At 67.7% G+C, this 55,617-nt stretch carries 54 protein-coding genes and 1 pseudogene (1 of these 55 only partly in view); 26 read left to right on the top strand and 29 right to left on the bottom strand.

Going from position 1 to position 55,617, the window contains the following annotated elements:
• The 4 genes from ASE28_RS24705 to ASE28_RS24690 form a co-directional block, all read right to left on the bottom strand.
• Positions 1-294, bottom strand: partial view of an ATP-binding protein gene (locus tag ASE28_RS24705; RefSeq protein ID WP_235516211.1) — the 5' end (the start) only. 1,920 nt of this gene lie to the left of the window's left edge; 294 of the gene's 2,214 nt are visible here — the first part of the coding sequence; its start codon is at positions 292-294; its stop codon lies beyond the left edge, outside the window.
• A gap of 8 nt (positions 295-302) precedes the next feature.
• A complete protein-coding gene (locus ASE28_RS24700) occupies positions 303-1,565 on the bottom strand; it encodes a hypothetical protein (RefSeq protein WP_057268872.1) in 1,263 nt (420 codons plus the stop codon).
• Positions 1,566-1,738: 173 nt separating this feature from the next.
• Positions 1,739-2,200, bottom strand: coding sequence for a hypothetical protein (locus ASE28_RS24695; protein ID WP_057268871.1), 462 nt, complete (start codon positions 2,198-2,200; stop codon positions 1,739-1,741).
• A gap of 15 nt (positions 2,201-2,215) precedes the next feature.
• Complete coding sequence (locus tag ASE28_RS24690) at positions 2,216-3,055, bottom strand: hypothetical protein (protein ID WP_057268870.1); 840 nt, start codon at positions 3,053-3,055, stop codon at positions 2,216-2,218.
• Positions 3,056-3,433: 378 nt separating this feature from the next.
• Here ASE28_RS24690 and ASE28_RS24685 point away from each other — a divergent pair, with 378 nt between their 5' ends.
• Together ASE28_RS24685 and ASE28_RS24680 are read left to right on the top strand one after the other, a co-directional pair.
• A complete protein-coding gene (locus ASE28_RS24685; RefSeq protein ID WP_057268869.1) occupies positions 3,434-4,447 on the top strand; it encodes a PhnD/SsuA/transferrin family substrate-binding protein in 1,014 nt (337 codons plus the stop codon).
• Between the two features lie 172 nt (positions 4,448-4,619).
• Positions 4,620-6,299: a hypothetical protein gene (locus tag ASE28_RS24680; RefSeq protein ID WP_057268868.1), complete on the top strand. Its 1,680-nt coding sequence runs from the start codon at positions 4,620-4,622 to the stop codon at positions 6,297-6,299.
• A gap of 44 nt (positions 6,300-6,343) precedes the next feature.
• On the opposite strand, the gene ASE28_RS24675 is transcribed toward ASE28_RS24680, so the two are convergent.
• From ASE28_RS24675 to ASE28_RS24655, 5 genes are all read right to left on the bottom strand, one after another.
• Positions 6,344-6,907: a YcxB family protein gene (locus ASE28_RS24675; protein ID WP_057268867.1), complete on the bottom strand. Its 564-nt coding sequence runs from the start codon at positions 6,905-6,907 to the stop codon at positions 6,344-6,346.
• A gap of 117 nt (positions 6,908-7,024) precedes the next feature.
• The gene (gene leuD, locus ASE28_RS24670) at positions 7,025-7,678 is read right to left on the bottom strand and encodes a 3-isopropylmalate dehydratase small subunit (RefSeq protein ID WP_057268866.1); all 654 of its coding nucleotides are present in this window, start codon (positions 7,676-7,678) and stop codon (positions 7,025-7,027) included.
• On the bottom strand, positions 7,675-9,093 hold the full coding sequence (gene leuC, locus ASE28_RS24665) for a 3-isopropylmalate dehydratase large subunit (RefSeq protein WP_057268929.1): 1,419 nt from the start codon (positions 9,091-9,093) through the stop codon (positions 7,675-7,677). Before leuC ends, leuD begins: the two co-directional genes overlap by 4 nt.
• A gap of 24 nt (positions 9,094-9,117) precedes the next feature.
• Positions 9,118-10,023, bottom strand: coding sequence for an alpha/beta fold hydrolase (locus ASE28_RS24660; protein WP_057268865.1), 906 nt, complete (start codon positions 10,021-10,023; stop codon positions 9,118-9,120).
• Positions 10,024-10,049: 26 nt separating this feature from the next.
• Positions 10,050-11,054, bottom strand: a complete 1,005-nt coding sequence (locus ASE28_RS24655; RefSeq protein ID WP_082608245.1) for a tripartite tricarboxylate transporter substrate binding protein — start codon at positions 11,052-11,054, stop codon at positions 10,050-10,052.
• 118 nt (positions 11,055-11,172) lie between these two features.
• Here ASE28_RS24655 and ASE28_RS24650 point away from each other — a divergent pair, with 118 nt between their 5' ends.
• Together ASE28_RS24650 and ASE28_RS24645 are read left to right on the top strand one after the other, a co-directional pair.
• On the top strand, positions 11,173-12,072 hold the full coding sequence (locus tag ASE28_RS24650; RefSeq protein ID WP_057268863.1) for a LysR family transcriptional regulator: 900 nt from the start codon (positions 11,173-11,175) through the stop codon (positions 12,070-12,072).
• Positions 12,073-12,125: 53 nt separating this feature from the next.
• Entirely contained in the window at positions 12,126-12,581 is a 456-nt protein-coding gene (locus tag ASE28_RS24645; RefSeq protein ID WP_057268862.1) for a GNAT family N-acetyltransferase, read from the top strand.
• A gap of 10 nt (positions 12,582-12,591) precedes the next feature.
• Here the strand turns inward: ASE28_RS24645 and ASE28_RS24640 are convergent, their stop codons facing one another.
• Positions 12,592-13,035 carry a hypothetical protein gene (locus ASE28_RS24640; RefSeq protein ID WP_157422117.1) on the bottom strand — a complete coding sequence of 148 codons (444 nt, stop codon included), beginning with the start codon at positions 13,033-13,035 and terminating at the stop codon, positions 12,592-12,594.
• Positions 13,036-13,335: 300 nt separating this feature from the next.
• Between ASE28_RS24640 and ASE28_RS24635 the strand changes: the two genes are divergently transcribed.
• Complete coding sequence (locus ASE28_RS24635; RefSeq protein ID WP_157422116.1) at positions 13,336-15,069, top strand: hypothetical protein; 1,734 nt, start codon at positions 13,336-13,338, stop codon at positions 15,067-15,069.
• 25 nt (positions 15,070-15,094) lie between these two features.
• On the opposite strand, the gene ASE28_RS24630 is transcribed toward ASE28_RS24635, so the two are convergent.
• The 9 genes from ASE28_RS24630 to ASE28_RS24590 all read right to left on the bottom strand — a co-directional run bounded on the left by ASE28_RS24630 (position 15,095) and on the right by ASE28_RS24590 (position 23,011).
• The gene (locus ASE28_RS24630) at positions 15,095-15,601 is read right to left on the bottom strand and encodes a GNAT family N-acetyltransferase (RefSeq protein WP_057268859.1); all 507 of its coding nucleotides are present in this window, start codon (positions 15,599-15,601) and stop codon (positions 15,095-15,097) included.
• 104 nt (positions 15,602-15,705) lie between these two features.
• Positions 15,706-16,821 carry an aromatic ring-hydroxylating dioxygenase subunit alpha gene (locus ASE28_RS24625; RefSeq protein ID WP_057268858.1) on the bottom strand — a complete coding sequence of 372 codons (1,116 nt, stop codon included), beginning with the start codon at positions 16,819-16,821 and terminating at the stop codon, positions 15,706-15,708.
• Between the two features lie 42 nt (positions 16,822-16,863).
• The gene (locus ASE28_RS24620; RefSeq protein ID WP_200963994.1) at positions 16,864-17,823 is read right to left on the bottom strand and encodes a PDR/VanB family oxidoreductase; all 960 of its coding nucleotides are present in this window, start codon (positions 17,821-17,823) and stop codon (positions 16,864-16,866) included.
• A 29-nt stretch (positions 17,824-17,852) separates the two neighbouring features.
• Positions 17,853-18,410: a MarR family winged helix-turn-helix transcriptional regulator gene (locus tag ASE28_RS24615; RefSeq protein WP_057268856.1), complete on the bottom strand. Its 558-nt coding sequence runs from the start codon at positions 18,408-18,410 to the stop codon at positions 17,853-17,855.
• A gap of 29 nt (positions 18,411-18,439) precedes the next feature.
• A complete protein-coding gene (locus tag ASE28_RS24610; RefSeq protein WP_057268855.1) occupies positions 18,440-19,156 on the bottom strand; it encodes an ABC transporter ATP-binding protein in 717 nt (238 codons plus the stop codon).
• Between the two features lie 5 nt (positions 19,157-19,161).
• Positions 19,162-19,920 carry an ABC transporter ATP-binding protein gene (locus ASE28_RS24605; RefSeq protein ID WP_057268854.1) on the bottom strand — a complete coding sequence of 253 codons (759 nt, stop codon included), beginning with the start codon at positions 19,918-19,920 and terminating at the stop codon, positions 19,162-19,164.
• A complete protein-coding gene (locus tag ASE28_RS24600) occupies positions 19,917-20,918 on the bottom strand; it encodes a branched-chain amino acid ABC transporter permease (protein WP_162262277.1) in 1,002 nt (333 codons plus the stop codon). The genes ASE28_RS24605 and ASE28_RS24600 overlap by 4 nt, the downstream gene beginning before the upstream one ends.
• 8 nt (positions 20,919-20,926) lie before the next feature.
• On the bottom strand, positions 20,927-21,784 hold the full coding sequence (locus ASE28_RS24595; protein WP_057268853.1) for a branched-chain amino acid ABC transporter permease: 858 nt from the start codon (positions 21,782-21,784) through the stop codon (positions 20,927-20,929).
• A 39-nt stretch (positions 21,785-21,823) separates the two neighbouring features.
• Positions 21,824-23,011 carry an ABC transporter substrate-binding protein gene (locus tag ASE28_RS24590; protein ID WP_057268852.1) on the bottom strand — a complete coding sequence of 396 codons (1,188 nt, stop codon included), beginning with the start codon at positions 23,009-23,011 and terminating at the stop codon, positions 21,824-21,826.
• A gap of 281 nt (positions 23,012-23,292) precedes the next feature.
• On the opposite strand from ASE28_RS24590, the gene ASE28_RS24585 reads away from it, so the two are divergent.
• Positions 23,293-24,183: a chromate resistance protein ChrB domain-containing protein gene (locus ASE28_RS24585; RefSeq protein ID WP_235516210.1), complete on the top strand. Its 891-nt coding sequence runs from the start codon at positions 23,293-23,295 to the stop codon at positions 24,181-24,183.
• 14 nt (positions 24,184-24,197) lie between these two features.
• Positions 24,198-25,580, top strand: coding sequence for a chromate efflux transporter (gene chrA / locus ASE28_RS24580; protein WP_082608252.1), 1,383 nt, complete (start codon positions 24,198-24,200; stop codon positions 25,578-25,580).
• On the opposite strand, the gene ASE28_RS24575 is transcribed toward chrA, so the two are convergent.
• Positions 25,577-26,461, bottom strand: coding sequence for a LysR family transcriptional regulator (locus ASE28_RS24575; protein WP_057268850.1), 885 nt, complete (start codon positions 26,459-26,461; stop codon positions 25,577-25,579). The genes chrA and ASE28_RS24575 overlap by 4 nt on opposite strands.
• Before the next feature lie 219 nt (positions 26,462-26,680).
• Between ASE28_RS24575 and ASE28_RS24570 the strand changes: the two genes are divergently transcribed.
• The 4 genes and pseudogenes from ASE28_RS24570 to ASE28_RS24560 all read left to right on the top strand — a co-directional run bounded on the left by ASE28_RS24570 (position 26,681) and on the right by ASE28_RS24560 (position 29,783).
• Positions 26,681-27,694, top strand: a complete 1,014-nt coding sequence (locus tag ASE28_RS24570) for a tripartite tricarboxylate transporter substrate binding protein (protein WP_157422114.1) — start codon at positions 26,681-26,683, stop codon at positions 27,692-27,694.
• Positions 27,691-28,525, top strand: a pseudogene (locus tag ASE28_RS24565) (amidohydrolase); the annotation flags it as partial. The gene ASE28_RS24570 and the pseudogene ASE28_RS24565, both read left to right, overlap by 4 nt.
• A gap of 1 nt (position 28,526) precedes the next feature.
• Positions 28,527-28,864, top strand: a 338-nt coding sequence (locus tag ASE28_RS33240) for a M20/M25/M40 family metallo-hydrolase (RefSeq protein ID WP_235516209.1), incomplete at its 5' end; no start/stop codon positions are given.
• 55 nt (positions 28,865-28,919) lie between these two features.
• On the top strand, positions 28,920-29,783 hold the full coding sequence (locus ASE28_RS24560) for an alpha/beta fold hydrolase (protein ID WP_082608244.1): 864 nt from the start codon (positions 28,920-28,922) through the stop codon (positions 29,781-29,783).
• Between the two features lie 20 nt (positions 29,784-29,803).
• Here ASE28_RS24560 and ASE28_RS24555 read toward each other — a convergent pair whose 3' ends face one another.
• Both ASE28_RS24555 and ASE28_RS24550 read right to left on the bottom strand, forming a co-directional pair.
• Positions 29,804-30,841, bottom strand: a complete 1,038-nt coding sequence (locus ASE28_RS24555; RefSeq protein WP_057268848.1) for a phenylacetaldoxime dehydratase family protein — start codon at positions 30,839-30,841, stop codon at positions 29,804-29,806.
• 23 nt (positions 30,842-30,864) lie between these two features.
• Positions 30,865-31,896 carry a carbon-nitrogen hydrolase family protein gene (locus ASE28_RS24550; RefSeq protein ID WP_057268847.1) on the bottom strand — a complete coding sequence of 344 codons (1,032 nt, stop codon included), beginning with the start codon at positions 31,894-31,896 and terminating at the stop codon, positions 30,865-30,867.
• A gap of 288 nt (positions 31,897-32,184) precedes the next feature.
• Between ASE28_RS24550 and ASE28_RS24545 the strand changes: the two genes are divergently transcribed.
• Together ASE28_RS24545 and ASE28_RS24540 are read left to right on the top strand one after the other, a co-directional pair.
• Positions 32,185-33,144, top strand: a complete 960-nt coding sequence (locus tag ASE28_RS24545) for a helix-turn-helix domain-containing protein (RefSeq protein WP_057206925.1) — start codon at positions 32,185-32,187, stop codon at positions 33,142-33,144.
• Positions 33,145-33,204: 60 nt separating this feature from the next.
• Entirely contained in the window at positions 33,205-33,642 is a 438-nt protein-coding gene (locus tag ASE28_RS24540) for a hypothetical protein (RefSeq protein WP_157422113.1), read from the top strand.
• Between the two features lie 13 nt (positions 33,643-33,655).
• Here ASE28_RS24540 and ASE28_RS24535 read toward each other — a convergent pair whose 3' ends face one another.
• Complete coding sequence (locus ASE28_RS24535) at positions 33,656-34,243, bottom strand: hypothetical protein (RefSeq protein WP_157422112.1); 588 nt, start codon at positions 34,241-34,243, stop codon at positions 33,656-33,658.
• A gap of 11 nt (positions 34,244-34,254) precedes the next feature.
• Positions 34,255-34,917, bottom strand: coding sequence for a DUF1003 domain-containing protein (locus ASE28_RS24530; protein WP_082608243.1), 663 nt, complete (start codon positions 34,915-34,917; stop codon positions 34,255-34,257).
• Positions 34,918-35,355: 438 nt separating this feature from the next.
• Between ASE28_RS24530 and ASE28_RS24525 the strand changes: the two genes are divergently transcribed.
• Positions 35,356-36,021, top strand: coding sequence for a lipocalin family protein (locus tag ASE28_RS24525; RefSeq protein WP_082608242.1), 666 nt, complete (start codon positions 35,356-35,358; stop codon positions 36,019-36,021).
• Between the two features lie 52 nt (positions 36,022-36,073).
• Positions 36,074-36,427, top strand: coding sequence for a FlxA-like family protein (locus ASE28_RS24520; protein ID WP_082604452.1), 354 nt, complete (start codon positions 36,074-36,076; stop codon positions 36,425-36,427).
• A 4-nt stretch (positions 36,428-36,431) separates the two neighbouring features.
• Here ASE28_RS24520 and ASE28_RS24515 read toward each other — a convergent pair whose 3' ends face one another.
• A complete protein-coding gene (locus ASE28_RS24515; protein WP_057268845.1) occupies positions 36,432-38,285 on the bottom strand; it encodes a sigma-54-dependent Fis family transcriptional regulator in 1,854 nt (617 codons plus the stop codon).
• 267 nt (positions 38,286-38,552) lie between these two features.
• Here ASE28_RS24515 and ASE28_RS24510 point away from each other — a divergent pair, with 267 nt between their 5' ends.
• The 10 genes from ASE28_RS24510 to ASE28_RS24465 are packed head-to-tail and all read left to right on the top strand — an operon-like array spanning position 38,553 to position 48,813.
• Positions 38,553-40,028, top strand: a complete 1,476-nt coding sequence (locus tag ASE28_RS24510) for a benzaldehyde dehydrogenase (protein ID WP_057268844.1) — start codon at positions 38,553-38,555, stop codon at positions 40,026-40,028.
• 52 nt (positions 40,029-40,080) lie between these two features.
• Positions 40,081-40,848 (top strand): coniferyl-alcohol dehydrogenase, encoded by a 768-nt coding sequence (locus tag ASE28_RS24505; RefSeq protein ID WP_057268843.1) that lies wholly within the window; start codon positions 40,081-40,083, stop codon positions 40,846-40,848.
• A 15-nt stretch (positions 40,849-40,863) separates the two neighbouring features.
• Entirely contained in the window at positions 40,864-41,778 is a 915-nt protein-coding gene (locus tag ASE28_RS24500) for an alpha/beta hydrolase (RefSeq protein WP_057268842.1), read from the top strand.
• Positions 41,779-41,812: 34 nt separating this feature from the next.
• Positions 41,813-43,012, top strand: coding sequence for an ABC transporter substrate-binding protein (locus tag ASE28_RS24495; protein ID WP_057268841.1), 1,200 nt, complete (start codon positions 41,813-41,815; stop codon positions 43,010-43,012).
• 36 nt (positions 43,013-43,048) lie between these two features.
• Positions 43,049-43,948, top strand: coding sequence for a transporter (locus ASE28_RS24490; RefSeq protein ID WP_057268840.1), 900 nt, complete (start codon positions 43,049-43,051; stop codon positions 43,946-43,948).
• A gap of 29 nt (positions 43,949-43,977) precedes the next feature.
• The gene (locus tag ASE28_RS24485) at positions 43,978-45,312 is read left to right on the top strand and encodes an ABC transporter substrate-binding protein (protein WP_057206944.1); all 1,335 of its coding nucleotides are present in this window, start codon (positions 43,978-43,980) and stop codon (positions 45,310-45,312) included.
• Between the two features lie 6 nt (positions 45,313-45,318).
• Positions 45,319-46,080, top strand: coding sequence for an ABC transporter ATP-binding protein (locus ASE28_RS24480; RefSeq protein WP_057206946.1), 762 nt, complete (start codon positions 45,319-45,321; stop codon positions 46,078-46,080).
• Positions 46,077-46,862, top strand: coding sequence for an ABC transporter ATP-binding protein (locus tag ASE28_RS24475; protein ID WP_057268839.1), 786 nt, complete (start codon positions 46,077-46,079; stop codon positions 46,860-46,862). Before ASE28_RS24480 ends, ASE28_RS24475 begins: the two co-directional genes overlap by 4 nt.
• Complete coding sequence (locus ASE28_RS24470) at positions 46,859-47,758, top strand: branched-chain amino acid ABC transporter permease (RefSeq protein ID WP_200961185.1); 900 nt, start codon at positions 46,859-46,861, stop codon at positions 47,756-47,758. Before ASE28_RS24475 ends, ASE28_RS24470 begins: the two co-directional genes overlap by 4 nt.
• 8 nt (positions 47,759-47,766) lie before the next feature.
• On the top strand, positions 47,767-48,813 hold the full coding sequence (locus ASE28_RS24465; protein WP_057268838.1) for a branched-chain amino acid ABC transporter permease: 1,047 nt from the start codon (positions 47,767-47,769) through the stop codon (positions 48,811-48,813).
• 78 nt (positions 48,814-48,891) lie between these two features.
• Here ASE28_RS24465 and ASE28_RS24460 read toward each other — a convergent pair whose 3' ends face one another.
• From ASE28_RS24460 to ASE28_RS24445, 4 genes are read right to left on the bottom strand one after another with little or no spacing between them, the layout of a single operon-like run.
• Positions 48,892-50,508: an ABC transporter ATP-binding protein gene (locus tag ASE28_RS24460; protein ID WP_057206952.1), complete on the bottom strand. Its 1,617-nt coding sequence runs from the start codon at positions 50,506-50,508 to the stop codon at positions 48,892-48,894.
• 20 nt (positions 50,509-50,528) lie between these two features.
• Entirely contained in the window at positions 50,529-51,635 is a 1,107-nt protein-coding gene (locus ASE28_RS24455; protein WP_057206954.1) for an ABC transporter permease, read from the bottom strand.
• A 4-nt stretch (positions 51,636-51,639) separates the two neighbouring features.
• Positions 51,640-52,674, bottom strand: coding sequence for a microcin C ABC transporter permease YejB (locus tag ASE28_RS24450; RefSeq protein WP_057206956.1), 1,035 nt, complete (start codon positions 52,672-52,674; stop codon positions 51,640-51,642).
• Positions 52,675-52,723: 49 nt separating this feature from the next.
• Entirely contained in the window at positions 52,724-54,538 is a 1,815-nt protein-coding gene (locus tag ASE28_RS24445) for an extracellular solute-binding protein (RefSeq protein ID WP_057268837.1), read from the bottom strand.
• Positions 54,539-54,656: 118 nt separating this feature from the next.
• On the opposite strand from ASE28_RS24445, the gene fabI reads away from it, so the two are divergent.
• Entirely contained in the window at positions 54,657-55,448 is a 792-nt protein-coding gene (gene fabI / locus ASE28_RS24440; protein ID WP_057268836.1) for an enoyl-ACP reductase FabI, read from the top strand.
• Positions 55,449-55,617: the final 169 nt, after the last annotated feature.

The following is a 55,617-nucleotide window of genomic DNA, read 5'->3' as shown; positions in this document are numbered from 1 at the left end:
GTCGCTGATCACGTCGGCCTGCAGGCGCAGCGGCCCGGGCGAGGTGACGCGCAGCTTGGGAAAGGGTATCTGCGGCGCGTACTTCTGGATGTCTTCGGGCCAATGGCCCAGCTCCTGGCTGGCCTGCACCAGGGCCACGCGCCACTGCACCAGCTCGCCCCACACGGGGCCAATGCTCTCGGCCGTGCGCACCGATCCGCGGGTGGCGGGGTTCAGGTGCGGCGTGAGCAGCGCGCTGCCGATGAACAGCGTAGCGCCTGCGACGATCAAGGCCCTGATCACGGGCCACGTCATCCAGGACCTCAACTGCTCGAGCATGCGGCCTCCAGCACCATCAAGCCCGCATGGCGCACCGTGTCGCAGCGCCAGTGCAGGCGCGCCGCGTCGCCGGTGCCGCGCACGTGGATGAGGTTGCCCCAGAACAGGCGGCGCAGGTCGTCGTCCTGCAGGTAGGGGCGGGCACGGCCCAGGTCATCGGCCTGCAGCAGGCTGCGCAGGCGCTCGCGCGGAGCGCCCTCCTGCGCCAGCGGCAGAAAGGTCTGCCACAGGCGCGGGCTGCCTGCCAGCTGTGTGCGCAGCGCGGCAGATGAAGCCTGGGTCTCGTTGATGCCCTGCTCCACCATCCACTGCAGCCCTTCCTCGAACAGCGCGGGGTGGCCGCCGCTGGCGTCCAGCAGGTGGGCCAGCACCGTCGCGGGCCAGTCGTGGCCGGGCCAGCGCTGTTGCGCCAGGATGGACAGATCGGCTAGCGTGGGCTCGGGCCAGTGGTTGACCTGGGCGATGTTGAGCAGCGACATGTCGCCGCTGCGGTACTTGAGGTCGGCCAGCGCCTCGCCGCCGCACAGCAGCAGGTGCAGGCGGCCGCTGTGCATCTCGCTCAGGCTGCGCAGGATGCCAGCCAGCGTTTCGCGCAGCGCGGGCGTGCCCTGCTCGAAGCGGCTGACCAGGCAGAACAGCCGCTCACCGGCCACAAGGCGCCGCTCCAGCGCGGATTCGAATTCATAGTCCGACTGCACCTCGCCCAGCCCGCACTGGCGGCCGATGGCGGCGAAGTATTCGGTCGGCGCGGTGCTCACGCTGTAGGGCGGCTGGATGTGCAGCACCGAGGTGGCGCCGTACTGCTGGCGCGCGCGCTGCAGCAGCTCGGGCCGAAACGGCGGCTGCCCCCAGTGCGCGGGCGACAGCAGCATGGAGATCGGGTACGGCATGGCCTGCGCAAGCTGGCCGAACAGCCGGGCCTGGAAGGCGCCGAAGGGCTGTTCGCTCTCCGCACCCGTGGCGGTGCCCGCAGCCGTGGCCGGTGCCTCCACCTCGGCCTGCAGCGGATACTCCGGCGCAAACCCGGCAGCGCTGAGCAGGCGGTTGGCCTCGGCCTCGGTCAGGCGCAGGTATCGGGTGCAGGCCACCACCTTCTCCCGCGAGCGGGCGTTGGGCGCCGACATGCCGTTGCGCCAGTTGTTCACCGCCTCTCGGCTCAGGCCGATCTCGGTGGCCACCCCCGAGGCACTCGCACGGATGCGGCGCATGTAGAGGGACAGAAGCTCCGGGAACGCGTCGTGGGCCATGGATGGTGGGCGGCAAGCCGTTTGGAAAAGGAGGTGGCAGCAAAAAGAGGCCGGCGCCCCTGGCACGGATTGTCTCCTGAGCCAGGGCTGCCGGCCGCCAAAAAGCCGGTGCATCGAACAGCGACGGAACCCTGCAGTGGGCTGGCAGGCCATGACCGCCGCTCGATGCGGGCTCACACCAGCCTTTGCACCATGGGCCAGCCCTTGTGGCAAGCCAGCCCGCATGCAGCCAGCACCGGGCTGTACAGCACGACTACGCCCAAGATGGTCAGCAGCCAGCCAGGTTCCTCGTCTTCGCTGTCCTCCCCCGCCTGGCCTTTTTCTCCCTCCCTCGCGGCCTTTGCGGCCTTGTCCTTGTCCGAATCGGCGTCGCCCGTGACCTCCTGCACCATCACCCCGGCCACCGCCAGCAGCGCAACGCCCAGCACTCCCAGGTAGGCGTACTGCAGCGCCAGACGCTCCAGCGGATAGAAATAGCCGGCCAGCAGCACGCCCGGCAGCACAAAGAACAGGCGCATCAGCCACCGGTACCAGTCATAGCCTTCGCCCTTTTCCAGCGCGCCCAGCACCAGCCGGTAGGCCAAGGCCCCCAGCACAAAGATCACCCCACCCCACCATTCGATCTGCGTCAGCATGTGTGTTCTCCCTGGTCAAGAGCCAACGGCGGCGGCTTCGCCATCGGTATCGCCATCACCATCGCCGCCATCGCCTTTCAGCTCGCTGTGCGTGCGCGTCGCGTAGTACAGCGGCAGCGCAATGGCCAGCACCAGGCCCAGCCCGAGCCACAGCCACAGGCCCTTGAACAGCAGCACGGTGACCACGGTGAACACCGCTGCGTGCAGCAAGCCCTTGAGGGCCGAGCCCAGCACCACCACGCCGATCACGCCGTCCATGGTGTTCTTGACGCCGTTCTTGCCCATGGCCTTGGCGATCTCGACAAAGGCCTCGGCGGCTTCCTGCGCCTCCTTGCGCTTTTTCGCCTCGTCCTTGGCCAGGCGGGCGACGGAGAGGGGCTTGGCCGGGTCGTGCGCATCGGCTGCAGCGCGTTCGCCTGGCTCGTCGCCATCGTCCGGGTCGTGTGCGGGCTCGACGATGGTCTGAAGGTGCGGGTACAGCGCCAGAAAATACGAGCGCGGCACCCACTGGCCCTTGTCGAAGTACATGCGCTGGGTTTCACCCACCTGGTCGTAGAACACGTCAAGCACGGCAGCCTGCAGGCCGTGGCCGAACAGTGCGACCAAGGGTGACAGGGGCAGCGGGTCGCTGGTGCCGGTGTCGAAGTTCAGCTGCAGGTAACCGGGCGCGGCCGTCACCTGCTGGTTGAACCACTCGGCATCCCAAAGGTCTGCCAGCGCCACGCCCAGCTTTGCGGCCCAACGCGTGGCCTCTGCAGTGTTGCCCTCGGCGATGTACTGGTACACCAGTTGGGCGTACTTGAGCCGTATCGAATCTTCGAAGAACAGGTGCAGGGTATGGGCGTTTTGGGACATGGTGGAGTCGGTGTGGCGACCGGGATTGGCTGCGAAGTGGTTGGATTGTTGCCGCCGAGCGTGTGCTGCGCCCTCTCCACCTTGTCCATTTGCACACCTGCAGCGCTTGACAGGGTGTCAACCGAACAATGGCGGATGGGTGTTTTGGCACGAGCACCACACCGGGGCCCCGCAAGTCGCCAAGGTTACAAACAGGTGGGTCGCGTCGTGCATACTGGCCCGGCCTACCGGGCCCCTCGCAGCACGCCTGTGCCGCCACGGCCTGCCCCGCAAGGCAGCCATTCCCAACGCATTGCCACCAGCCATCCAGCGCCCGCCGGGCGCGGGGCTGGCGCCGCGTTGGCCGACACAAGAATGAACCGAGGAAGAGAAAACACCATGCTTGCCAAACCCCTGGATGCGCGCCTGTGCGCGACGCTGCTGTCAGGCGCCACCTTGCTGCTGGGCCCCGTGGCCGCGCAGACCACGGCCACCCCACCGGCCAAGGCCAGCGCTGCGCGGCAGACCGCCGGACCCGCCGCCCCGCTGTTTGGCGGCACGCGCGAAAAGCTGGTCGTGGCCATGCCCAAGACCTACGCCAAGAGCGAGACCATGCTCATCTGGGGTGACTACTTCAATCACCTGGCACGCTGCGGCAACCTGGACCTGCAGAATCTGCAGGGCGAATCGCTGGAACGCAGCGTGAACATCGACACGCTGGGCGAGAAGGAGCTGATCGACGGCATCGTCGCCGGCAGGGTGCAGCTCGCCCAGGTCAACCCCGGCCTGGTTCCGCAGCTGGTGGCGGCGGGCCAACCCGCCCCCTTTGGCGTTCCGGGCAACAAGGCCAGCGGGCAGCGCAATTCGTACAAGCTGATCCTGATCTCGCGGGTGGACAGCCCCTTCACCAAGCCGCAGGACCTGGTGGGCAAGAAGATCGCGCACACCACGCCCACCTCCAACTCGGGCAACCTGGCGCCGCGCGCCCTGTTCCCTGCGCTGGGCCTGGTACCCGACCAGAACTACGAGGTGGTCTTCTCCAACGGCCACGAGCGCTCGGTGACCGGCGTGATGCACGGCTTCTACCCAGCGGCCGCCGTGGCCAGCGACCTGTACCAACGCATGGTGGTCAAGGGCGACGTGAAGGGGTCGAGCATTCGCACCCTGTGGGAAAGCCCGCCCTTCATGACCGAGACCTGGACCCTGGGCAAGGACGTCTCGCCCGAAGTGCAGGCGCGCGTGACCAAGTGCTCGTACAGCTACAGCTTCTCGCCCAAGCTGCGCCAACTGCTGCCGGGCAACGATACCTTCCTGCCCATCAACTTCGAGCGCGATTTTGCGACGGTGATGGAGGTCTACAACAAGACCCAGAAGGCCCAGGCAGGCAAGGCGGCCACGGCGGCCAAGCCCTGAAGAGCCACCGATCCGCCGGCCAACTGGTGGGTCATGCTCGGAGGCTGCGCGGCCGTGGCACAGTCTGGGCTCGCTTGCCGGCGGGTACTCTGGCAACCCACGCCTGTAAAGGCGTTGCGATACCTCGCTTTCACCACGACGAAAGGTCCCGCTCTTGACCACTCTTGCTGCAATGATCGCCCGGTTCCTGCTGCGCCACCTGCTGTCGTTCGTGCTGATCTGCGCGGTGCTGCTGCTGGGCCGATGGGGTTGGGCCGAGTGGCAGGCATACCAGTCATCACGGGCCGAGATAGGGCAACTGGCGGGGGCAGACCAGCGCATCGCGCGCGATGCAAGCGCCCTTGCCGCCGCCAGCCAGGAGCGCGTGGCCAGCCTATCGTCCGCATCGCTGAGCGCCCTGAGCGAGCGCATCGACGCAGTGGACCAGGAGACACGGCACAAGCAGCTCGAACGGCAGAAGGCCAGCGAGCTCGGCCCCCTGCTCAAAGGCCAGCCGATCCTGGAACACCAGCTGGCTGGCATGCGGCTAGATGCCGAGATCTACCTTCTCGACGCGGAGCGCAAGTACCTGCAGGAACTGCGGCTGCGGCTGCAGGCGACCCAGTCGGCGCAGTCGCGCCGGGCTGAGCTGGAGCGGCTGCGCCTGGCCCACCAGGGTGTGTACACGCAGTGGCAGGCCGCAAAAAGGGAGCGGGAAGCGCTGGAGCAGAGCCATCCCGTGGCATGCCGGCTGGGCATCGGATCGGCTGAGTACCGCCAGTGCGGGCAACTGAGGGCGCTGCAGGACCAGTTGCTGGCAGACAACCGCCGCGCCGATGGCGACTACCAGCGCCAGTTGGCATTGGTGCAGGAGATACAGCCGCTGCCGGCCCTGCAGGCGTTCGCACCGGACCGCAGCGAGATAGACGCCTTGCTTGCACCACTGCGCGAACGGCAGGCGGCGCTGCAGGAGCTGCGTGCCGGCAACTGGTTTGGCAGGCTGTCGGCCCCGCTGCTGGAGATCATGCCAACGGCGCTCTTGATACTGCTGGGTGCCATGCTCACGCCGCTGGCCATCAAGGTGCTGTTCTACTTCGTGCTCGCGCCGCTGGCCGCGCGGCGCCCACCCGTGCGCCTGCTGCCGGACAGCCTGGGCGAGCTGGCGCTGGAATCAGGCCACGCAGCGGTGTCGCGCGAGGTGGTGGTGGACGCCGGCCACGAGCTGCTGGTACACCCCGACTTTCTGCAGAGCGCATCCACCGCAGGCAAAAGCGATACCTGCTGGCTGCTGAACCCACGCTACCCGCTGACCAGCCTGGCGTCGGGCATGGTGGCGCTCACCCGCATCCGCGCCCCTGCGCCCGCCACCTATGTGGTGTCGGCCACGCAGGACGCCCACAGTGAAATTGGCGTGCTGCTGCTGCCCGCAGGCGCGGCCCTGGTGATGCAGCCGCACAACCTGGTGGGCGTGCTGCAGCAGCGCGGCATGCCGGTGCACATCACCTCGCATTGGCGGCTTGGCAGCCTGCATGCCTGGCTCACGCTGCAGTTGCGCTACCTGGCGTTCCATGGCCCCGCGCAGTTGATCGTTCAGGGCTGCCGGGGCGTGCGGGTGGAGCCGGCCGATGCGGGTCGCGCCATCAGCCAGGCGGCGACCATCGGCTTCAATGCCAACCTGGGCTATTCCACGCGCCGGTGCGAGACCTTCATCGCCTACCTGCGTGGCAAGCAGGCTTTGCTCAACGACTCCTTCAGCGGCGAACGCGGCTTCTATGTGTACGAGGAACTGCCCCACCCGCGCAAGCACCAGGGCGGCCCGGCGCGGTGGCTGGAGGGCCTGGCGGATTCCGTACTCAAAGTGTTCGGGATCTGACCCTACGGCCCCCCGGTGCAAGCCGGCCCAGGGGTGAAAAATCTTCAGTCCCCCTGAAGCGGCACGCGCTGCTCGATGAGCGCATAGGTTTCGGGCGTGAGGATGGACTTGGGCACGGGCAAGCACACGGCGTTGTCCACGAACAGGAACACGAGCGTATCGCTCTCCTGCCGGCGTTTGAAGCCGGCCCATTGCCAAAGGCTGTGGGCCGCATCCGATCGCTGCTCAATGCAGTCGGCCCGTATGTCGAGGGACTGGGGCGCAAGGCAATAGCCGTCGTCCTCGAACATGGCATTCTGGAGCGAACGGGTGCCGCTGCCGACCAGCGCCCAGAAGGCCAATGCACCGATCACGATGCCCACAGCCCCCACCGCCAGGTGGCTGCCCATATCAGGCAACGACTCCAGCCAGCGGAACAGGAAAACCAGCGGCACCACGGAGGCACCCCACAGCACCAGGGGCAACCACCATCGTCCCGACCCGTCTGCGGCTTTTTCACTGCGCTGATCACTGCTGCCAGCACCACGCCGCAGTTGGGCCTTGGCATTGGCCAGGATGCGTTTTTGCAGATCGACATAGTCGCTGCGCGCGAGGGAAAAGGATTGCATGGGTGCGGCTTGGGGCAATGTGTCACCCCACTATAGAGGTCAACCCATCCCCTGCCCTGCTACGGCGGCCGCAACCGGCACAATCTCACGGTTGCCGGCAGAGTTTGCGTTGTGCGCTCACGCCCCCAGCCGGTCCCGCGTCAACCGCGCCACATCCTTCACCCAGGGCTGCGCCGCCCAGTGCCGCTCGGCAAAGGCGTTGATCTGATCCTGGTAAGTGAGCGACGCGCCGATCACGTCCAGCCCGTCGAGGAACATGCGCCGGTGCCGCTCGGAGATGGTGAACGGTGCGCTGTTCCCCGCCGTGCGCACCTGGCGCCGCTCCACATCGATCTCCATGGTCAGCGGGCCGGTGGTGGTGCGGGCCTCCTGCATGAAAGCCTGGGCATCAGGCTCGCTCACCATGGCCAGCAGCAGGCGGTTGTTCATGGCGTTGGAGTAGAAGATCTCGCCAAAGCTCGATGCCACCACGGCCTTGAAGCCGTACTGCTGCATGCCCCACACGGCATGCTCGCGGCTGGAGCCGCAGCCGTAGTTGCTGCCGGCCAGCAGCACGTCGGTGCCGGCAAAGGCCGGCTGGTTGAGCACGAAGTCGGGCCGCAGCTGGCCCGCGCCATCAAAGCGCAGGTCGTAGAGCAGGCCGGGCGCCAGGCCCGCCTTGTCGATGCCGCGCAGGAACTGCTTGGGCATGATCTGGTCGGTATCGAGGTTGGCGATGTCGAGCAGGGCCACCTGGCCGCGCAGGGTAGTGTTGTTGTTGTCGGCGGTCATGCAGTCACCTCCAGAGTCCTGACGTCCGTGATGCAGCCGGTGATCGCGGCGGCGGCGGCCATGGCCGGGCTCATCAGGTGGGTGATGGCGCCCCGGCCCTGCCGGCCCTCGAAATTGCGGTTGGTGGTGGATGCGCAGCGCTGGCCGGGGGCCAGCACGTCGTCGTTCATCGCCAGGCACATGGAGCAGCCGGGCTGGCGCCACTCGAAGCCCGCCGCCACCAGGCGCGCGGCAATGCCCTCGGCCTCGGCCTGGGCCTTCACGGCGCCCGAGCCGGGCACGACCATGGCGCGCACGCCGCTGGCCACTTGGCGGCTGCCGACGATGCGGTCGACCTCGCGCAGGTCCTCGATGCGCGCATTGGTGCACGAGCCGATGAACACATGCTGCACGGGTACGCCCGCCAGCGGCTGGCCGGCAGCCAGCGCCGTGTAGCGCAAGGCCTGCTCGGCGCTGCTGCGCTGCACAGCGTCGGTGATGTCCTCGGGCCGGGGCACGGTGGCGTTGATGGCCATGGCCTGGTCGGGGCTGGTGCCCCAGGTGACGAAGGGGGCCACGGCGCTGGCGTCGAACACATGCTCCACGTCGAACACGGCACCTGCATCGCTGTGCAGCGTGGCCCAGTGGGCCAGGGCCTGCGCGCGCACATCGCCGGCAATGTCGGGGGCCTTGGCCAGCACGTAGTCGATGGCGGTGGCATCGGGGGCGATCAGCGCGCCGCGCGCACCCGCCTCCACCGCCATATTGCACAGCGTGAAGCGTGCCTCCACCGACAGCGCGCTGATGGCGCTGCCGCAGAACTCCACCACATAGCCGCGCGCACCCTGCGCGCCAATGCGGCTGATGACCATGAGGATCAGGTCCTTGGCGGTGGTGCCGCTGGGCAGCACACCGTCCACCCGGATGCGCATGTCCTTGGCCAGTCGATAGACCAGGGTCTGGGTGGCCAGCACATGCTCGACCTCCGAAGTGCCGATGCCGAAACCCAAGACGCCCAGCGCCCCGTAGGTGGTGGTGTGGCTGTCGCCGCAGATGATGACCATGCCGGGGCGCACCATGCCGTGCTCGGGCGCGATCACATGCTCGATGCCCTGCAACGGGTCGTTGGTGTCGAACAGCGGGATGCCGTGGCGGTCGCAGTTGGCCTTGAGGTTGCTGGCCTGCAGGGCCGAAGGCGGGTCCTGGATGGTGCGCCAGCGCACCGGGTGCGTGGGGATGATATGGCTCACCACCGCCACGTTCTGCCCCGGCACGGGCACGCCGCGCCCGGCATCGTGCAGGCCAGCGAAGGCCTGGGGGCTGGTGTATTCATTCATCAGGTGCAGGTCGCAGAAAAGCAGCACGTTCTGTTCGTCCAGAACGGCCACGGTGTGCGATGCCACCAGCTTCTGGTAGAGCGTTGTGAGGGTTGTCATGGTCATCGGGGAGAGAAATCGTTTTTATTGGCCGGCCAGCAGGAAGGGCAACGCTGCGTCGAGCAGCGCATCGGGCGCCTCCTCGGCGATGTAGTGCCCGCAGGGCAGCGCATAGCCGCGCACGTCGGTCGCTACGCGCTCCCATTCGGCCAGGGGCTTGAAACACTGGTGCACCACGCCCTGCTCGCCCCACAGGGCCAACAGAGGCATTGCCAACTGGCGGCCCGCGTCGCGGTCGGCCCGGTCGTGCACCAGGTCGATGCCGGCGGCGGCGCGGTAGTCCTCGCAGATGCCATGGGCCGTGCCGGGAAGTGCCAGGCAGCGCACGTACTCGGCCAGGGCCCGTGGGTCGAACGGGGCCAGGCCCGCGCTGCGCCGGCCCATCACGTCGCGCACATAGGCAGCGGGGTCGGCCTCGATCAGGCGCTCTGGCAGCGGCGCGGGCTGGATCAAAAAGAACCAGTGCCAGTAGGCACGCGCGAAGGCGTTGCTGGTCTGCTCGTACATGGCCAGCGTGGGGGCAATGTCCAGCAGCACCATGCGCTGCACGGCCGCCGGGTGGTCCGCCGCCAGGCGGTGCGCCACGCGCGCACCCCGGTCATGGGCCAGCACGGTGAAGCGCGGGTGGCCCAGGTGCTGCATCACCGCCAGCATGTCGGCGGCCATGGTGCGCTTGCTGTAGAGGGCATGCTCGGCATCGCCAGCAGGTTTCGCCGAATCGCCGTACCCGCGCAAATCCGCCAGCACCAGCGTGAAATGCTGCGCCATCACCGGCGCCACCTTGTGCCAGATGGCCGAGGTCTGGGGGTGCCCGTGCAGCAGCAATAGGGCCGGGCCGCTGCCGCCCACCAGCACGTGGATGTGCTGGCCGTCGGGCGTGGGCACGCGGTAGGGGGTGAAGCCGGGGAAAAGCGGGGTCGTCGTGGTCATGGGTGTCGTTGGAACTGCGGCGGGGTCTATTCGGCAGTGATGCCCCGCTCCTTGATCAATTTGGCCCACTGCGGCATTTCCTTTTCAAGCCGGGCGCGGGCCTGCTCGGGGGTCGAGGGCGTGGGGTCGAAGCCATCCTTGGCCATGCGCTCCTTGAGCGCCGGGGTGTTGAGCGCCTGGTTCAGCGTGGTGTTGAGCCGGTCGATGACGGGCTTGGGCGTGCCGGCCGGTGCGAACACGATGAACCAGGTTTCGAAAGCGTAGCCGGGCAGGCCCGCCTCGGCAATGGTGGGCACATCGGGCATCAGCGCCGAGCGCTTGGTGCCCGTGACGCCCAGCGCGCGCAGCTTGCCCGCCTGCACATGCGGCTGCGCGGCCGACAGTACCGGGAAGCTCAGCGCCACCTGGCCCGACATGGTGTCGATCATGGCCGGGCCCCCGCCGCGGTAGGGGATGTGCACGATGGGTGTGCCCGCCACGGCCTTGAACAGCTCGGCCGACATGTGGAAGGTGCTGCCTGCCCCTGCAGAGCCGTAGGAGTATTGGCCCGGCCTGGCCTTGAGCAGCGCCACCAGCTCCTTGATGTTCTTCGCCGGCAGCGCATTGTTGACCACCAGCACATGCTGCGAGCTGGCCACCATGCCGATGGGTGCCAGGTCCTTCAGCGTGTCATACGGCATCTTCGCGGTGAGGCTGGGGTTGATGGCCAACGACACGGTCTGCAGGCCGATGGTGTAGCCGTCCGGTGCGGCCTTGGCCACCATGTCCACGCCGATGTTGCCGCCGGCGCCGCCCTTGTTCTCGATGAACAGCGAGCCGCCCAAGGCCTTGCTCCACTCGTCCGTGACCAGGCGGGCGGCGATGTCGGCACTGCCGCCCGGGGCATAGGGCACCACGAGCTTGATGGCCTTGTTGGGGTAGCCGGCTGGCTGCGCCATGGCGGCGGATGGCACCAACAGGGCCAGCGTGGCTGCAGTGACTGCACCGGCAGCCATTCGGCGGGATGTGAACGGGATAACGGAATCGGTCATGGGTTTGTCTCCTGCAGGTGGTTATTTGTTGTGGGTTGGATCTTATGAGTGATGTGCAAAGCCATAAATACCGTCAAAATCACTTCATTCATAAATTCAAAGCACGAATTAAGCACCCATGGATGGCTTTTCGGACCTGCGCTTCTTTGCCCTGCTCATGAAGGAAGGCAGCCTGGCCGCGGCTGCGCAGCAGATGGGCATCACCCCGCCTGCGGTCAGCCGGCGCCTGGCCCAGCTGGAGCACCGGCTGGGCGTGCGCCTGCTGCACCGCACCACGCGGCGCATCCACCTCACGCCCGAGGGCGAGACCTACCTGCTCGACGGCGCCCGCATCCTCGGCGACCTGGAGGCGCTGGAGCGCACGGTGGCCGGCGCCCGCAGCTCACCGCGCGGCCTCATCAAGCTGGCCGCCACGCTGGGCTTTGGCCGCGTGCACATCGCCCCTGCCCTGTCGGCCTTTGCCCGCGCCTACCCCGAGGTGGAGGTGCAACTGCACCTGACCGACCGCCCCGTGAACCTGGTGGAACAGGGCTTCGACGCCGCCGTGCGCTTTGGCGACCTGCCCGACTCGCGCCTCACGGCCCGCCGCCTCATGGCCAACCAGCGCGTGCTGTGCGCGTCGCCCGCCTACCTGGCCCAGGCGGGCGAGCCCACGCAGCCGGCCGACCTGCTGGCGCACCACTGCATCGTGATCCGCGAGAGCGACGAAACCTATGGCACCTGGCACCTGCACCAGGGCGACAGGCAAGAGACCGTGAAGGTGCGCGGCATGCTCAGCACCAACGACGGCGCAGCGGCCACCACCTGGGCGCTGGACGGGCATGGCGTGCTCATGCGCTCGCACTGGGACGTGGCGCCCTACCTCGCCTCAGGCCGCCTGCGGCTGGTGCTGCCGGGCTGGGCCCTGCCCGCTGCGGACGTGACGCTGGTGTACCCGACCAAGAGCGACCTGTCGGCCAAGACACGGGCGCTGGCGGATTTTCTGGGGGAGTGGTTTGGCGGGCGGCGGGTGGCGTGAGCAGTCGGCGCACGGATGCAGAATGCAGGCACACCGCAAGGAAGCACACAGGCATGGAGATCCGCCCCATCGCACGATCAGAACTCTCGGAGCTGCTGGCGCTCTACACGCACCTGCATGCTGACGATGACCCGCCGCCCGACGACGGGACGGCCGAGCAGATCTGGGATGAACTGCTGGGCAGCGGCCGCTATCGGTATGTGGGTGCCTATGTGGATGGCCAACTGGTCTCCAGCTGCACCATCACGGTCATCCCCAACCTCACGCGCGGCGGCAGGCCGTATGGTTTGATCGAGAACGTAGTGACGCATGCCGACCATCGCGGGCGTGGCTACGCCAGGGCCGTGCTGCAAGATGCCCTGGCGTTCGCGTGGGCACAGGGCTGCTACAAGGTGATGCTGATGACCGGGCGCAAGGACGAGGCGACGCTGCGGTTTTATGAATCCGCCGGCTTCGACCGGCATGGCAAGCAGGCGTTCATCGCGCGACCTGACCGGCGCGGACCATGATGGGCCCCGACTATCTGCGATAGCGTCGCGCCCGAGCCCGATGCGCAGGGCGATCATCGCTCAGCGAACTGCTCCTGCCCATGCCAAAGAATGCGCCCCAGCCAAAGCAAGCGGCGGCCGCTGCGGCACCTGCAGAACCAAGCCAGTAGCCCTTCTGGAAGACGACGATTGCCGCGACGGTCAGGATAGCCGCAAATCCGCCGACAACCAGACGTCGCACAAGGACCCAGCCGGTATACATGACCCTCTCGGCACGCGATGGTGGCTCCGCACTTCCCAGCTTGTGATCAAAAAAGACCTGCCAGTACATCCAGAAGATGAAAGGTGCCGCTACTGCAAACAAAAAGCCCAGCCAGAGAAAATCACCGGTGAAAGCCAGCCAGCCCCAATAGGCCAGCACGACGGCAGTACCGACCCAGAGGGCAAATCGCTCTATGCGCTCCCAGCGTTCCACAAGTCCCTCCCATTGCAGTTTGATTGTTTTCTGGATCAGAAGCCTCCAGGAGACTAACCCGCATTGCTGCACTGGTGTGCGTCACCTGCACGAGCATCCTCCATGAACCGCTGAGGCTCCGGCCCTTCCAGGCAAATGACCAGAGCGTCGACGTGGCTGAATTCCAGGTCAATGGCTCGCCCTCCCTTCTTTGCTTGGGTGTCTGTTGCGATACCGAGCTTCGCACAGGCCAGGACCTTCAGATTTCTCAAGCCCTGCCGATAACAGCCGGAGCCGCATCAACAAACCTAGAACCAGAAAATGAGCGCCGTCAGTCTTCTTTCTTCTCCGGCAGCAGCCCTGGGCATACAGAGCGCTGCCATCAAAGCTGCAGCCGCACCGAGCCCAGCCCTTGCCCTCCCCTCCAGTGGCGCGGACGCAGCAGCCGTCACAGCGACGGGCTTCACCGCCTCCGCACCCCTGGCCCCGGCGGCTGCGGCCACCGGCGACACCCGATTTCTCCATGTCACCCAGTACCCATCGTCTCTGCAGACCGTGAACGTGACCTACGAGGCATTGGCGAACCTGCAGACCCGCAATGGAAAGATGCAAGTCTGGGAGCAGGCCCCCACCACGGCCGTGGACCAGATCATCGGCCGCAACGCCAGTGCCACCAGCCAGAGCGCCCGCTTTGCCGGCCTGGGCTCGGCCCTGCTGGAGCAGGTGGCCAGCACGGGCGCCAGCTACCGGCAAACCATCGTGAACGTGGCGGCAGCCTATTCGCCCGACAAGATCCAGGGCAAGGCCGCCGATGCGCAATGGGCCATCCGCTCCAGCCCCAGCGCCAGCGCCGCGCTGACGATCAAGACCCAGTCGGGCGCCTCGGTGCGCATTTCCATTGCCGACCAGCGCCTTCCGGTCAGCACGGGCGCGGGCATGACGGTGCAGATCGACGTCGAGGGCGACCTCACGCCCCAGGAGCAGCAGGCACTGCAGTCCCTGGCCAAGGGTTTCGATGAAGCCATGGAGGGCCTGACACGCGAGCCGCCGCTGGTGAACCTCGACGGCCTGATGAAGTTCGACAGCAAGCTGCTGACCCGGGTGGAGCTCAAGAGCGAGGTCTATGGCCTGAACGACCAGGGCGAGCGTGCCATGGTGCTGGGCACGCGATTCACGGCCAGCGCCGACAGCCGCGAGATCGAGCTCAAGACCCTGAAGGGCACGGCCACCGTGAAGACCGACCTGCGCCAGAGTGCCATCTGGGGCAGCGCCGAGCAAAAGGCCCGGGCCGTGCAGCAGTACCTGGGCCGCGTGGACAAGGCGGCCGAGCGCGGCAACGGCAACCAGGAGCTGGTGGACCTGTTCAAGTCCTCCTTCGCGGCCCTGCACGGCGGCTACGGAGACAGCGACAGGGACAGCGACAGGGCCAGCGGCCTCACCAGAGTGCGGCCAGCGGACATCACCAGCGATGCCGATGCCTTCAGCGAGGAGGACCACAGCCTGCTCACGGGCATGGCAGACTTCAGGGCCAGCATCCTGACCAACCGCCGCGCCATCAACCCGCGCCACACCAACGAAATCGACATCTTCGACTACAAGCTCGAACAGTCGACCCAGATCTCGGGCGGCTCTGCCGCCAACCGCGCCATCACGCAGACGCAAACCTCCGACCTGAGCGCCGGCTTCCACCGCTCGCTGCGCTCCCGGCGCGAGCCCGAACTCAGCTCGGACTCGGCCACCCAGAACTACTACTACACCCAGGTCGAGGACCACAGCAGCACCCGCATGGAGCTGGCCTACGAGAAGGACAAGCCCGTGCGCGCCCTGCTCACACAGGCTGCTTCGCAATTCCTGCGCACGACCAAGGTGGAGTTCAACAAGGTGGTGGAAACCATGGAGGAACCTCTGCAGCAGCAATCGCAGCACAAGGACCTGCTGCCCCTGCTGGAGCAATTGCTGCGCCGCGAAGAGGCCGACGACCTGTCGGCCGAGGAGAAGCAAAGGACGCTGCGGGAGTGGAATGCGATGGTGCTGGGGGGCCCGGGCGCGGCATGAGCGTCCCGGGGCCCCTGAGAACATCCTACCCCGCAACCGCCATTTCGTACCGCGCCAGTGCCCAGTTCCCCCTGGAGACCTCGCTGTGCAGCAAGAACCCGAAGCCTTCGTAGAGCGAGCGCAGCCCCTGGCGGTCCGCAACGCAATCCAGGCGCAGCCAGGGTCGCTGCAAGGCCCGGGTTCGCTCGCGCGCACACCGCAGCAAGGCCGTTGAAACGCCCTGTCCCGCCCAGGCGCGGCGGACTGCCAGCTTGTGCAGGTAGACGGAACTTCCCGCGACGATCTCGGGCCAGCAGTGCGGGTCTTCCAGGTCCAGGCGCATGACGCCTGCCACCGCACCGCCCTGCCCTGGCACAAGCCCCATCCGGGCGACCCAGTAGGCGCCGGCAGCGGTATCACGCTGGATGCGCTCCTGGCCATAGTCTGCAGGCGACCACAAGGGCCGGCCATCGCCCTGCAGCCATTGCGCAGCCTCCGCCAGAGTAGAGACCACCTCATTCAGATCTTCGGCGGTGGCTTGTTCGATGTGCATGGGGACAGAAGCGGGAAGGCAGAAAGGACGTCCATGTTAGCCACAGTGGATTCCCCCGACACGCCTGCACCGCACCACCCCACCGGGGCCAGGTGTGTGACCCGCTATGCAGCGGGGGCCTGCTGCTGCTCCAGCAGCTTGGCCACGATGCGCCGCGCCCGGTTGCCGCCCACGTCCACGTGGATGTCGGTCCAGGTGGCGCGCTCACCGAACTGCAGCATGTTGCGGTACTGGGCCTCGATGATCGCGCGGTCTTCGTCGAAGGTGAAGGCGGTCTGCTCGATCACGGCCTCGATGTTGTCGGGCATCTCGGGGTGCTTGGTGCTCGACATGCTCCAGAAATAATGGCAGGTGTCGTCGGTCTCGGGCGTGATGCCGTGAAAGCCGCGCATATGAAAGCCCCCGCGCTCGGGGTCTTCGATGGAGTCGGTGCCGGGCTCCACGGCGCCGGTCCAGATGCGCAGGTGGCTCACGTCGAACTCGATCTCCTGCCAGCGGTCGCACTGCTCACCAAAGGGCCAGGCGGCCTTGTAGGTGGGCGGCGGGGTGGAGCCAGGCATGAGGCGCACGACCTTGACGCCGTCGCCTTCGGAAGTGACCTTCATCTCGGCATTCATGTGCAGGCGCGCGTTGCCGCCAATGGTCTTGAGGTGCACATAGCCCAGGTGGCTCAGGTCCAGCAGGTTGTCGTGGATGAGCTGCCAGGGCGCCTGGTAGTGGTAGTTGCCACTGCCGAATTTATAGCGCGGGTCGTCGTGGTAGGGGTAGTCCGGGGGGGCCTTCGCGGGCTCGGTGCCTTCGGCTCGGGGCATCCAGATCCAGACGATCTGGTTCTTCTCGACCACGTGGTAGGCCCGGACCTTGGCTTTGGACGGGATGCGCTCCTGGCCCGGGATCTCGATGCACTGGCCGCTGGGCGCGTACAGCATGCCGTGGTAGCCGCAGCGCACGCCCGTGCCCTCCACGGTGCCGCACGACAGGGGCAGAGAGCGGTGGCAGCAGCGGTCTTCCAGCGCGGCCACCTGCCCGGCCCCTGTGCGAAACAGTACCACCTTCTGGCCCAGGAAGGTGCGCGCGATGGGCTTGTCCACGAGCTCGGACGAGAAGCCGGCCACATACCACTGGTTCAGCGGAAAGCGGCCGGGGTCCGTGGCTGCGGCTCTGGTGGATGCCTTCGTCTTGATCTCGCTCAAGGGGATGCTGGTGGTGGGGGTGTTCATGGGATGTCTCCTCTTGTCGTCAGGGATGGTGGGTGGTGGTGCTCAGAGTTCCAACACCAGCAGCGGCGTGAGCGCCCTGGAGCAGCACGGCGTGAACTGGTCGTTGGCGGCGCGCTCGGCCTCGGTCAGAAAGGTGTCGCGGTGCTCGGGCACGCCTTCGAGCACACGGGTCAGGCAGGTACCGCACACACCGGATTCGCAGGAGTACGGCACGTCGATTCCTTCGGCCACGAGCACCTCGATCACGCTCTTGCCTGCAGGGATCTGGAATGTCTGGCCGGAGTTGGCCAGGCGCACGCCGAAGCTGCCGTCCGATGCGAGCGCGGTGGCGGTGCCGGCAAAGAATTCGCGGTGCAGCTGCGCCTCGGGCCAGCCATGGCGGCGGGCGGTATCGAGCACATGGTTCATGAAGCCGGCAGGGCCACACACGTAGAGATGGGTGCCGGCCTCGGGGTGGGCCAGCACTGCATCCGCATCAAAGCGCTGGGCCTCGGGGCCATCGTCGGCATGCACCTGCACCTGGGCGGCGAACGGGGCCTGCGCCATGTCATGCACAAAGGCCATGCGGGCAGCGGCCCGGCCGCAATAATGCAAATCGAAGCTCTCGCCCGCGCTGTGCAGCGCCTGCGCCATGGCCCAGAGGGGGGTGATGCCAATGCCGCCGGCCAGCAGCAGGCTGCGGCGCGCGCCAGGCACCAGCCCGAAATGGTTGCGCGGTGCGCTGATGGTGAGCGCCTGGCCCACCTGCACCTGCTCGTGCATGCCCGCCGACCCGCCGCGCGAAGCCGCTTCGCGCAGCACGGCAATGCGGTAGTGGTCAACGGTGGCCGGGTGGTTGCACAGCGAATACTGGCGCACCAGGCCAGGAGCCACGTGCACGTCGATATGGGCGCCGGCCGTGAAGGCCGGCAGGGCCTGCCCCTCGGGGTGCACCAGCTCGAAGCTGCAGATGCCTTCGGCTTCTGCGCGCCGGCTGCGGACGATGACTTGCATTGCGTTCATGGTGGGGGTGGCGTGGTTGCCGGGTTGTCTCAGTCGCCGGCCTTGCGCTGGCCGGCGGGCTTGGGAAAGTGCTTCTTCGCATAGTCCTGCGTGGCGGCATCCACCGCGGGCAGGTTCTCGTGCAGGCGGCGCAGCATGCTCAGCAGCAGGTCCACTTCGCCCTGGTCCAGCACGGACAGGAAGGCGCGCTCGCGCTCCAGCGCCATGCCCATGATCTGGCCGTGCAGCGCGCGGCCTTCGGGTGTGAGCACGGCGATGCGCAGGCGGCCATCGGTCTTGTCCAGCTCGGTGGTGATCAGCCCGCGCTCCTGCATGCCTTTGAAACAGCGGCTCACCGAGCCCTTGTCCATGCCGATCACCTTGGACACCTGCTGGGCCGAGATGGAACCCTCGATGGCCAGCAACACCAGGCAGCGCCAGGTCTCGATGCCCACGTCGAAAATTTCCAGGTAGTGCTGCGAGGCCCCGCGCGAGAGCTTGTTGGCGATCCAGGTCAGGTAGGCCGGTACGTAGCGCTCCAGGTCCACCACGCTCTGCGCGTCGGGGAGTTGCACGTCGGAAGGCTTGCTGGCTTTCTTTTTGGTCATAGTCGATTCAATACGGAGTAGGAGGGTTGTCAGTGGACCGCCATGCCCACCCAACGCTCTAGCGTAGCTTCGTCTTCCAGCAGCTCGGCGGCGCCAGCTTCATGGACCACCGTGCCATGGTCCAGCACCACGGCGCGCTGGGCGTACCGCAAGGCCTCGTCCACCTGCTGCTCCACGATGATGGTGGCGATGCCCGTCTGCTGCGCCATGTGGGCGAACGCACGCAGCAGCTCCTGGCGGATCAGCGGGGCCAGGCCCTCCAAAGGTTCGTCGAGCAGCAGCAGGGTGGGCCGGCCCAGCAGCGCACGTGCCACCGACAGCATCTGCTGCTCGCCGCCCGACAGCTGGGTGCCGCCATTGCGCCGGCGTTCGGCCAGGCGCGGGAACAGGGCGTAGGCCTCGTCGAGCGCGCTGCGCGGGCGGCGCTTGAGGCCGGCCAGCAGGTTCTCCTCCACTGTCAACGAGGGGAAGATGTCGCGCGTCTGCGGCACATAGCCCAGGCCCCGCTCGGCACGCTGGTGCGGCAGCAGCGCGGCAATGTCCTGCCCCTTGAAATGCAGGCTGCCGCTGCGCAGGGGCACCAGGCCCATCACGGCGCGCAGCGCGGTGGTCTTGCCCACGCCGTTGCGGCCGATCATGGCCAGGCGCTCGCCGGCATGCACGTCGAAGGACAGGCCGTCCAGCACGGTGGTGGGGCCGTAGCCGGCCACCACGTTCTGCAGGCTCAGCACAGGTGAGGAGTTCATGGTTCTCAAGCTCCCAGGTAGGCAGCGCGCACGCGCGGGTCGCGGCGGATCTCGTCGGGCGAGCCATCGGCCAGCACGGCGCCTTCGGCCAGTACCACGATGCGGTTGGCAAAACGGAACACCAGGTCCATGTCGTGCTCGATGATGAGCACGGCCAGGTCGCCGGGCAGTGCGGCCAGTGCGGCCAGCAGCCGTGCGCCATCGCCCTTGGGCACGCCGGCCATGGGCTCGTCGAGCAGCAGCACCTTGGGCCGCAAGGCCAGGGCCAGCGCCATCTCGATCAGGCGCTGCTCGCCATATGCCAGGTCCTGTGTAGCGGTGGCGGCATGGGCCTGCAGCCCGAAGCGGGCCAGGATGTCCTGGGCCTCGGCCTGCAGCGCGGGGTAGCCGTCGATGCTGCGCCACAGGCGGCCCGTGAGTCCTTCGCGCTCGAACAGCGCCAGCTCGATCTGCCGCTGCACCGCAAGGTGCGGCGCCAGCGTGGTGATCTGGAAGGTGCGGGCCAGCCCGGCGCGCACGCGCTGGGCCTGGCTGGTGCGCGTGACGTCGGCACCGCGCAGCCAGATCCGGCCAGCACTGGGTTCCAGCACGCCGCTGATCTGGTTGACCAGCGTGGTCTTGCCCGCGCCGTTGGGGCCGATCAGCGCCAGCCGGTCGCCCGCGCGCAGCTGAAAGGAGACATTGCGCGTGACGTGCAGCCCGCCGAAGCGCTTGTCCAGCGCCTGCACATCCAGCAGGGTGTCGGGGATCGCATGGCCGCTCATCGCACACCTCCCGCGCGCTGGCGCAGCCAGGCCCAGGCCTTTGCGGGCGGCACCAGCACCACCAGCATCAGCAGGCCGCCGACCACGAAGAGCCAGTGGTAGGGATTGATGGACGCGGCGGTGTGGTGCAGCAGCGTGAACACCGTGGCCCCCACCAGTGCACCGATGAGCTGCCCTGCCCCACCCAGGATGAGCATGACCAGCGCCTCGGCCGAGAGCGCGAACGAGAGGCTGTCGGTGCCCACCACCGCATTGGTCTGGGCCGACAGGGCGCCAGCGGCACCCGCCAGCGCACCCGCCACCGTGTACAGCAGCCACAGGCGGCGGAACACGGGCGTGCCCAGGGCGGCCATGCGGGCGCGGTTTTCATGGATGCCGCGCACCGCCAGGCCAAACGGCGACTGCACGATACGCTGCGCCCCATAGAACAACAGCACCAGCACCACGAGCGAGTACACGGCAGCCACCTTGCCCTCCAGGTCAAACGCAAAGCGGCCCAGCAACGGCGCCATGGCAAAGCCCGAGAGGCCGTCGTCGCCGCCCGTCCAGTCACGCGCCTTCTGCACCAGGCTCAGCACGATCTGCGAGACCGCCACCGTCAGCATGAGGAAGGTGAAGCCCTGGTAGCGCAGCAGGAAGGCGCCCGAGACCAGTGCCGTGAGCGCCCCGGCCACGATGCCCACGCCCAGGCCCAGCAACGGGTCGGCATGCGCATGCAGCGCAAAGATGCCGGCCGCGTAGGCGCCCAGTCCGAACAGGGCCGCATGCCCCAGCGTGGCCAGGCCCGCCACACCCACCACCAGGTCGAGCGAGAGCACGAACAGGCCGGTGATGAAAATGCGCGTGATGAGCCCCAATTGGTCGGGAAACGCGGCGCAGGCCGCCAGGCCCGCGACCAGCAGCAGCAGGGGTGCGCGCCAGGGCGGCGCACAGCGCGGTGCCGCCTGGGCAGGCTGCACGGGCATGGCCACGGCAGCGGCGGCTTGCACAGGAGTCATGGTGGTGTTCATCGCTTCAGGAGACCATGGGGTCGCCAGGCAAGCAGTGCAGCCATGGCGACAAAGAAGAACAGGCTGCCCCATTCGGACGCCAGGTAGCGGCTGGCGGTCTCGATGGTGCCCAGCAGCACGGCAGCAGCCAGCGAGCCGGCAATGCTGCCCATGCCGCCCACGGCCACCACCACGAGCACCAGCACCAGGTACTTGAGGGCGTAGTACGGCTCCAGCGGCATGAGCTCGGCACCCAGAATGCCGCCGAAGCCGGCCAGCGCGGCACCGGCCGCAAAGCTGGCGCACTGCACGGTGCGTATCGGTATGCCCAGGGTGGATGCGGTGCCGCTGTGGTCCACTGCGGCACGCAGCCACACGCCAAAGCGGGTGCGGGTCACCGTCCACGCGGCGGCCGCTGCCACGGCCAGCCCGGCACCGATCACCAGCAGGCGCTGCGCCGGCAGCGTGCGAAAGCCCAGGTCCACCGAGCCGGCCAGCAGCGGGGGCAGCACGATAAGCTGCACCTGAGGGCCGGCAATGGCGTTGGTCGCGGCGATCAGCACAAAGCTCAGGCCGATGGTGAAGAGCACCTGGTCCAGCTCCTTGCGGCGGTACAGGTGGCGCAGCACCAGCGCTTCGAGCACGGCGCCCAGCAACGCGGTGGCGGCAATGGCCACGGGCACGGCCAGCCAGAAGCTCCACTGCGCCTCGCGGGTGAGCCATGCCGCACAGTAGCCTCCCACCATGGCAAAGGCGCCATGGCTGAGGTTGACGAAGCGCATCAGGCCCAGCGTGACCGACAGGCCCACGGCGATGACGAACAGCACCATGCCGAAGGCCAGCCCGTCGATGAGGATGTTGAAAAGCGTGTTCACGGCGAAGGCAGATTCGTTGGGTTCCCGGCTGCGCTGGCCTTACTTGGCATCAAGCCCGTAGTCGCCGTGCGGGCCGAAGCTCTGCACCTCTTTGTTGACCAACTGGCCACCCACGCGCTCCACCTTGCGCAGGTAGACGTTCTGGGTGATGTGCCGGGTCTTGGCATCGATGCGCACCGGGCCGCGCGGGCTCTCCCACTGCAGGGTTCGGGCGGTGGCCAGGGCCTTGGCGCCGTCCTTCTTGCCGCCGGTGGCCTCGATCATCTTGTGGATCACGTGCATGCCGTCCCACGCGCCCACCGAGGCGTAGTTGGCCACGGCAGCGGGGTCACGCTTCTTGAGGGCATCGACAAACTTCTTGTTTTCGGGCGAGTCATGGGCACCGGAGTAGTGGAACGCCGTGGTCAGGCCCAGGGCCGAGTCGCCGAACTTCTGCAGATCGAACTCATCGGTTTCGGCCGTGCCCAGGAACTGCACGCCGGCCTTGGCCAGGCCGTTCTCGTTGTAGGCCTTGACGAAGCCCAGGTTGGGTGGACCGCCGGGCAGGAAGGTGTACACGGCCTGCGCGCCACTGGCCTTGATGCGTTGCACGAAGGGGCCGAAGTCGGTGGTGGCGATGGGCATGCGGATGCTCTCGACCACCGTGCCGCCCTGCTTCGTGAATTCGGCCTTGAACGCGGTTTCGGCGTCGATGCCGGGGCCGTAGTCGGTCACGGCGGTCACCACCTTCTTCATGTCCTGTTTGGCGGCCCACTGGGCGATGGGCACCGTGACCTGCCACAGCGTGTAGCTGGTGCGGATGAAGTACTCGGACTTCTCAGTGATGGCCGAGGTGGCGGCGTTGAAGATGACGGTGGGCGTCTGGGACTGCTGGATCAGCGGCGCCACGGCCAGCGCGTTGGGCGTGAAGACGAAGCCGCCCAGGTAGTCCACCTTGTCCTTGACGATGAGCTCCTGCACCAGGGTCTTGGTCTGGCCGGGGTTGGGGCCACCGGTGTCGCGGTAGATGAACTCGATGTCCTTGCCCGCGAGCTTGCCCCCCTGGCTGCCCACATAGGCCTCGGCCGCCGCCTTGAACAGTGCGCCGTAGTGTGCGAACGGCCCCGAGAACGGCCCCACCACCCCCACCTTGACGGCAGTGCTTTGCGCCTGGGCCTGCACGGGGGCGAGGGCCAGGCCGGATGCGGCAAGCAGCGCGCAGGCAAGGGTGCGACGGGTCGGGTTCATGGGGAGTCTCCTGGGTTGGACGCCTGCGTGGCAAATGCGCTCGCAAGTCGTGTTGATATGCGTCAAATTATGGTTGGCTTACCAACCAGTTGCAATACCAACTTGTTAGGGGTTTTCCCGGAACGGACGTGCATTGGCAGGGCCAGGGGTGCCAGCGCTTGCGACGGAGAGTGCGTCAAAGACACCTGTTAAGATTTGCGCATCGGGAACCCAGCCTCCCGAATCCTCACGGATAGATGGTGTCCCATCCAAGCGCTGATCACTCTTTGCTGGAGTCATCCGTGGACACCTCTATGGGCAACGCCCTTCCCCTTTCCGTTCTTCCCCAAGACCTCGCCGCCCGCATCGGCACTCCCGGCGCCCCGCTCGTCCTGGATGTGCGCCGGCGGCCCCGCTTTGACGACAGCACGCACCTGCTGGCCACTGCGCGGCACTGCACACCCGAAGACATCGCCGCCCTGGCAGCCAACGCCCCGCCCTGTGAGGCCGTCGTGTACTGCGTGTACGGCCACGCCGTGAGCCAGGAGGCTGCGGCCGTGCTGCGGCAGGCGGGCTGGAATGCCCGCTTCCTGGCGGGAGGGTTCGAGGGGGGCGAGCCCGGCGTCGACACGCCCGAGGACCTGGCCCGCTGGCGCGCCATGCGGCCCCTGGGGCTGCGCAAGCGGCCCGACCTGGGCGTGGATGGCACGGCTGCGTCGCGCTGGATCACCCGCGCGCGGCCCCAAATCGACCGCATTGCCTGCCCCTGGCTGGTGCGCCGCTTCATCGACCCGCGCGCGAAGTTCTTCTACGTGGAAGCGGCCCAGGTGCTGCCCGAGGCGCAGCGGCTCCATGCCGTGGCCTACGACATTCCCGGTGCGCCCATCACGCACGAGGGCGCGCTGTGCAGCTTCGATGCGCTGCTGGCCGCGTTGGGCCTGCAGGCCGACCCGGCCCTGGCTGCGCTGGCCCGCATCGTGCGCGGTGCCGATACCGACCAGCTGCAGCTGGCGCCGCAGGCCGCAGGGCTGCTGGCCTTGTCGCTGGGGCTTTCGCAGCTGCACGCCAGCGACGACCTGGGCATGCTTGCGGCGGCCATGCCCCTGTACGACGCGCTCTACGCCTGGTGCCGCAAAGGTGTGGCAGGGCCGCAGGAAAGCCACCGCTGTGCGCCCGAAGGCGTGCCGGCATGACCGATGTGAATGAAATGACCGACACGAGCAATCTGGCCACGATGGCCGACCAGGGCGGCGCCGCCGCCGCCGATGCACGCCCCGCTGACGTGCCGTTCGCCCAGGCCCTGTGGTTCTGGTTCAAGCTCGGCTGCATCAGTTTTGGCGGGCCGGCGGGGCAGATCGCGATCATGCACACCGAGCTGGTGGAGCGGCGCCGCTGGATCAGCGAGAAGCGCTTTCTGCATGCGCTCAACTACTGCATGGTGCTGCCCGGCCCCGAGGCGCAGCAATTGGCCACCTACATCGGCTGGCTGATGCACCGCACGCGCGGCGGCCTGGTGGCGGGCGGGCTGTTCGTGCTGCCCTCGCTGGTGCTGCTGATACTGCTGTCCTGGGTGTACATCGCCTATGGGCACCTGCCCGTGGTGGAGGGCATCTTCTACGGCATCAAGCCGGCGGTGACGGCGCTGGTACTGCATGCAGCCCACCGCATCGGCACGCGCGCGCTCAAGAACCGTTGGCTCTGGGGCATGGCGGCGGCAGCCTTCGTGGCCATCATGGCGTTCAGCGTGCCCTTCCCGGCCATCGTGCTCGCGGCCGCGCTCGTCGGGCATGTGGCCGGGCAGCGCTGGCCGCAGCTGTTCACGGCCGGAGGCCACGGCAGCGCCCAGCGGGGCTATGGGCCCGCGCTGATCGACGACGACACACCCACGCCGGCCCATGCCCTCTTCAGCCGCAAGCGCCTGGCGCAGGTGTTGGCCGTGGGCGGCGGCCTGTGGCTGGCGGCCATGGGGGTGCTGGTGGCGCTGGTGGGCTGGGAGGGCACGCTCACGCAGATGGGCTGGTTCTTCACCAAGGCGGCGCTGCTGACCTTTGGCGGAGCCTATGCCGTGCTGCCCTATGTCTACCAGGGTGCGGTGGAGCACTACCACTGGCTCGACGCCAGGCAGATGATCGACGGCCTGGCGCTGGGCGAGACCACGCCAGGCCCGCTGATCATGGTGGTGGCCTTCGTGGGCTTTCTCGGCGGTTGGCTGCACAACGTGCTCGGGCCCGACGCGGCCTTCTGGTCCGGCGCGCTGGCAGCGTCGGTGGTGACCTTCTTCACTTTTTTGCCATCGTTCGTGTTCATCCTGGCCGGCGGGCCGCTGATAGAGACCACGCACAACCAGCTGCGCTTCACGGCGCCGCTCACGGCCATCACCGCAGCCGTGGTTGGCGTGATTTTGAATCTTGCCCTGTTCTTCGCCTGGCATGTCTGGTGGCCGCAGGGCTTTGCCGGTGGGGTGGACATCGCCTCCATCGCCATCACCGTGCTGGCCGGTGTGGGGCTGTTCCGCTTCAAGCTGGGGGTGCTGCCGCTGCTGGCCGGCTGTGCGCTGGCGGGCCTGGCCCTGCGCATGCTGGGCGGCTAGTCCTTCAGAAGTTCCTGCACCAGTGTGCGCACGATGGGCATGGCCGGGGCTTCGGCGCGGCCGGCCAGCGTGACCAGGCCGAACAGCGCGGTGGTGATCTCCCCGGGCACCATGGGCAGCTCCACCAGGTCGGGCGCGGCAGCGCGCACGGCCAGCAGGATGGCATCGCTCTTGCGCACCACCTCGACCAGGCTCGGTATCTCTTCGCAGCGCAGGGTCACGCAGGCGGCGGGGTGCGCCTCGGGGCCGTAGGTTTCCATGAGCCGGCGCGCCACCTCATCGCTGAGCGGGGTGGAGGCGATGGGGTAGTCCTTGAGCATCTCGAAGCGCACGCCGCCGCGCTTGCGCAGCAGCGGGTGGCCGCGCCGGACCATGAAGGAGCCGCGGATCTCGCAGACCAGTTCGGTGCGAAGGTCGGTGGCGGGCTGCAGCGAGCGGGCGTCGATCACCAGGGCGTCGAGCTGGCGATCGCGCAGGGCCTGCACCAGCCGGTCGGTGCTGCCACGCGAGATTTCCAGCGTGAGCTGGGGGTGGCGCGTGGCCACCTGCATGAGCAGCGGCGTCATCAGCAAGGCGCCCGGGCCCGAGCCCAGGCCGATGCGGATGGCGCCGCCCTCCCCCTGCTGCATGCGCTCGCCCAGCGCGTGCAGCTCGGCGGCATCGTCCACCAGGCGCTGGGCGCGCTGCAGCACCTGGCGGCCAAAGGGCGTGAGTTCGCTGCGCCGGCCGATGCGGTCGAACAGCGGCAGGCCGAGCTCGTCCTCGATGGCGCGGATGCTGCGGCTGAGCGCGGGCTGCGTGAGGTGCATGGCCTCGGCCGACTTGCTGAACGAGCCGGTCTGCGCCAGCGAAATGAAGTGCCGAAGCTGCACCAAAGTCATGCCGATTGCCCCCTTCTGGTGCAAGAAAATTGAATAACTTCAACTCATGCTAACCCACTTTGCAATGCATTGGACGCGCAGATAGCCCAATCCTAAGATGGCCCGACTGACCTGCCACAGCCCCCGACAAGAGAAGCGTGGCGGAACCAGGGGTGTCGAAGAAATGGAGACCATGGGATGCCATGGCCGCTTACCAATCTGTCTGCAAGGGATCGATCAATGAACACAACGATTGCGATGAAACGCCTGCTCGCCACACTGGCCGGGCTCACGGGCCTGGTGCTCGGCGCCAGCCCCCTGGCCGCGCTGGCCCAGGCACCCAATGCCTACCCCGCCAAGCCGGTAAGCCTGATGGTGCCTTACCCTGCGGGCGGCCCGTCCGACGCGATGGCCCGCATCCTCAACACCCCCATGACCCGCGAGCTGGGCCAGCAGGTGATCGTGGAGAACCTGGGCGGCGCAGCCGGCGCCATGGCCGCGCAGAAGGTGCTGGCCGCGCCGGCCGACGGGTACTACATCTTCCAGGGCTCGCCCAACGAGGCTATCCTGGCGCCGCTGGCCAATGCCGCAGTGAAGCTGCGCACGGAGGACTTCCGCCTGGTGCACCCGGTGTCCGACGCGGCCATGGTCTTCGTGACGCGCAAGGACCTGGGCGTGAACAGCGTGGACGAGCTGATCGCGCTGGCACGCACGCCGGGCAAGGACCCGCTGAGCTACGGCAGCGTGGGCATCGGCTCGCTGTACCACCTGATCCTGGAGAAGGTGCAGCAGACCACGCACACCACCATGCAGCACATCCCCTACAAGGGCAATGCGCCCTTGCTGCAGGACCTGGGCGGCGGGCAGCTCGACTTTGCGGTGCTGGTCTACAGCTCGGCCATGGGCGCCATGGCCGACCAGGGGCGGCTGAAGATCATCGGCCAGCTCGGTGCGCAGCGCTCGGAGATGCTCAAGAACATTCCCACGGTGAGCGAGGGCAAGGCCCTGCCCAACTTTTCGTACAAGATCTGGACCGGCTTCATGGTGCCCAAGAAGACGCCCGAGCCCGTGGTGCAGCGCCTGCACCAGGCCATCGGCCGCGCGCTCAAGGACCCGACCGTGCACACCCAGCTCGCAGCGCAGTCCATGGTGGCATCGCCCGCGATGACGCTGGCCGAGTCCACCGCCTTCTTCGAGAGCGAAACGGCTCGCTACCGCGAGATCGCGCGCTCCATCAACCTGCAGCCGCAATGACGATGACGACGATGAACCGCAGCTTGTTCGACACCCTGCAGGAGCACGCGAGCGAGTTCATCGCCCTGCGCCGCGACATCCACCGCCACCCGGAGCTGGCCTTTGAAGAACAGCGCACGGCCGAACTGGTGGCGGAGCGGCTCACGCGCTGGGGCTACGCGGTGGAGCGCGGCATTGGCGGCACCGGGGTGGTGGGCAGGCTGGTGCGCGGCCAGGGCCCGCGCCTGGGCCTGCGCGCCGACATGGACGCCCTGCCCATCACCGAGGCCACGGGCGTCGCCTGGAGCAGCGCCCACCCGGGCGTGATGCACGCCTGCGGGCACGACGGCCACACCGCCATGCTGATGGCGGCGGCCTGGTACCTCGCGGAGCACGGCCAGTTCAGCGGCACGCTGAACCTGGTCTTCCAGCCCGCCGAAGAAGGCGGCGGCGGCGCGCTGCGCATGATGGCCGACGGTTTGTTCGAGCGCTACCCCTGCGATGCCGTGTTTGCCATGCACAACATGCCCGGCGTGGAACAGGGCCACCTGCTGCTGCGCGATGGGCCGGCCATGGCCTCGAGCGACTACGCCACCATCACCCTGGAGGGCGTGGGCGGCCACGGCGCCATGCCGCACGTGGCCATCGACCCGGTGGTGGCTGCGGCCAGCCTGGTGATGGGGCTGCAGACCATCGTCTCGCGCAATGTCGACCCGCAGCAGATGGCCGTGGTGACGGTGGGCGCGCTGCACGCCGGCCAGGCCAACAACGTGATCCCCGCCAGCGCCGTGCTGGAGATCAGCGTACGCGCCATGGACAGCGGCGTGCGTGCGCTGCTGGAGCAGCGCATCCNCCACCGCCACGGGCTACGGCGTGGTGGCCCGCCTCGACTGGCGGCCGGGCTACGCCGTGCTGGTGAACACCCCGGCGGAGACCGAACTGGCGCGCGAGGTGGCCCTGGACCTGTTGGGCCCCGAGCGCGTGACGCTGCAGGCCGCGGCCCTGCCCGCCAGCGAGGACTTTGCCTTCATGCTGGAGAAGGTGCCCGGCTCCTACCTGCAGATCGGCAACGGCAATGCCCCCGGCGGCTGCATGGTGCACCACCCGGGGTACGATTTCCATGACGGCAACATCGTGGTGGGCGGCGCGTTCTGGGTACGGCTGGCCGAGACCTTTTTGCCGCCGCAGTGAACCGAGGGTGCACCACATTTCGCCCATTGAACCAACCGCCAGGGAGCCCGACCGCATGTCCGCAGATTCGACCTTCGACGCCCAAGCATCGCCCAGCCGCGTACTCTCCATCGGCTCCGAGCGCATCTCGGTGCACGACAGCGGCGGCAGCGGCCCGGCCGTGGTGCTGGTGCATGGCAACTCCTCCTCGTCGCGCGTGTGGGAGCCCCTGCTCACCGGCGAGTTGGGCAGGAAGTACCGCCTGATCGCGCCGGACCTGCCGGGCCACGGCCAGTCCACCGATGCCGAGCAAATAGTGCGCAGCACGGTCTACAGCATTCCCGGCTATGCCGATGTGGTCCGCGCCGTGGCCGGCCAGATGGGGGTGGAGAACGCCGTGTTCGTGGGCTGGAGCCTGGGCGGGCATGCCGTGCTCGAAGCGGCGGCATCCCTGCCGCAGGCGGCGGGCTTCATGGTCTTCGGCACGCCGCCCCTGCCGTTTCCGCCCACGGCGGATTTCGGCGGTGCCTTCCTCAAGCTCGGCCTGGGCTTCGTCAAGGACTGGTCCGAGGACGACGCCCGCGCCTGGGTGGCCGACTACATGGCGCCCGGCATGGCCGCAGCCGATTTCATGCTGCAGGACGCCCGCCGCACGGACGGCCACGCCCGCGCATCGCTGGCAGCGGGCATAGGCACCGTGGGCTATGCGGATGAGCTGAACATCATCGCCACCATCGGCCGCCCGCTGGCCATCGTACAGGGCGCGCACGAGCAGATCGTGAACCCGGCCTACCTTGACGGGTTGGCCCCCACCATCCCTACCCTGTGGCGCTGCAAGGTGCAGGTGGTGGAAGGCGCCGGCCACGCCGTGCAATGGGAGAACCCGGCGCAGTTCGGCGCGCTGCTCGACGCCTTCGTGGCGGATTGCCAGCGGGGTTGAGTGCCGCCCATAGGGAGCGCCTACCCTTCCGCCCCCAGCATGCCCGTGCGCGGGTGGCAGTTGAAGTATTCGAAATACTGCTCCGCCGCCGTGGCCACCGTGACCTCGTGGTAGAGCTTGAGCTGCGCCGCCGGGCCCATGGTGCCCAGGTACTTCATGGCCGCGCCAAAGATGGCCACATGCGTGGGGTGCGATTCGGCCCAGCGCTCAAGGGCCGCCAGGCTGCGCCACCAGCCCATGCCGAAACTCTTGTCCGTGGGCTTGCCGGCAGTGTCCACCACGGCCATGTAACGGTTGGCATAGCAGTCCACCTGGCGGCCCTGGTCCTGCAGAAAATCCATGCCGGCGCGCAGCACGGGCTCGACCTCCTCGGTGTACATGCGGCGCTCATCGCCCTCTGTACTGGTCCAGTCCTGGCCGGAGCGGATGAGGCACAGGTTCTCGTGCGGCAGCACGCGCTGGTGCAGGCCCTCGGTGACCACCTTCGGCGCCCCGGCCGGCGACATGCCGTCGGTCTGCGACAGGGCCAGGCGGTCGCGCATGCCGCCCCAGTAAGCGTGCTCCTGGATGGGTTCACCCAGGCCGGCGGATACACCGGCCACGCCCTCGATCCCATCACTGGAAAACAGCGTCTCGAAGCGGTCCACCGCGGGCTGCAGCACCTCGGTGAACAGGCCCAGCCCGGGCTCGTTGAACGCGCCGGATGCCCAGCGCTCGCCGTGCTCGGCAAACCAGGCCGCGTAGGTGGTCGGATCGTCCCAGTAGCCGATGGTGATGGTGTTGAGGTAGCCCGCCTGGTCCACGCACTGCGCGCGGTCCCAGTGGCCCGGGCCGTTGGCTGCGGCAAAGGCCTCGGTGATGCAGTGCAGCGCCCGGGCGGCCAATGCCGGCGCCGGTGCGTCGGCCCGGTGCTGGATGCCGAAGTAGCCCATGACCACGCGCGTGACTTCTGGGTGGTAACGCGCCACGGTGGCGGGGTATGGCGGCACATAGTCGTCGGGCACCCTGCGGTGGCGCAGGCGCGGGCATTGCAGGTGGGTGGGGATGGCGGATTCCATGGCGCGGCTCCGGTGCGCAATGCTCAGGACTCGGCCAGCACGGGTGCGGGCTCGGCGCTGGCTTCATTGGCCGCCGCTGCCGCCATGCCGGCGGGTACCTGCGAGACCACACGGTCGCCCGGCGTCTGGTTGAGCAGCAGCCGCGTGACGTCGGGCCGGGCGTAGTGGCCGGCAGGGTCGGCGGCGGTCTTGGCCAGGGAGATCGTGCCCAGGTCGATATCGGCAATCACCAGGCCTTCTTCCTTCTCGCCCAGCGGTGTACCTAGCAATGCGCCGTCAGGGCCGTAGATGCGCGCAAAACCGCCGCCTTCGAGCAGCAGCTGGCGCTGCAGATCGTCGGTGCAGAGCATAGCGTGCATGTCCTTTGACACGGTGGCGCATGGCGCGACGACGAAGCAGCCGCCTTCGACCGCGTAGATCTGGCTTGCGGCATTGTTGACCTCGGCCCCCAGGGCGTTGGCCGCACCCCGGTACAAAGAGAAGCTGGGCCAGGCGCCGATGTGGATCTGCTCGTTCTGCGCGTACATGGCGTACTTGCTCAGGGGCTGCAGGTGCTCCCAGCAGGCGAGCATGCCGACATTGCCGATGGCGGTCGGCATGACCGCCAGGTCGCTGCCGTCGCCCTCACCGAACACGGTGCGCTCCACGTGGGTAGGCTTGAGCTTGCGCCGCGTCTTGACCACGCGGCCCTGATCGTCGAACAGGGCCTGGGCGATGTAGAGGCTGCCGCCGGCACGTTCGCTGTAACCGGTGGACATCCAGATACCGATGTCGCGTGCGGCCTGCGCCAGGCGCTGGAACTCGGCCGAGCCGACCACCAGCGAGTTGTCGTTGTAGCGCTGCACATACTGCATGCCCATGGCGGGCGAGTTGAGCCAGATCCACCAGGGGTAGCCGGGGATCCACGTTTCGGGGAAGGCCACGAGTTGCGCGCCCTGCCTGGCCGCCTCCTTCATCAGCGCAATGGTCTTGTCGATGGTGGCGTCGAGGTCGAGGAACACGGGCGCGGCCTGGACGGCGGCTACGCGCAGCTTGGGGTGGAGGGTGGCGGGCATGGATGGGTCCTGTCGATCAAGTTGAAGGGGGGCTGGGGCCGTGCGCGGGCAATGCCTGCTGCGGTTCCCGAATGCTCGGGCCTAAGCCGCGCGCCGTCTTGCCTGTGGGTCTCGCGGCTCTTGCCGCAAAGCCACGCGGACGGCGACTTGACTGAAAGTCTCCCCAGGCTTGATCCAGACTCGCCACCTGGGGTTAACCGGCATAGGCCTTGCTTGAAGAATGGGCGCGCCCGGAGGATGATGGGTGCTTCCGCTCCCTTCCTCCCCATGCCCGCTTGAGACCCCGCCATGAGCCAACTCTTGAGTACCGACCCCATTGCCCCGCGCGACCGGCTGGCCTACTGGACCGACATGATCTGCACCACCTACGTGCAGCTCGAATGCGATGCGCCGCGTGGCGACCGCTTTGGCGGCTCCATCCAAAGCCACCACCTGCCGGGGCTGGACCTGTCGGTGGTGCGCTCCTGCGCGCAGCGCGTGGTGCGCACGCCGAGCTTCATCTCACGCGCCACGGACGACTGCTTCATCGTGAGCCTGCAGACCAAGGGCCACGGCGTCATCTCCCAGGACGGGCGCGACGCGGCCGTGGCGCCCGGCGACTTTGCGCTGTACGACAGCACGCGGCCCTACACCCTGCAGTTCAGCGAGGACTTCGAGGAAATCGTGCTCAAGCTGCGCGGCGAGCAATTGCGTGCGCTGGTGGCGGGTACCGAGCAGTTGACGGCCACCACCGTCTCGGGCCGCAGCGGGGCCGGGCACCTGATGGCCAGCATGGTCACCGCCTTGCGCGGCGAGGTGGACACCCTGCCCGCCGCCTCGGCCGCCGCCGTGGCCAGCGGCGTCATCAGCGTGCTGGTAGCCGGCCTGCAGTCGCTGCCCGCCTGCAGCCGGGCCGAGCCCTCGACCATGGGTGCCTACCATGTGGCGCGCATCAAGCGGCACATCGACGGCCGGCTGCGCGACCCGGCGCTGACCATCGAATCCGTGGCCACCGACCTGGGCATGTCCAGCGGCCACCTGCACCGCCTGTTCAAGGCCGAGCCGCAGTCACCATCGCACTACCTCTGGGGCCAGCGCCTGGATGGCGCCAGCCGCGAGCTGCTGGATGCACGCCGCACGAAGACCTCGGTGGCGGAGATCGCGTTCGGCTGGGGCTTCAACGACGCGGCGCATTTCAGCCGGGCGTTCAAGGAGCGTTTTGGGCAGGCGCCGCGGGAGTGGCGGGCACAGGGGGCAAAGAGCAAGTAGCTACGGAGCCATTGAATCCACAGAAGACGAACTGACAATAATCAAGTACTGACAGGACCTGTGACCCATTTGATGCGCTCTGCCCTTTTGATGCTTACCTTACTGTTCGGCCATTCGATCGCTTGGGCTGAAGCTGAAGGACCACCAGCTTGTTTTCTTGGCCTGTGGAAATCCCATGAAGCACTGACGCTGGAAGACATGCGCAAGCATCCCGACGTTTCCGACAAGGCCAAGACGCTTTTCGAAAACAACTTCTTTGGAAAGCTGGTCGTCATCTTCGGCCCTCGAAACCACGGATCCTATTTCGAGGACGAAACGGATGCACAACCCTTGCAGTTCAATGCCTATCGCATCAAGAGCCGGGGTCCGGATTGGATGGTCCTGACCAGGCAGCTGCTGGGTGAAGACGTTGACACGAAACTGGGCTGTGAAGGTGAGCGCTACTACGCAATCATCACCCGATGGGAGTTCAAGGAGTACTTCGTTCGGGTGCCGTAGCGGCCTGTCAAGGCTACCGCGCCACCAGATGCAACGGCCCGAATGGCATGTGGTGCATCAGCTCGCGCAGCAGCAGCAAGGTGGTGGCGAACTCCACGCTCTCGGGCAGGCCCTCGCTGGCAGCGGGCCGGCCTTCGGACACGGCGGCCAGGCGCTGGAACAGCCGCTCCATGGCCTCCAGCGTGAGCAGCATGGTGGGTGCAAGCGGCACGCCGGCCAGTCCGGCCAGGGCCACCAGATGCGCGTCGGTGGACCACCAGGCCGTACCCGATGCATTGCCCTGCGCAGCGTACTGCCGGTGGGCCAGGTAGACCTCGTCTTCGACGCTGGCGATGGCGTTTTCCAGCTCCAACGGGGTGGGTATGTCGCGGCGGAAGAAGGCCCGGGCGGTCCGGTGGGTTCCCAGGGCCAGGGTGATCGCGGCACCATGCGGGGCAGCGCCGGCGGCGTCCACCGGCACGATCAGCGTGCGCTCCGGCCCCACGTACAGCAGCGTGAGAGGCCGCCCGGGCACGGAGTGGGCCTGCAGCAGTTGCAGGTCGCAAGCCGTGTCGAGGGCTGTGGCGCCATCGGTGGCAGGAAGCGGGTAGCGAGCGAACATGGCGTGGTCCTTCATCCTTGGCGCGGACCGCCCTCACCGCTGCCGCCATAGCTGCTGCCGGGCCCGCCAGACTGCTGGATGCCCGGCTGGTCGGCCTGTTGCTGGGCCCGCGCGAGGGCGGGCACGTAGTGCATGCGGTGGTGCATTTCCACCGTGAGGGTTTCGATGCGCTCGCTGAGCTTCTTGGTCATCTCGGTCAGGCGGGTGTTCTGCTCCAGCAAATCGATCAACTGGGCGGTGTTCTGGGTGGCAATCGCCTGGCGCTGCTCGGTGGCCCGGGCCAGGTCTTCACGGTGCTGGGCATCGGCATCGGCAAGCGCCTTGTCGCGCTCGGCCTGGCGCGTCTGCGCCAGCAGGATCAGGGGCGCGGCATAGGCCGCCTGCAGGCTGAACGCCAGGTTGAGCAGGATGAAGGGGTAGGCATCGAATTTCGCGACCCCTGTCAGGTTGATCACTATCCACACGACGACGAACGCGGTTTGCGCAGCCAGGAATTTGGGTGTTCCGAACACGCGTGCAAAGGCCTCGGCCTTGCGCGCAAAACCGTCGTTGCCGAAGGTCGGGGACAGATGCTCATGCTTGCGCAGAAACCGCAGGTGGTCGACCACGGGGGGCGGACCCTTGGCGGGGTCGGTGGGCGCTGTGCCCGGGACGGTGGCGGTGGATGTCGTCATGCGAAGGACCTCATGCAAGCGGGGGAACAGAACTGGGCGCGCCAGGCGGCACAGGGTTGGTGCCACTCTACCCTGCAGTGCCCTGCCCCCTGGGAGCCTTCAAGTTCTGTGCCAGCAGGCGCGGGGATTGCGCGGGCAGTACGGCCGCCCCACTCCTGCCGCCAAACCGTGACTTTTGTGGCACTAACGCCGGCGGACTTCCAGCCCACCCACCTGCAACGGCGCCGCCCCATGGTGTGATGCGCGGCGGTGACCAGGAGGTTGCGCAGCATCGCCGCGCAGCCCCCTTCTCGCCGACAGGTGATGCCAGCGCGCGCCTACACGCGGCGGCCACCGCCCTCACTACATTGACTACACCGCCGCAGAACAGGCAGCGCCCGCCCCAATGGCCGGCACATGCCAAGGACTGCGACGAACCCCTCAGCCAGGGACAACACCATGCCTGACACGATTGAACTGCGAGCCATGCGAGACACGCCAGAACAACATCCACAGCACGCCGCCACCGCTGCCCGCACCGGTGCGGCGCGCTCTGCCGGCCGCCGCTTCCTGCCCAACACCATTGGCGTGCTGGCACTGGGCGCGGTGCTGTTCTTCACGGCCTGCTCCACGCACCCACCCGCCGGTATTGAGCCGGTGGCAGGCTTCGACGCGCAGCGCTATGCAGGCCAGTGGTACGAGGTGGCCCGGCTGGACCATTCGTTCGAGCGCGGCCTGCAGCAGACCACGGCGAACTACCTCCCCAACCCGGACGGCACCATCCAGGTGATCAACCGCGGCTTCGACCCCGGCCGGGATCGCTGGAAAGAGGCCGAGGGCAAGGCCCGCTTTGCCGGTGAGTCCGACAAGGGCGCCCTCAAGGTCTCGTTCTTCGGCCCCTTCTACGGCGGCTACAACGTAGTGGCGCTGGACCCAGACTACCAGTGGTCCATGGTGGTCGGCTCCAACCGGGGTTACTTCTGGATCCTGTCGCGCACCAAGACACTGCCGCCCGGCGTGCGCGAGCAACTGCTGGCCAAGGCCCAGGCACTCGGGGTGCAGGTGGACAAAGTGCTGTGGGTGGCGCAGGATGGCCAGGCTCCGGCAGCCCCATCGAAGAGTTGAGAGACCCCACACCGCACTAAATTTTTGCGCCCACCCTGCCGATAAGGGAGGCATGCAAGTCTCCTCCTCATCATCGGCCGGTAAGGTGTCTTCGTCCAGCAGCGGCGGCGGCAGCGAGATCGGCAAGCTGCAAAAGCAGCTGCAGTCGTTGACCGAAGAACTCAAGAACGTGGCCACCTCCGACATGGACGCCAAGGCCAAGAAGGAGAAGGTCAAGCTGCTGCAGGCCCAGATCCAGATGGTGCAGGCGCAGATCGCTGCCATCCAGCGCGCGCGGCAGCAGGAACAGCAGGCCGCACAGGCCCAGAAGGCCGAGGTGGCAGCCCAGGCCGCACGCGAGCAGCGCGCCAAAACCGAAACCCAGGCCTCCACCAGCCTGGGCAGCCAGCTCGATACCTACGCCTGATCCCTCAGGATCGACCCGCAGGAATGCCGAACTTGCGCAAGCGGTAGGCCAGCGTGGCGCGGCTGATGTCCAGCAGGCGGGCGGCAGAGGCCACATTGCCGGCGGCGCTGTGCAGTGCCTGGCGCAGCAGTTGGGCCTCGGCCTGGTGCAGCGGGGCCACCCCGGGCATGGCCGCTGCAGCGGCCTGGGTTGCCGGGGCGCTGCCCCCCGCCGAGGGCATGTGCAGGGTTGCGATGCTGTCGGCGCCCAATTGCAGGGACATCACGCCGGTGCCGGGCTGCTCGCCACTGCTGAACAGGTGGTGGGGCGCGATGGGTTCGCCATCGTTGACGAGGATCACACTGCGCTCGATGAGGTTCTGCAACTCGCGGATGTTGCCCGGGAAAGGGTAGTTGAACATGGCCTTCACGGCCGCCTGGCTGAAGCCCGGGCCCTGGCGCCGGTGCTTGCGCTGGTAGTGCGCGAGAAAGTGCCCCATCAAGAGCGGGATGTCATCGCGCCGGTCGCGCAGCGGCGGCAGGTGGATGGGAAAGACGTTGAGCCGGTAGTACAGGTCTTCGCGGAAAGTGCCCTCGCGCACGGCCTGGCGCAGGTCCACATTGGTGGCGGCTACCACGCGCACGTCCACCGTGATGGTGCGCGTGCCGCCCACCCGCTCGATCTCTCCCTCCTGCAGGGCCCGCAGCAGCTTGCCCTGGGCCACCAGGCTGAGGGTGGCGATCTCGTCCAGGAACAGGGTGCCGCCGTGGGCGCGTTCGAACCGCCCGGGCCGCGATGCCCCGGCGCCGGTATAGGCGCCGCGCTCCACACCAAACAGTTCGGACTCGACCAGTGTCTCGGGGATCGCGGCGCAGTTCAGCGCCACCAGGGGATGGGCCTGGCGCGGGCTGATGCGGTGCAGCATGCTGGCAAACATCTCCTTGCCCACGCCGGACTCGCCGGTGAACAGCACGGTGGCAGCCGTGGGCGCCACGCGTTGCAGCATGTGGCAGGCGGCATTGAAGGCCGATGAGGCGCCCACCATGGTGGCACCATCGGCGGCGGGAGCCCCAGCCAAGGCCACCGAACCCGGCGAAGCCCCCAGGGTGCCCTTGCGCGATGGCGCCCGGGCCGCAGCGGGCGGGGTGCCCACGAAGTCCTGCGCGTTCAGGTAGAACAGGTCCTGCCCGGGGTCATCCCAGCGCTCTGCCGACTTGCCGATGACGCGGCAGTGCGCCGAGCCCGACGAGCGGCACTCCACCTCGCGGAACACGACCATGCGGCCAAACAGCGTGCTCACATAGCCCGTGGCATAGCCCACCTGCATCCAGCAGGCCGGAGACCCCCCCACGCCATAGGCGGCGATATGCTCGTCGTCCTCGCTGGAGTTGTGCCAGATGAACTCGCCTTCGTAGTCACCGGTCTCGGCGTCGTAGCGCACGTGGACCACCTCCACCTGGACCACCCCTTCCAGCGCATGCAGGCGGGTGCCGGCGATGGCAGCGGCCGGGGGATCGGCGTCGGGCCACTGCTGGCGCACCATGCGCGCATCGCGCGCGCCACCGACGTAGCCGGCGCGGGTGAGCAGGCCGCGCGCCTTGTCCAGGCCAATGCTGTCGATCAGCTCGCGCCTGAGCGAGCCCAGGGCCTCGGAGTGCAGCAGGATCATGCGCTGGTCCTGCAGCCAGATGCGTCCGTCTCCCGGCGAGAAGAACAGGCATTCGCTGATGTCCGCCACCGTGGGGTGGGCATGCTGGCTCACGCCCACGGTGTCAAACCCGCCCAGCGCGCCCGGCAGCGCAGGCCCCGGCAATCCCTCGGCATTGCCGGTGGCGGTGCTGCGGTTCAGGTCGGCCAGGGAGACACGGCGTCTTGACATGGTGGTTACCAGGAAGTGATCGAAAAGTGATCATTTGAGCAATTGCCATTGCCCAAACTGATTATTGATAGTAACTATTTTTGCGCAAAAAGTCGCCCACTCCGGGCGCTTGGTGGCCTAGGGAAAGTCCGTAGCCGCGCCTCTCAAAAAGCAGGTGTCAGAGGCTGTTTTCGGCCGCCTTGCCCAGAGGGCTGGTACGCCCGTTGCAACTCCCTGTGCAGTTGCCGCCACAGTGCGCGCCGATTCTTTCAACCAAGGAGCAATGCAATGGGTGTTTCAGAAAAACCAGGCCTGCTGGACAACCGCCTGTGGGCGGGCAAGGCCTTCGACGGGGCATGGGCCACGGCGCTCAAGGAGGTGCGCGACGTGGTGGAGCCGGCCACGCGCCAGGTGCTCGGACGCGTGGGCATTGCCGATGCGCAGGACATGCAGGCAGCCATCGGCCTGGCGCACCGGGCGCAGCCGGCCTGGGCAGCGCTGGGCCCGCGCGAGCGCGCCGCCATCTTCCACCGGGCGGCCGCCGTGTTCCAGCAGCACTTTGACGAACTGGCGCTGGCCATTGCCCGCGAAACCGGAGGCATCCTGGCCAAGGGCCAGCACGAGGTGCGCGAGGCCATCACCCTGTGCCAGTTGGCCGCCAGCCTGCCCATGCAGGCCCAGGGCCAGGTGCTGCCCAGCACCCCGGGCCGCCTGTCGATTGCACGGCGCATGCCGCATGGCGTGGTGGGTGTGATCTCGCCCTTCAACTTTCCGCTCATCCTGGGCTTGCGCTCGGTGGCCCCGGCCCTGGCGCTGGGCAATGCCGTGGTGCTCAAGCCGGACACGCGCACCCCCGTGAGCGGTGGCTTCATCATGGCCCGGGTGTTCGAAGAGGCCGGGCTGCCCGCCGGCCTGCTGCAGGTGCTGCCGGGCGACGCGGCTGCGGGCGAGGCGCTGGTGGTGGACGAGCGCGTGCCCATGATCGCCTTCACCGGCTCGCCCGCCGTGGGCCGCCGCATCGGCGCGCTGGCGGGGCAGCACCTCAAGAAGGTGTCGCTGGAGCTGGGCGGGGCCAACAACCTCATCATCCTGGAAGACGCAGACCCCGATGCTGCCGCCAGCGCAGCAGCCTTCGGCGCGTGGTTCCACCAGGGCCAGATCTGCATGGCCGCCAACCGTATCCTGGTGCACGAGTCGATTGCCGACGCCATCCTGCAGCGCCTGGTGGGCAAGGCCAGGCACCTGCCCGTGGGCGACGGCGCCAGCGGCCAGGTGGCCCTGGGGCCGATGATCGATGCGAAGCAGCTCGAACGCTTTGACCGGGTGATCCACGACAGCATCCAGCAGGGCGCCAGGCTCGAAGCGGGTGGCACCTACCATGGGCTGTGCTACCAGCCCACGGTGCTCTCGGGCGTCAGGCCCGGCATCCGTTCGTTCGACGAAGAGCCGTTTGGCCCGGTGGCCAACCTCGTCACCTTCCGCACGGACGATGAGGCCGTGGCCCTGGCCAACACCAGCCAGGGGGGCCTGTCGGCCGCTGTCATCAGCCCCAGCGTGGGCCGCGCCATGGCCATCGGCCAGCGCCTGCGCGCGGGCATGGTCCACATCAACGACCAGACCGTGAACGACGACTGCACCAACCCCTTCGGCGGCCCCGGCCTGGGCGGCAACGGCGGCAGCGTGGGCGGGCCGGCCGACATGGATGAGTACACGCAGTGGCAGTGGATCACCATCAAGGACGCACCGCCGCCCTTCCCTTTCTGACCGACAGAACGGCAACGGCTTCCCCCAAAAAACATCCACAGGAGACAAATTCATGGCATTGCACAACAAGACCATCGTCGTCACGGGCTGCTGCTCGGGCATTGGCGCCGACTTCGCCAAGCTGGCGCGCCAGCAGGGCGCCCGCGTGGTCGGCATGGACCGCAACGCACCCACGCTCACCCTGGACGGCTTCATCCAGGTGGACCTAGGCGACCCCGCGGCCATCGACATCGCCGTGGCGCAACTGCCCGCACAGGTGGACGCGTTGGCCAACATTGCCGGCGTGCCCGGCACAGCGCCCGCCGAACTGGTAGGCCGGGTGAACTACCTGGGGCTGCGCCATCTCACGCAGCGCGTGCTTGAGCGCATGCCCGAGGGGGGCTCCATCGTCCACATCGCCTCCATCCTGGGCGCCCAGTGGCCCGAGCGGCTGGCGCAGCACCGCGCCCTGGGCGCCATCGCCAGTTTCGAGGCGGGCGCGCAGTGGCTCGCCAGCCACCCGGTGCCCCAGGAGACCTGCTACCAGTATTTCAAGGAGGCGCTGATCGTCTGGAGCGCCACCCAGTCGCAGAAGATCTTCATGGAGCGCGGGGTGCGCATGAACTGCGTGGCCCCGGGCCCGGTGTTCACCCCCATCCTGGGCGACTTCGTGCAGATGCTGGGCCAGGAGCGCGTGGAGAAAGACGCGCACCGCATGAAGCGCCCCGCCTTCAGCGACGAGGTGGCGCCCGTGATCGCCTTCCTGTGCAGCGACGCGGCGCGCTGGGTCAGTGGCATCAACCTGCCTGTGGATGGCGGGCTGGCCTCGACCTATCTCTGAGCGAGGGGATTGCCCATGTCCGCACAACAGCTGGACGCCATCCTGCAGATGGCCGCGCAGAACCCGCCACCAGCACAGGCCAGCCCCGCGCAACTGCGCGCCTGGTTTGACGCCAGCAACTCCCAGATGCCCACAGCCGCCGGGCTGCAGGCAACGCCCCTGCAGATCAGCAACGGCGCGGGCGGCACCATGGCGGCAGAGCTGCTGGGCACGCCGCAGGCCGACCCGCGCAAGCTCATCATCTACTACCACGCGGGCGGCTTCGTGTTTGGCTCGCTGGCCTCGCACCGGGCGCTGTGCTCCTACCTCGCGCAATTCAGCGGGGCCCGGGTGCTCAACGTGGACTACCGGCTGGCCCCGGAGCACCCGGCGCCCGCCGCGCACGACGATGCCCTGGCGGCCTACAAGTGGGCGCTGGCCAACGGCTACGCCGCGTCGGCCATTGCGCTGGCGGGCGACTCCGCAGGCGGCAACCTGGCCTTGTCCACCGCGGTGCACGCCCGCAACCAGGGTCTGCCCCTGCCGGCGGCCATCGTGGCGCTGTCACCGGCCCTTGATCAGGCATCCGAGGGCGAGTCGCACCGCACGGTGGATGACCCGTTCATCACCCGCGAGCTCATGGGTTTCTTCAACGCCATGTATGTGCCCGGTGGCGATGTGCGCTCACCCACCGTCACGCCGTTCTACAGCGCCGAACTGCAGGGCCTGCCGCCCGTGCAACTGCAGGTGGGCAGCCGGGAGCGGCTGCGCGACGACGCGGTGACCATGGCAGCGCGCCTGAAGGCGGCGGGGGTGGAGGTCGAATGCACGGTGTGGGACGGCATGGTGCACTGCTGGCAGCTGTTTGCGCCCGTGCTCGATGAAGCCCTGGCGTCGCTGGAGCAGGCCGGGCGCTTCATGGCCGCACGCCAACGCAGCAGCGCGGCGTGATGCGACGGCGCACTGGCTTCCCCAAGGACTGACCATGACGACACGACCTACCGGCACCGGCCGGGGCGCGAGCCTGCGCAGCGCAGGGGTTGCGGTGCTGCTGTGCGGCGCCCTGCTGCTGCCCGCAGCCCATGCACAGGAGACGCACCGCCCCATCAAGGTGGGTGCGGTGAGCGCCCTGAGTGGGCCCCATGCCTTCCCGGAGTCGTCGCAGGCGGCCAGGGCCTATCTGGACGCGGTGAATGCCACCGGGGGCATACGGGGCCGCCGCGTCGAATACCTCTCGCTCGACGAAGGGAGCACGCCTGCCACGGCGGCGGCCGCTGCGGGCCGGCTCATCAACGACCCCGAGGTGGTGGCCCTGGCGGGCAGCTCCGGGCTGCTCGACTGCGCGGCCAACGCCTCCCGCTACGAGGCCGGCCGGCTGATGTCGCTGCAGGGCGCATCGGTCGCACCCGCCTGCTTCAGGTCGTCGCATGTGGTGCCGCTCAACAACGGGCCCTATGTCGGGCTGGCCAGCGCCGTGCTGTTCGCCCGCACCACGCTGCGCAGCACCAGGCTTTGCGCGGTGGCGCTGGATCTGCCGGGCATGGTGGAGGGCTACCGGCAGGCCCTCCGTCGCCTCGCCAAGGCGAAAGCCATGGAGGTGCCGCTGCTGCAGACCCTGGGGCCGGAGCAGGACCCTGCGCCCCTGCTCAGGACCTTGCAGGGGCAGGGGTGCGACACCGTGGTCTTCACCGGGCACGAGGACGCCGTGCTGCGCTGGAGCGGGGCCGTGCATACCCTGGGAGGGCGCGGCATGGCCTTCATCTACCTGACCCCGGCCTACACCGACCGGGTGGCCCGGGCGCTGGCGGCGCACGACGGCACGGTGTACGTGATGGCCGAGTTCGAGCCGTGGAAGAGCCGGTCGCTGCCGTCCCAGGACTGGCGGCGCCTGATGCAGGAGGCCCGGTTGCCGCTGAGCTCTCTGTCCCAGGGTGGCTATGTGGCGGCCCAGATCCTGGTGCGGGCCCTGCGCCAGATCGAGGGCCCCATCACCCGGGAGACGGTGACCCGTGCCTTGCAACAGATGCCGCCCACCAGCCATCCCCTGCTGGGAATGCCGTTCGAGATCGGCAACCGCCGGGCCCACAACCCCAACCGCACGGCCCTGCCGCTCAGGCTGCAGCAAGGCCATTGGTACATCGCCACCCCCGCCTGGATTGAAGTGCCCGAGCTGTTGGCGCCCTGATGCCCCCCAAAAAATGAATTCAACAAGGAGACAAGCATGACAACGCAACACCCCTCTTCCCGCCTGGCGGTACTGGCCCTGGCCGGTGCCCTGTCGACGGCCGCCTTGGCCACCGAAGGCGGGGGCTCCACCTACCCGCTGGGCACCGAGAACTTCATAGCCGGTGCTGCCCCGCCGCCCGGGCTGTATGTGCTGGAGTACCTGAATTACTACACCACCAGCCGCGTGAACGATGGCCAGGGCAATGCCCTGCCCATCCCCGGCTTCAAGGTGCGCGCGGCGGCAGCGGCCACGCGCCTGATCTGGATCACACTGCAGCAGGCGCTGGGCGGCCAGGTGACCGCGCACGCCATCCTGCCGCTGGTGGACCTGTCGGTGCGGGCCGGCGGCGCAAGCGACTCGCGCACCGGCCTGGGCGACGTGACGGTGGGCGCTGGGGTGGCCTGGCACCACTCGGCCCAATTGCACAGCGTGCTGGGCCTGGACGCCGTGCTGCCCACCGGGGCCTACGACCGCACGCGCCAAGCCAACATTGGCCACAACTACCTGTCGGTGCAGCCCCTGGGTGTGCTGACCTTCACGGACCCCGCCGGTTTCAACGGCGATGTGAAGGCCACGCTCAACTTCAACCGCACCAACAGCGACACCGACTACCGCTCGGGCCGCGAGCTCATCGTGGACTACGCCGCAGGCTGGGGCCTGGGCAATGGCTGGGTGTTGGGCGTGGGCGGCTACCTGTACCGGCAATGGAGCGATGACAAGGTGGGCGGCGTGGCCCTGGCGGGCTCGCGTGGCCGCAGCCAGTCGATCGGGCCTTCCGTGCGCTACGCCGACGGCAAGGGCTGGCTCATCACCGCCAAGCTCGAGAGAGAGTTCGGTGTGCGCAACCGCGCCCAGGGCTCGCAGTTCTGGCTCAAGACCACCGTGCCTTTCTGAACCCCACGACCACTCTCTGAGAAATCACCATGAAAAATACACTTCCATCCTTCCCCGTGGCCGCCGAGACGGCCACGCCCCGCAAACTCTCGCGCCGTGACTTGATCACTGCGGCGGGTGCCGGCAGCCTGACGCTGGGCTCCGGCCCGCTGTGGGCCCAGGCGGCCGCTGCGGCGCCCGTGCTCAAGGTGGGCTTCATCAGCCCCCGCACCGGGCCGCTGGGCGCACTGGGCGAGACCGACAGCTTCATCCTGGCGCAGGTGCGCAAGACCCTGGCCGCAGGCCTGACCATCGGCGGTGTGAAATACGCGGTGGAGATCCTGGACCGCGACACCCAGTCGGACCCGGCTCGCGCGAGCCAGTTGGCCAAGGGCCTGATCAACAACGACAAGATCGACCTCATGCTCACCACCACCACGCCCGAGACGGTGAACCCGGTGTCGGATGCGTGCGAGGCGGCGGGCGTGCCCTGCCTGTCCACCGTGATGCCGTGGGAGGCCTGGTACTTCGGCCGGGGCGCCAAGCCCGGCGCGCCTTCGCCCTTCAAGTGGACCTACCACTTCTCGTTCGGCGGTGGCGGGTTCGCCAAGTCCTACCTTTCGCAGTTCTCCCTGGTGCCCACCAACCGGAAGATCGGCGTGCTCTACCCCAACGACGCCGACGGCAACGCCATCCGCGCCACGCTGGCGCCCGAGCTCAGCAAGGCCGGCTTCACTGTGGTGGACGCAGGGCCCTATGAAAACGGCACCACCGACTTCTCTGCGCAGATAGCGCGCTTCAAGGCCGAGCGCTGCGAGGTCTTCAACACCTTCCCCATTCCGCCGGACTTCGCCACCTTCTGGCGGCAGGCGGCCCAGCAGGGCTACACGCGCATGGTGAAGATCGCGCAGATCGCCAAGACCGGCCTCGTGCCCTCGCAGGTGGAGGCCCTGGGCCCGCTGGCGGTGAACCTGGGCGCGGGGTGCTTCTGGCACAAGACCTTTCCCTATGCATCGCCGCTCACCGGGCTCACCGGGGTGCAACTGGCCGATGCCTACGAGGCTGCCACGGGCAAGCAGTGGACGCAGATGCTGGGCTCCACGATGTCGCTGTTCGATGCGGGCAGCGAGGCCTTGAAGGCCAGCACCAACCCGCGCGACAAGGCAGCGCTGGCGCGTGCCATCAGCACGCTCAGGGCCACCACCATGCAGGGGCCGGTGGACTTTGCCAAAGGGCCCGTGCCCAACGTGTCGGTGACGCCGGTGGTGGGTGCGCAGTGGGTCAAACCTGCGCAGGGCAGCAAGTTCAAGCTGGACATCAGCATCACCGAGAACGCCAACGACCGCAGCATTCCGGTCGCGGCGGCCCTGAAGTCCTACAGCTGAGCGGCCATGGCACATCTACAACCACGAGGCCTGCCTGCGGGCGGCCCGTTGCTGCTGAATGCCCAGGGCATAGGGATGCGCTTTGGCGCGCTAAAGGTGCTGGACCGGCTGGACTTTTCCGTGGGCGCCGATGAGGCCGTGGGCATCGTCGGGCCCAACGGTGCGGGCAAGACCACGCTGCTGAACGTGCTGGCCGGGGCGCATGCGCCCAGCCAGGGAACCGTCTGGTTCAAGGGGGTGGACGTGGGCGCCTGGGGCGCGGCAGACCGCTGCCGCGCAGGCATTGCGCGCACCCACCAGGTGCCGCGACCGTTCCTGGGCATGACGGTGTTCGAGAACGTCCTGGCCGCCGCCACGCACGGCGCCGGCCTGAACGCCCGCGATGCGGGCGACCGGGCCATGGAGGCCCTGCACCTGTGCGGCATGGGGGCACTGGCCAACCGCCGCGCGGAAACCCTGGGCCTGCTGGGCCGCAAGCGGCTGGAGCTGGTGCGCGCGCTGGCCACACAGCCCACCGTGCTGCTGCTCGACGAGATCGGCGGCGGCCTGACCGATGCCGAGGCGAGCGAACTGGTGGACCTGGTGCGCGCCATCCGCAGCCACCGCATCGCCATCGTCTGGATAGAGCACCTCGTGCATGTGCTGCTGCAGGTGGCCACGCGCCTGGTGTGCATGGAGGGCGGCCGGGTCATCGCCAGTGGCGATCCGCAGGCCGTGCTGGCCGACGCCACGGTGGTCGAGGCCTATCTGGGCGGGGTGGCGGCATGAGCGCCCTTCTGGACATCGGTTCTGTGGACGCCCACCACGGGCAACTGCCTGCCGTGCGCAGCGTGTCGCTGCAGGTGCACCCGGGCGACATCCTGGCCCTGGTCGGCGCCAACGGCGCGGGCAAGACCACATTGCTGCGCACCGTGGCCGGCGCACACCGCGCCAGCAGCGGCACGCTGCGGTGGGACGGCGAGGACATCACCTGCCTACCCGCCCACCAGCGCGTGGCCCGGGGGCTGGCCCTGGTGCCCGAAGGGCGGCGCCTGTTTGCCGGCATGACGGTGCGCGAGAACCTGCTGGTGGCGCGGGCGGCCGGCCGGCGCGGGCCCTGGACGCTGGACACGGTGCTCGGTGCATTCCCCCAGCTGCAGCCCAAGCTGCATGCGCGGGCGGGCGAGCTGTCGGGCGGGCAGCAGCAGGCCGTGGCCATTGGCCGCGCGCTGATGACCAACCCGCGCCTGCTGCTGCTCGACGAAATATCACTAGGCCTGTCGCCCCTGGCCGTGCAAGGTGTGTACGACGCGCTGCGCGGCGTGGTGGGACAGGGTACCCCCCTGGTGCTGGTGGAGAAGGACCTGCAGCGTGTGCAGGCCGTTGCCACCCGCATCGTCTGCATGCTTGAAGGCCGCGTGGTGGCCGATGCGCCTGCGGCCGAACTCTCGCGTGCGCAGATCACCGCGCATTACTTCGGTGCGCAGCGGCCTGAGAGCGCGCGCACCGTTCACCACGCAGGTAGCCCAGGCGAGGCGTCTGCCGACAACCTCTACAAGGTGGCCGCATGAACCTGCTCAACCAGATCATCCAGGGCCTCTTGCTGGGGGGCTATTACGCCCTGCTGGCCTGCGGGCTGTCATTCATGTTCGGGGTCATGCGCATCATCAACCTGGCCCATGGCAGCTTGGCCGTGGTGGCCGCCTACCTGCTGTGGCTGCTGGCCGAGCCCATGGGCTGGCACCCGCTGCTGGCCCTGCTGGCGGTGCTGCCCGCCATGGCGCTGCTGGGCTGGGTGTTGCACCGGCTGGTGCTGGAGCGCAGCGCACGCCTGGGGGCACTGGTGCCCCTGCTCGCCACCTTCGGCCTGGCCAGTGTGATCGACAACCTGCTGTTCCAGCACTTCGGCGCCGACACCCGTTCGCTGGCCACCGCCATCGGCACGCTGGCCTACGACAGCTGGGAGCTGCCCGGCGGCATCTACGTGGGGCAACTGCCCGCCATGGTGCTGGTGTTTGCGGTGACCCTGCTGGGCGGACTGCACGCGATGCTGGCGCACACGGCGCTGGGGCGGCAGATCCGCGCGGCCTCGGAAGACGCCGACACCGCACGCCTGGTGGGCGTGCACACCGGGGCCGTGTTTGCAGCGGCCTCGGCCATCACCATGGTCACCGTTACCCTGGCCGGGGCATCGCTGGCCATGCGGGCCACGTTCGACCCGTTCTCGGGGCCACAGCAGCTCATCTTTGCGTTCGAGGCCGTGATCATCGGCGGCGCGGGCTCGCTGTGGGGCACGCTGCTGGGCGGCGTGGTGCTGGGCGTGGCGCAGAACCTGGGGGCGCAGGTGCATCCCCAGGGCTTTTTGATCGCCGGGCATGCCACCTTCCTCGCCATCCTGCTGGCCCGGCTCTGCGCGAGCGGCGCACTGCGCAGCTTCTTTTCCACCCGCCGTCAGCCCACACCATGAGCCTCCCTATGAGTTCCCCTTCTCCTGCACCCGTGGGCCAGCCCGCCTGGACCATTCAGCGCTGGACGCGTACATCCGCTGTCTGCGCCGGGGCCGCCGTGCCGCTGCTGGCCGTGCTCTTTCTGGGTCCGCTGTGGCTGCAGGCGGGCACGGTGGACCGGCTCACCACGCTGTTCATCTACGTCATCCTGGCGGTGATGTGGAACGCCCTGGCGGGCTATGCCGGGCTGGTGTCGATTGGCCACCAGGCATTCTTCGGGCTCGGTGCCTACGCCATGGTCCGGCTGGCCGATGCAGGCCTGGGCCCGTACCCCGCGCTGTTGCTGGGTGCCGTGCTGGTGGCGCTGGTGGCGGTGCCGCTGGCGGCCTTCATGCTGCGCCTGCAGGGCGGCGAGTTCGCCATCGGCATGTGGGTGGTGGCCGCGCTCGCGCACCTGTGCGTGAACCTGGACAGCCTGGTGCAGGGCGAAACCGGTATCTCCATGATTGCGCTGCAGCAGTACGCTGCGGGCGAGCGGCGTGCCTATACCTACTGGGCGGCGCTGGCGGCCATGGCGGGGCTGTGCGGGGCCGTGTTCCTGCTCTTGCGCAGCAAGGTGGGCACGGCGGCGCAGGCCATCCGCGACAACGAGACGGCGGCCATCTCCATCGGCGTGCGCGTGGTGGCCGTCAAGCGCCTGGTGTTCGTGCTGTCGGCGTTCGGCTGCGCGCTGGCCGGGGGGCTGTGGCTGGCCACGTCGATCAGCTTTCAGCCCAAAACGTACTTCAGCGTGCAATGGACGGCCTACATGATCTTCATGGTGCTGGTGGGCGGCATCGGCACCATGGAAGGCCCCATCCTGGGCGCGCTGCTGTTCTTTGCGGTGGAGACCTGGTGGGGCGGCCAGGGCGTGGCCTACCTCATCGGGCTGGGGGCCGTCGCCATGTTGTTTGCGCTGTTCCTGCCCAAGGGAATATGGGGTGCGGTGCAACAGCGCTGGGACCTGCACCTGCTGTCGGCCGGCTACCGCGTGCGCGCACGCGAACCTCATACGGATTTGCATTCAATCGGATAGCTAGGCGGTAAGCCGCAGACAGTGCCATAGCACGGCAAGGCGACCCAACGACGCTAGCCGGTTGAAGGCAAATCCGTATCAGTCCAGCCCGGCAGAGGCCACCAACCGCTGCGTGTAGGGGTGCTGCGGTGCATCCAGCACCTGGCCCACGGGGCCGCTTTCGAGCACGTTGCCGTCCTTCATCACCAGCACCTCGTGCGCCATGGCGCGTATCACCTGCACGTCGTGTGTGATGAGCAGGTAGCTCAGCCCCTTTTCCTTTTGCAGGCGCTGCAGCAGCTTGAGCACCTGCTGCTGGATGGTCACATCGAGCGCACTGGTGGGCTCGTCGAGCACCAGCAGCTGCGGCTGCACGATGAGGGCGCGCGCAATGGCCAAGCGCTGGCGCTGCCCGCCCGAGAATTCATGCGGGTAGCGGGCCAGCAGGCCAGGGAACTGCGCCTCGGCCAGGCCTACCTCGGCCAGGGCCGCCTCCACGCGGGTGCGCCGCTCGGCCACGCTGAGCGTGGGCTCGTGCACGCGCATGCCTTCGCCCACGATCTCCTCCACCGTGAGGCGTGGCGACAGCGATGAGAACGGGTCCTGGAACACCACCTGCACCTTGCGGCGCAGTTGCTGGTTGGCCGGCGAGTTGCGCATGGCCGGCGCCTGCCAGCCCTGCCCCGCCACCTGCAGCGATCCGCCAAACGGCAGCAGCCCCAGAATGGCCTGGGCCAGGGTGGACTTGCCCGAGCCCGATTCACCCACTACCCCGAGCGTGCGGCCGGGTGGCAGCGCCAGGCTGGCGCCCTGCACGGCCACGAACTCGCCCTTCTTGAACCAGCCACGCAAGCCAGGCAGTGGCGTGGGGTAGACCACACGCAGGTCGCTGGCCTGCAGCACGGGCGGGGTGCCGGGCGCAGGTGCGATTTCGGTCACGTCGCGCTGGGGCTGGCTTTGCATCAGCTTGCGGGTGTAGGCATGCTGGGGCGCACCGAACACCTCGGCCACGGCGCCCTGCTCCACCAGCACGCCCTGCTCCATCACGGCCACGCGGTCAGCAAAGCGGCGCACCAGGTTCAGGTCATGGGTGATGAGCAGCACGGCCATGCCTGTCTGGCGCTGCAGGTCGGACAACAGGTCAAGGATCTGGCCGCGCAGGGTCACGTCGAGCGCAGTGGTGGGTTCGTCGGCCAGCAGCAGTTGCGGCTCGCTGGCCAGGGCCATGGCGATCATGGCGCGCTGGCGCTGCCCGCCCGAGAGCTGGTGCGGGAAAGAATTGGCCCGGCGCGCAGGCTCCGGGATGCCGGTCTTGGCCAGCAGCTCGATGGCGGCCTGGGCACACTGCGCGCCCGTGAGGCCCTTCTTGAGCTGCAGGATCTCGGCGATCTGCTGGCCTATGGTCATCAGCGGGTTCAGCGCCGTCATGGGCTCCTGGAAGACCATGGCGATCTCGCCGCCGCGCACGCCGCGCATCTCACGCTCGCTCAGCGCCAGCAGGTCGCGCCCGCGCAGCAGCGCCTGGCCGCTGACCCGGGCATCGCCCGCCAGGCGCAGCAGGCTCAGCGCGGTGATGGTCTTGCCCGAGCCCGATTCGCCCACCAGGGCGAGCTTTTCGCCGGGGGCGATGGTGAAGCTGGCGCCGCTCACCACTTCCTTGGTGCCGAAGTGCACATGGAGATCGCGCACATCGAGCAAAGGGCCCGAAGGTGCCATGCCTGGACTGGATGCGGCGCTCACTTGTCGGCCTTTCGCGGGTCCAGGGCGTCGCGCAGCGCATCGCCCATGAAGGTCAGCAGCAGCAGGGTGATCACCAGCACGGCAAAGGTGCTCAGCGATATCCACCAGGCATCGATGTTGTTCTTGCCCTGGCTCAGCAGCTCGCCCAGGCTGGGCGTGCCGGGTGGAACACCCAGGCCCAGGAAGTCGAGGGCGGTGAGCGACAGAATGGCGGCGCTCATGCGAAACGGCAGAAAAGTGACCACAGGGGTCAGGCTGTTGGGCAGGATGTGGCGCCAGATGATCTGTGCGTTGCTGACACCCAGGGCGCGCGCGGCCTTCACGTAGTCGAGCTGTCGGTTGCGCAAGAACTCGGCGCGCACATAGTCCGACAGGCCCATCCAGCCAAACAGGGAGAGCAGGATGAGCAGCAGCGAGATGCTGGGCGAAAACAGCGCACTGAAGATGATGAGCAGGTACAGCTCCGGCATGGAGCCCCAGATCTCGATGAAGCGCTGGAACGCCAGGTCCGTCTTGCCGCCGAAGAAGCCCTGGATCGCGCCGGTGATGATGCCCAGCACGGTGCCGATGAAGGTCAGTGCTAGGCCGAACAGCACGCTGACGCGAAAGCCGTAGAGCAACTGGGCCACCATGTCCCGGCCGCGGTCATCGGTGCCCATCCAGTTGTCCCGCGTGGGGGCCGATGGATTGGGCTCCTTGGCGAAGTAATTGAGGGTGGTGGGCCCGTAGGGGATAAGGGTGTAGAGCGCCCAGTTGCTGCCGGCGCTCAAGCGCTGCTGAATGAAGGGGTCCAGGTAGTCCGTGGGGGTCTCGAAATCACCACCGAAGGTCTTTTCGGGGTAGGTCTGGAGCATGGGGAAGTAGGTCTGCCCTTCGTAGCGCACGATCAGGGGCCGGTCGTTGCTGACCAGCTCGGCCGCCAGGCTGATGACCACCAGCACGCAGAAGATCACCAGGCTCCACAAGCCCAGGCGGTTGCGTTTGAAGCGCAGCCAGGCCCGGCGCGAGGGAGAAAGGGACACGGGGGCCGTTGAGGCGGCTGGCGGGGCAACCGGCATGGCGGCTGCGGTGCTGCTGGAGGGACTTGCAGAGGGCAGGTTCATGCGGTCAGTCAAACTTCACGCGGGGATCAACCCACACATAGCACAGGTCGCTGATGAGCTTGGTGACCAGGCCGATCAGGGTGAAGAGGTACAGCGTGCCCAGCACCACGGGGTAGTCGCGGCGGATCACGCTCTCGTAGCCGAGCAGGCCCAGGCCGTCGAGCGAGAACAGCGTCTCGATCAACAGCGAGCCGGCGAAAAAGGCTCCGATGAAGGCGGCAGGGAAGCCGGTGATGATGGGAATCAGCGCGTTGCGGAACACGTGTTTCCACAGCACCTGCCGCTCCGACAGGCCCTTGGCCCGCGCCGTCAGCACGTACTGCTTGCGAATCTCTTCGAGAAAGGCGTTCTTGGTGAGCATGGCCGTCACCGCAAAGCTGCCGGCCACCATGGCCGTGACCGGCAGGGTGATGTGCCACAGGTAGTCGACGATGCGCGCGCCCCAGGTCATCTGGTCCCAGTTGGACGACACCAGTCCACGCAGCGGGAACCATTGCAGCTGCCCGCCAAAAATCACCAGCAGCGCCACCCCGAGCACGAAGCCCGGTATGGCATAGCCCACCAGGATGAGCAGCGTGGTCACCAGGTCGAAGCGCGAGCCCGCGCGCACCGCCTTGGCCACGCCCAGCGGTACGGCAACCAGGTAGCTGATGAAAAAGGTCCAAAGCCCCAGGCTGATGGAGACAGGCAGCTTTTCCTTCACGAGCTCCCACACGTTCTTGTTCTGGAAGAAGCTCTTGCCCAGGTCGAAGCGCGCAAACTGGCCCAGCATGATGAAGAAGCGCTCGTGCGCGGGCTTGTCGAAACCATAGAGCGCCTTGATCTGCTCCACCCGCTTGGGATCCACACCCTGGTCACCTCGGTAGACCATGCCGCCGCCTTCCGCACCGCGCCCCTTGCCTGCTGCAGCGCGCGCCTCGGCCATGTACTGCTCCACCGGGCCGCCAGGCACAAACTGGATCACCGCAAAGGTCAAAAGCAATACGCCCAACAGGGTGGGCAGCATGAGCAGCAGGCGTTTGGCGATGTAGGCAAGCATGGCGTGTGGCTGGGCTCCAGGGGTCAGGGCTGCATCGGGGGCTGGGCCATCATGGCTTGATGATGCTCCACCAGGAGAACATCAGCCACTCTTCTGCCTTGGCATAGGGGGGCATGGGCTCCTTGTAGGCCAAGCGCTGCTGGTTATAGACCACGCGGTGCGACGACAGGGTCCACTGCGGGATCAGGTAGTGGCTGTGCATGATCAAGCGGTCCAGCGCGCGGCAGGCGGGCAGCAGCTCGGCCTTGGTGTCGGCGCGCGTCAATCTGGTGACGATGGCGTCGACGGCCGGGCTCTTCACCCCCGTGTAGTTGCCAGCGCCCTCGACATCGGCGCGCTTGCTGCCGAAGTACTCCTGCATCTCCTGGCCCGGGTTGTAGGTGCCCTGAAACGCCAGGCTGATCATGTCGAAGTCGAACTTGTCCAGGCGCTGCTGGTACAGGGCATAGTCCACCGTGGCAAAGCGCAAGGTGACGCCCAGCTTTTCCAGATTGCGTACCCAGGGGGTCACGGTGCGGGCACCGCCCTCTTTGCTGTCCAGGAACTCGATCACCATGGGGTCGCCCTTGGCGTTGCGCAGGGCCCCGTCGCGGTAGGTCCAGCCCGCATCGACCAGCAGTTGGCGGGCGCGGCGCAGGTTCTCGCGCAGCGAATGGCCTTCGCCCTCGGTCACCGGCGGCTGGTACATGGGGCCGAACACAGCCTCAGGCACCTTGCCACGCCAGGGCTCCAGCAGCTTGAGCTCCTCGGGGCCGGGGGTGCCGGTGGCCTGGCAGTCGGTGTTGCCGAACAGGTCGGTCACGCGCGGGTAGCCGCCGTAGAACATCTGGCGGTTCATCCACTCGTAGTCGATGGCCAGTCCCAGCGCCTCGCGCACACGCGGGTCGCTCAGCATGGGCCGGCGGGTGTTGAGCACATAGCTCTGAAAGCCCGCAGGCAGGCGGTGCTTCATGTCCTTCTTGACCAGCACACCCTGCTTGAACAGCTTGCCGTTGATGCGGCGCGCCCAATCGCCTGCCGAGTACACGGTCATGAAGTCGAACTCGCCGGCCTTCACGGCCTCCAGCCGGGCGGTGTTGTCCTTGTAGATCTTGACGGTAATGTTGTCGAAGTTGAACGCGCCCTTGTTCACGTTCAGGTTGCGGCCCCAATAATTGGGGTCGCGCGCATAGGTGATGTCGCGCCCGAAGGCCACCTGACCGATGCGGTACGGGCCGCTGCCGATGGGCGTGTCGGTCACGACCTCATCGAAGCGCTTGGCCTTGCCATCGGCCTGGCGGCCCCAGGCGCGGCTGAAGATGGGCAGGCTACCCACCGTGAGCGGCAGTTCGCGGTTGGGCAGCTTGAAGCGAAAGCGCACCGTGCGCTTGTCGACCACGTCCACGCCGGCAACTTCCTGCAGCGAGGTGGCGTAGCCAGGCGAGGCCTGGGGGCTGATCAGCGTCTCATAGGTGTGCTTGACGTCGGCCGCCTCCACGGGGCTGCCATCGTGAAAGCGTGCCTCGGCCCGCAGGCGGAACGTTGCGCTGAGCCGGTCGGGCGCCACGTCCACGTCCTCGGCCAGCAGGCCGTAGCCCGAAGCGGTCTCGTCCATGGAGCCGGTGAGCAGTGTCTCGAACAGCAGGTCCGACAGGTAGGCCGGCGGCGACCCCTTCATGGTGAAGGGGTTGTACTTGTCGAAGGTGGAGTAGCGCAGGTTGCTCACCATGCGCAGCTCGCCCCCCTTTGGTGCATCGGGGTTCACATAGTCGAAGTGGGCAAAGCCGGCTGGGTACTTGAGGTCACCCCACAGTGCATAGCCGTGCGCGGCCCAGGCCGGTGCCGTGCAACAACCCATCAGCAAAAAAGTGAGCCAAAACCGCATGCGACAATTCTGCACTACGTTCGGCCGGCCCTGCAGCGGATAGCGCATATCCATACGCGGTGAATACCCCCGGCCCTGCATCGCCATTCATTCCCCCAATTCCACAGGAGAACAAACCATGGGTTTTCTGACCGGCAAGAAGCTGCTCATCACGGGCGTGCTGTCCAACCGCTCCATCGCCTACGGTATCGCCCGGGCCTGCCACGCGCAGGGCGCAGAACTTGCCTTCAGCTACGTGGGCGAGCGCTTCAAGGACCGCATCACCGACTTCGCGGCCGAGTTTGACTCCAAGCTCATTTTCGACTGCGACGTGGGCAGCGACGAGCAGATCGACCGCATGTTCGCCGAACTGGCCCAGGTGTGGCCGAAGTTCGATGGCTTTGTGCACAGCATTGGGTTTGCTCCGCGAGAAGCCATCGCCGGCGACTTCCTGGAAGGCCTGTCGCGCGAGTCGTTCCGCATCGCGCACGACATCAGCGCCTACAGCTTCCCGGCCATGGCCAAGGCGGCGCTGCCCTACCTCAACGAAAAATCGTCGCTGATCACGCTGAGCTACCTGGGCGCGCTGCGCACCATCCCCAACTACAACACCATGGGCCTGGCCAAGGCAAGCCTGGAAGCCAGCGTGCGCTATTTGGCCGAGGCGCTGGGGCCCAAGGGCATGCGTGTGAACGGCATCAGCGCCGGGCCGATCAAGACGCTGGCTGCCAGCGGGATCAAGGACTTTGGCAAGCTGCTGTCGATGGTGGCGGACTCTTCTCCATTGCGCCGCAATGTGACCATTGAGGACGTGGGAAATGTGGCGGCGTTTTTGCTGTCGGATCTGGCCGGGGGGATGACGGCTGAGATCACGTATGTGGATGGTGGGTTCAGCCAGACGGCTGGGGTTAGCCGGGATACGGTGGGCTGATCTGTTTTTTTGAGCTTTGCGGCTTTGTGGCTGTGGATGCTTCTGTTTTCTTTTGAAGGGCGGAGGCCGGGGTGTGCGCCCGGCGGCGCACCTACCTTCTTTTGCGTCGCCAAGAGGGTGTAGAAGAAATCTATTTCAACCGCCCCAACAACATCCGAGCCTGCGCAAG

Source organism: Acidovorax sp. Root219 (assembly GCF_001428665.1).
In the GTDB taxonomy this organism is placed as follows: Bacteria; Pseudomonadota; Gammaproteobacteria; order Burkholderiales; family Burkholderiaceae_C; genus Acidovorax.
This window is presented reverse-complemented; position numbering and strand designations above follow the sequence as displayed.

Excerpts from the sequence above, each read along its gene's own strand:
- ASE28_RS24700 (WP_057268872.1), bottom strand. The coding sequence starts at position 1,565 with ATGGCCCACGACGCGTTCCCGGAGCTTCTGTCCCTCTACATGCGCCGC.
- ASE28_RS24695 (WP_057268871.1), bottom strand. The coding sequence starts at position 2,200 with ATGCTGACGCAGATCGAATGGTGGGGTGGGGTGATCTTTGTGCTGGGG.
- ASE28_RS24690 (WP_057268870.1), bottom strand. The coding sequence starts at position 3,055 with ATGTCCCAAAACGCCCATACCCTGCACCTGTTCTTCGAAGATTCGATA.
- ASE28_RS24685 (WP_057268869.1), top strand. The coding sequence starts at position 3,434 with ATGCTTGCCAAACCCCTGGATGCGCGCCTGTGCGCGACGCTGCTGTCA.
- ASE28_RS24680 (WP_057268868.1), top strand. The coding sequence starts at position 4,620 with ATGATCGCCCGGTTCCTGCTGCGCCACCTGCTGTCGTTCGTGCTGATC.
- ASE28_RS24675 (WP_057268867.1), bottom strand. The coding sequence starts at position 6,907 with ATGCAATCCTTTTCCCTCGCGCGCAGCGACTATGTCGATCTGCAAAAA.
- leuD (WP_057268866.1), bottom strand. The coding sequence starts at position 7,678 with ATGACCGCCGACAACAACAACACTACCCTGCGCGGCCAGGTGGCCCTG.
- leuC (WP_057268929.1), bottom strand. The coding sequence starts at position 9,093 with ATGACAACCCTCACAACGCTCTACCAGAAGCTGGTGGCATCGCACACC.
- ASE28_RS24660 (WP_057268865.1), bottom strand. The coding sequence starts at position 10,023 with ATGACCACGACGACCCCGCTTTTCCCCGGCTTCACCCCCTACCGCGTG.
- ASE28_RS24655 (WP_082608245.1), bottom strand. The coding sequence starts at position 11,054 with ATGACCGATTCCGTTATCCCGTTCACATCCCGCCGAATGGCTGCCGGT.
- ASE28_RS24650 (WP_057268863.1), top strand. The coding sequence starts at position 11,173 with ATGGATGGCTTTTCGGACCTGCGCTTCTTTGCCCTGCTCATGAAGGAA.
- ASE28_RS24645 (WP_057268862.1), top strand. The coding sequence starts at position 12,126 with ATGGAGATCCGCCCCATCGCACGATCAGAACTCTCGGAGCTGCTGGCG.
- ASE28_RS24635 (WP_157422116.1), top strand. The coding sequence starts at position 13,336 with ATGAGCGCCGTCAGTCTTCTTTCTTCTCCGGCAGCAGCCCTGGGCATA.
- ASE28_RS24630 (WP_057268859.1), bottom strand. The coding sequence starts at position 15,601 with ATGCACATCGAACAAGCCACCGCCGAAGATCTGAATGAGGTGGTCTCT.
- ASE28_RS24625 (WP_057268858.1), bottom strand. The coding sequence starts at position 16,821 with ATGAACACCCCCACCACCAGCATCCCCTTGAGCGAGATCAAGACGAAG.
- ASE28_RS24620 (WP_200963994.1), bottom strand. The coding sequence starts at position 17,823 with ATGAACGCAATGCAAGTCATCGTCCGCAGCCGGCGCGCAGAAGCCGAA.
- ASE28_RS24615 (WP_057268856.1), bottom strand. The coding sequence starts at position 18,410 with ATGACCAAAAAGAAAGCCAGCAAGCCTTCCGACGTGCAACTCCCCGAC.
- ASE28_RS24610 (WP_057268855.1), bottom strand. The coding sequence starts at position 19,156 with ATGAACTCCTCACCTGTGCTGAGCCTGCAGAACGTGGTGGCCGGCTAC.
- ASE28_RS24605 (WP_057268854.1), bottom strand. The coding sequence starts at position 19,920 with ATGAGCGGCCATGCGATCCCCGACACCCTGCTGGATGTGCAGGCGCTG.
- ASE28_RS24600 (WP_162262277.1), bottom strand. The coding sequence starts at position 20,918 with ATGACTCCTGTGCAAGCCGCCGCTGCCGTGGCCATGCCCGTGCAGCCT.
- ASE28_RS24590 (WP_057268852.1), bottom strand. The coding sequence starts at position 23,011 with ATGAACCCGACCCGTCGCACCCTTGCCTGCGCGCTGCTTGCCGCATCC.
- chrA (WP_082608252.1), top strand. The coding sequence starts at position 24,198 with ATGACCGACACGAGCAATCTGGCCACGATGGCCGACCAGGGCGGCGCC.
- ASE28_RS24575 (WP_057268850.1), bottom strand. The coding sequence starts at position 26,461 with ATGACTTTGGTGCAGCTTCGGCACTTCATTTCGCTGGCGCAGACCGGC.
- ASE28_RS24570 (WP_157422114.1), top strand. The coding sequence starts at position 26,681 with ATGAACACAACGATTGCGATGAAACGCCTGCTCGCCACACTGGCCGGG.
- ASE28_RS24560 (WP_082608244.1), top strand. The coding sequence starts at position 28,920 with ATGTCCGCAGATTCGACCTTCGACGCCCAAGCATCGCCCAGCCGCGTA.
- ASE28_RS24555 (WP_057268848.1), bottom strand. The coding sequence starts at position 30,841 with ATGGAATCCGCCATCCCCACCCACCTGCAATGCCCGCGCCTGCGCCAC.
- ASE28_RS24550 (WP_057268847.1), bottom strand. The coding sequence starts at position 31,896 with ATGCCCGCCACCCTCCACCCCAAGCTGCGCGTAGCCGCCGTCCAGGCC.
- ASE28_RS24545 (WP_057206925.1), top strand. The coding sequence starts at position 32,185 with ATGAGCCAACTCTTGAGTACCGACCCCATTGCCCCGCGCGACCGGCTG.
- ASE28_RS24535 (WP_157422112.1), bottom strand. The coding sequence starts at position 34,243 with ATGTTCGCTCGCTACCCGCTTCCTGCCACCGATGGCGCCACAGCCCTC.
- ASE28_RS24530 (WP_082608243.1), bottom strand. The coding sequence starts at position 34,917 with ATGACGACATCCACCGCCACCGTCCCGGGCACAGCGCCCACCGACCCC.
- ASE28_RS24525 (WP_082608242.1), top strand. The coding sequence starts at position 35,356 with ATGCCTGACACGATTGAACTGCGAGCCATGCGAGACACGCCAGAACAA.
- ASE28_RS24520 (WP_082604452.1), top strand. The coding sequence starts at position 36,074 with ATGCAAGTCTCCTCCTCATCATCGGCCGGTAAGGTGTCTTCGTCCAGC.
- ASE28_RS24515 (WP_057268845.1), bottom strand. The coding sequence starts at position 38,285 with ATGTCAAGACGCCGTGTCTCCCTGGCCGACCTGAACCGCAGCACCGCC.
- ASE28_RS24510 (WP_057268844.1), top strand. The coding sequence starts at position 38,553 with ATGGGTGTTTCAGAAAAACCAGGCCTGCTGGACAACCGCCTGTGGGCG.
- ASE28_RS24505 (WP_057268843.1), top strand. The coding sequence starts at position 40,081 with ATGGCATTGCACAACAAGACCATCGTCGTCACGGGCTGCTGCTCGGGC.
- ASE28_RS24500 (WP_057268842.1), top strand. The coding sequence starts at position 40,864 with ATGTCCGCACAACAGCTGGACGCCATCCTGCAGATGGCCGCGCAGAAC.
- ASE28_RS24495 (WP_057268841.1), top strand. The coding sequence starts at position 41,813 with ATGACGACACGACCTACCGGCACCGGCCGGGGCGCGAGCCTGCGCAGC.
- ASE28_RS24490 (WP_057268840.1), top strand. The coding sequence starts at position 43,049 with ATGACAACGCAACACCCCTCTTCCCGCCTGGCGGTACTGGCCCTGGCC.
- ASE28_RS24485 (WP_057206944.1), top strand. The coding sequence starts at position 43,978 with ATGAAAAATACACTTCCATCCTTCCCCGTGGCCGCCGAGACGGCCACG.
- ASE28_RS24480 (WP_057206946.1), top strand. The coding sequence starts at position 45,319 with ATGGCACATCTACAACCACGAGGCCTGCCTGCGGGCGGCCCGTTGCTG.
- ASE28_RS24475 (WP_057268839.1), top strand. The coding sequence starts at position 46,077 with ATGAGCGCCCTTCTGGACATCGGTTCTGTGGACGCCCACCACGGGCAA.
- ASE28_RS24470 (WP_200961185.1), top strand. The coding sequence starts at position 46,859 with ATGAACCTGCTCAACCAGATCATCCAGGGCCTCTTGCTGGGGGGCTAT.
- ASE28_RS24465 (WP_057268838.1), top strand. The coding sequence starts at position 47,767 with ATGAGTTCCCCTTCTCCTGCACCCGTGGGCCAGCCCGCCTGGACCATT.
- ASE28_RS24460 (WP_057206952.1), bottom strand. The coding sequence starts at position 50,508 with ATGGCACCTTCGGGCCCTTTGCTCGATGTGCGCGATCTCCATGTGCAC.
- ASE28_RS24455 (WP_057206954.1), bottom strand. The coding sequence starts at position 51,635 with ATGAACCTGCCCTCTGCAAGTCCCTCCAGCAGCACCGCAGCCGCCATG.
- ASE28_RS24450 (WP_057206956.1), bottom strand. The coding sequence starts at position 52,674 with ATGCTTGCCTACATCGCCAAACGCCTGCTGCTCATGCTGCCCACCCTG.
- ASE28_RS24445 (WP_057268837.1), bottom strand. The coding sequence starts at position 54,538 with ATGCGGTTTTGGCTCACTTTTTTGCTGATGGGTTGTTGCACGGCACCG.
- fabI (WP_057268836.1), top strand. The coding sequence starts at position 54,657 with ATGGGTTTTCTGACCGGCAAGAAGCTGCTCATCACGGGCGTGCTGTCC.